A 54780-nucleotide genomic window follows, 5' to 3' on the forward strand; every position below is an offset into this window, starting at 1 on the left:
TTTTCGCCAGTGCAAGGCCATGCGCGAGAACGAGGAGCTGCGCGACTACAAGGACAATCACTGGGATGACCGTGAGCGCGCCTGGCAACAGGAGAAGGACCGAGATGCCGCGCGGGCCTATCGCTCGCAATAGGTCGCTTTCAGACATCCATCGAAACTAAAGCGCGGCGAACATGGCCCAAGCTCCATAGAGGGAGAACGTCATGAGCCGAGCTTTTGTAAATGAGGACAACGCCGCCGCCCAGGCCGATCAGCCGGTGGAGCGTCAGGTCAGTGAGCAGCCCAATCGCCTGACCGCGCAGGGGTTGGCGCAATTGCAGGCCAAGGTTGCGCAACTGCAGGCCGAGCACAGCGCCGAATCCGCCAAGGGCGAACAAGCCGATAAACAGCGCCAGGCCGACCTTGAGCGGGATTTGCGCTACTTCAACCAGCGCGTGCAGAGCGCCCAGGTGGTGGCGCCCGCTACGTCCACCGACAAGGTGCAGATCGGCAGTTGGGTGACCTTCGTCAATGAGCATGACGAGCAGCAGCGCATTCAATTGGTCGGGGAAGACCAGGCCGACGCCAGCGCCGGTTTGATCAACTGGGGCTCGCCCCTGGGTCGCGCGTTGCTGGGCGCCCAGGTGGGTGACGAGGTGCTGTGGAAGCGCCCCGTCGGCGATCAGTTGATCGAGGTGCTGGGCATCGAAGCCGAGGCTTAGACGATGCCTTGGGCCAGCATCGCGTCGGCCACCTTGACGAAGCCAGCAATGTTCGCGCCCTTCACGTAGTTGATCCGACCGTTCTCTTCGCCGTAGTGCACGCAGGCATGGTGGATCGACTGCATGATGTTGTGCAGCTTGCTGTCCACTTCACCGGCAGTCCACAACAGGCGCATGGCGTTCTGCGACATCTCCAGGCCGCTCACGGCGACGCCGCCGGCATTCGAGGCCTTGCCCGGCGCGAACAGAATGCCCGCCTCGATAAACATATCCACAGCCTCAAGCGTCGTCGGCATGTTGGCGCCTTCGGCCACACAGATGCAGCCATTGCGCAGCAGCGTGCGGGCCGCTTCGGCGTCGAGTTCGTTCTGGGTCGCGCATGGCAGGGCAATGTCGCAGGCCAGTTCCCAAGGGGTTTTACCGGCGCGGAACTCCAGGCCGTAACGGCCGGCCAGTTCGCTGATGCGCCCACGCTGCACGTTTTTCAGCTCCAGCAGCGCCGACCATTGTTCCTCGGTCAAGCCGCTTTCGGCGTACAGCGTGCCTTCGGAGTCAGACAGGGAAATCACCTTGCCGCCCAGGTCCATGACCTTGCGCGCCGCGTATTGGGCGACGTTGCCGGAGCCGGAGACCGCCACGCGCTTGCCCTCTACCCGTTGACCGTCGCGCTTGAGCATTTCTTCGGCGAAGTACACACAACCGAATCCGGTGGCTTCCGGGCGAATCAGGCTGCCGCCGTAGGTCATGCCCTTGCCGGTCAGCACGGAGGTGAATTGGTTGCTCAGGCGCTTGTACTGGCCGAACAGGAAGCCGATCTCACGAGCGCCCACGCCGATGTCGCCGGCCGGTACGTCCACGTCTGCGCCGATATGGCGGTACAACTCGCTCATGAACGCCTGGCAGAAGCGCATGACTTCGGCGTCACTCTTACCTTTTGGATCAAAGTCCGAGCCGCCTTTACCGCCGCCCATCGGCAGCGAGGTCAGGGAATTCTTGAAGGTCTGCTCGAAGGCGAGGAATTTCAGCACACCCAGGTTTACCGACGGGTGGAAACGCAGGCCGCCCTTGTAGGGGCCGATGGCGCTGTTCATCTGGATACGGAATCCGCGGTTGACCTGGACCTTGCCGTGATCATCCACCCACGACACCCGAAAGGTAATCGCGCGTTCCGGCTCGCAGATGCGCTCCAGGATGCCCGAGGTCAGGTAGTGCGGATTGGCTTCAAGAAACGGCCACAGGCTGCGTAGGACTTCTTCTACCGCCTGGTGGAATTCCGGCTGGTCGGGGTCGCGTTTTTTCAGGCGGGCGAGGAAGGATTCGACGGATTCGATCATGAAAAGTCTCGGCAAATTGATTGTTTTTAAATGAGATTGCGCCGGACTTTATCAATTCATTCCGCACCGCGACAGGGCAAAATGTCGCTTTTGTGAATTTAAATGGTGCATTTGATATAAATAAACCCAGGAAACTGGGATTTATCGCACTTAAAAGGGGATTGCCAAGGCAGGCTATGCACCAGCAAGGAAATAGCTATCGGGGGTCAAGCCCCCCTCCCACATTTTGAATGTGTGCACAAATCAAATGTGGGAGGGAGTTTGCTCCCGATAGGGCCGTCAAAAACACTGCAAAACCCCAGCGTAAAAAAAAGCGGAGCCCGAGGGCTCCGCTTTTTCAAACCAGCCGGATCAGGCCAGTTTTTTGTGGCGTACACGGTGCGGCTGGGCAGCAGCTTCGCCCAAGCGCTTTTTACGGTCCGCTTCGTACTCGGTGTAGTTGCCTTCGAAAAAGACTGCTTGCGAGTCATCTTCGTACGCCAGGATGTGGGTCGCGACGCGGTCAAGGAACCACCGATCGTGAGAGATCACAATGGCGGCGCCCGGGAAGTCCAGCAGGGCTTCTTCCAGGGAACGCAGGGTTTCAACGTCGAGGTCGTTGGACGGTTCGTCGAGCAGCAGGACGTTGCCGCCCTCTTTCAGGGTCAGGGCCAGGTGCAAGCGACCGCGCTCACCACCGGACAGGTCCTTGACGAACTTCTGCTGGTCGCCGCCCTTGAAGTTGAAACGACCGACGTAGGTGCGCGACGGGATTTCATAGTTGCCGATGCGGATCTGGTCGGAACCGTCGGAGATTTGCTGGAATACCGTCTTGCTGCCATCCAGGTCTTCGCGGCTCTGGTCCACACAGGCCAGTTGCACGGTTTCGCCGACTTCGATGGTGCCCGAATCCGGGGTTTCCTTGCCCATCAGCATGCGGAACAAGGTGGATTTACCCGCACCGTTACCGCCGATAACGCCGACGATCGCGCCTTTTGGCATGGAGAACGACAGGTTGTCGATCAGCACGCGGTCGCCATAGCCTTTGGAAACGTTCTTGAACTCGATGACCTTGTCACCCAGGCGCGGACCGGCCGGGATGTAGATCTCGTTGGTTTCGCTGCGCTTCTGGAATTCCTGCGACTGCATTTCTTCGAAGCGTTGCAGACGTGCCTTGGATTTGGACTGGCGGGCCTTGGCGCCTTTGCGCACCCACTCCAGTTCTTCCTTCATGGCTTTTTCATGGGCCGATTGCTGCTTGGATTCGGCGGCCAGACGGTCGGACTTGGCTTCCAGCCAACCGGAGTAGTTACCCTCGTAAGGGATACCGGCGCCACGGTCGAGCTCGAGGATCCAGCCGGCAACGTTGTCCAGGAAGTACCGGTCGTGCGTGATCGCAACCACGGTGCCCGGGAAATCGTGCAGGAAGTGCTCCAGCCAGGCGACGGAGTCGGCGTCCAAGTGGTTGGTCGGTTCGTCGAGCAGCAGCATGTCGGGAGCCGACAGCAGCAGGCGGCACAGGGCCACGCGACGTTTTTCACCACCGGACAGGAACTCGACCTTGGCGTCCCATGCCGGCAGGCGCAGCGCATCGGCGGCGACTTCCAGCTGGCGCTCCAGGTTGTGACCGTCGCCGGCCTGCAGGATCGCTTCGAGCTTGGCTTGTTCAGCGGCCAGCTTGTCGAAGTCGGCGTCCGGTTCGGCGTAGGCGGCGTAGACCTCGTCCAGGCGGGCCTGGGCGTCCTTGATCACGCTGACGGCCTCTTCGACCACTTCGCGCACGGTCTTGGTCGGGTCCAGGATCGGCTCCTGCGGCAGGTAACCGATGTTCAGTTCCGGCATCGGGCGGGCTTCGCCCTCGAACTCGGTGTCGACGCCGGCCATGATTTTCAGCAGCGTGGACTTACCTGAACCGTTGAGGCCGAGCACGCCGATCTTGGCGCCAGGGAAGAAGGACAGCGAAATGTTTTTCAGGATTTCCCGCTTCGGAGGGACAACTTTTCCCAGCCGATGCATGGTGAAGACGTATTGAGCCATGGTGAACCTAGCGTCAGTGACTGATGAATTAAGCGGGCGAAGCCCGTGCCAGGCCATGCGCCGCGCGGGCCGTTGACTATCATCAATGCCAGCGAGCGGAAAAAGCCCGAATATCTGGGGCTGGAACGCCCCCGCGTAACCGGCAAAGCTACCTCAATGCGCTTGGTCAGTCCAGCCAAGCAGGGCTGGCACTTTGCCACAAGTCAAGGCATGCTAGCCGCCCTTCGGGCGTCCGGCTTATAGTGCACGTCGCGCGCCAGTCCAGCCAAACCGCAGGATCACAGCTTGTCCAAAGTCACGCCGCCAACTCCCTTGCGCGCCGCTCATGTAGCGCCGGGAACGCCCCTGCACGGCACCCTCAAAGGCGCATTGGCGACGCTTGTCCTCATGCTGCTCGCATTATTGTTCTGGCAACTGCTGGACCAGCTGCAGCAAAACCAGAAAAACCAACAGCAATACACCATCGACTACAGCGCCGACCTGGCTGAACAGATCAGCCTGAACATGGCCCTGAGCGCAAAAATTGCCCTGAACCTGCTACCGATGGTCGAGCCGCCGCGCGACATCGAACAGCAACAAGCCTTGACGCGCACGCTACAGCGTTCCCTGCCGGAACTGCGCAGCATCGCCCTGCTCGCGCCGAGCGGCGCGATGATCAGCGACAGCGCCAATGACAGCCAGGACAGCGCCTTTCTGGAAGAGTTGGTGCAGCGCAGCCACGGCCAATCCTACTACTTGAGCAATAACAACGACGGCACCCTCATCTATCTGCTGCTGCACCAGCCCAGCGGCGGCTCAAGGATGTACTGGGCGCTGCGCCTGGCACCCGCCTACCTGGTCAACCTGACGCGCCAGGACAGCCAGGGCCAGCGCCCCATGTGGGCCATCGAGAACCGCGTGAACCACCGTGTGGTCAGCCGTGACGGCGGCATGCCGGCGCAATGGACCGGTGCCCTGACCCCGGATGACCTGAATAAAAGCGTGCTGGTCACGCCCCTGAGCAAAAGCGACTGGCAGTTGCGCGGGATGTTCGACCGCGCAGCCGTGCTGGAACAACTGCTGCCGGCATTTATCGGTAAATGCCTGCTGGGCCTGGCCTTCTCGTTGATCCCCGTGATCGTGCTGCTGAATATGCGTCGCCGCCAGCGCCAGGTACATGAAGGCCGGCGGCGGTATCAGGATATTTTCGAAGGCACCGGCGTCGCCCTGTGCGTACTTGACCTGTCGGGCCTGAATGCATTCTTTGGCAAGGCGCACTTGCAGACCCGCGAGCAACTGCACGCCTGGCTGCAAAACACCCCCGAAGAGTGCCGACAGCTGCTCACCGAACTGCGCATCACCGAGATCAACCAGGTGGCGGTGCGCCTGCTGAGAGTGGGTTCGTGCGAGGAGGCTTGGGAACGACTGATCGATGATTGCCCGCGCAACACCACGTCCATCGGTCATCAGATACTCGAAGCGGTGCTGACCGAACAAAATCAGCTTGAGTTGGAAATCCAGCTCAAGGATGCAGCCGGCAACGAGCAATACCTGTGGCTGGTGATGCGCCTGCCGGAGCAGCAGGACGACTTCAAGGCGGTGATCCTCAGCATCAGCGACATCACCAGCCGCAAGCTGATCGAACTGTCACTGGTGGAGCGTGAAAGCTTCTGGTCGGACGTGGTCCGTACCGTACCCGACCACCTGTATGTGCAGGACGTGATCAGCCAGCGCATGATCTTCAGCAACCACCATCTGGGCCACACCCTCGGCTATACCAAGGCCGAACTGCAGCAAATGGGCGAGTATTTCTGGGAAATCCTGCTGCACCCCGAAGACGCCGAGCATTACCACGACTTGCGCCAACAGCAACGCCAGGTCGGCTACACGACGCAGCTGCACTGCCAGTTGCGCTTTCGCCATCGCAATAACCAATGGCGGCGCTTTGATATTCGCGAGCAGGCCCTGGCGCGGGACAAGACGGCGCAAGTCACGCGCATCATCGGTGTGGCCAAGGACATCACCGACCAGATCGAAGCCAGCGAGTCCCTGCGCGACAGCGAACAGCGCTACCGCATGCTGGCCGAAAGCATCAGCGACGTGATCTGCTCCACCGACAGCCAACTGGCCCTGAACTACGTCAGCCCGTCGGTCAACGCCGTGCTGGGTTACGACGTGGACTGGGTGTTCAAGAATGGCTGGCAGTCGATCATCGCCAACCCGCAGCAACTGACCGGCATCTATAGCCTGGTGGAACAGGTCAGCCGCGCACTGGGCGATCCCGAGGCGCTGAATAAACTGCGCGATCAAGTGCAGACCCAATTGTTCCTGTTCGACTGCCTGCGCGCCGATGGCCGCAAGGTGCCGATCGAGCTGCGCCTGGTGCTGGTGTGGGATGAGCACGGCGCCTTCGAGGGCATCCTCGGCGTGGGCCGCGACATCAGCCAGCAACGCCGTGCCGAAAAAGACCTGCGCATGGCCGCCACCGTATTCGAGCACTCCACGTCGGCGATCCTGATCACCGACCCGGCCGGTTATATCGTGCAGGCCAACGAGGCGTTCAGCCGGGTCAGCGGTTATGCGGTGAGCGATGTACTCGACCAGTTGCCGAACATGCTCACCGTCGACGAACAGCAGGAAGCCCACCTGCGCTACGTGCTCAAGCAACTGCACCAGCACAGCACCTGGGAAGGCGAAGTGTGGCTCAAGCGCCGTAATGGCGAGCATTACCCGGCCTGGGTCGGCATTACGGCGGTGTTCGACGATGAAGGCGACCTGGCCAGTTATGTGTGCTTCTTCAGCGATATCAGCGAACGCAAGGCCAGCGAACAGCGCATCCACCGCCTGGCCTATTACGACGCCCTGACCCACCTGCCCAACCGCACCTTGTTCCAGGACCGCCTGCACACCGCGTTGCAGTCGGCCGAGCGGCAGAAGTCGTGGGTGGTGCTGATGTTCCTCGACCTCGACCGCTTCAAGCCGATCAACGACTCCCTGGGCCACGCCGCCGGCGACCGCATGCTCAAGGAAATGGCCACCCGCCTGCTGGGCTGCGTGGCCGAAGACGACACCGTGGCGCGCATGGGCGGCGACGAGTTCACCTTGCTGCTGCAACCGCGGGTCAGCCGCGAAATGGCGCTGAACCGTGCGATCCACGTGGCCGAGCAGATTTTGGCCAGCCTGGTGAAACCGTTTGTGCTGGAGGGTCGCGAGTTCTTTGTGACCGCCAGTATCGGCATTGCCCTCAGCCCGCAGGACGGCAACGAGCTGAGCCAGCTGATGAAGAACGCCGACACCGCGATGTATCACGCCAAGGAACGTGGCAAGAACAACTTCCAGTTCTACCAGGCCGACATGAACGCCAGCGCCCTGGAACGCCTGGAACTGGAAAGCGACCTGCGCCATGCGCTGGACCAGGACGAATTCGTGCTCTATTACCAGCCGCAATTCAGCGGCGACGGCAAACGCCTGACCGGCGCCGAAGCGCTGCTGCGCTGGCGCCATCCACGCCGTGGGCTGGTGCCGCCGGGAGACTTCATTCCGGTGCTCGAAGAGTTGGGCCTGGTAGTGGACGTGGGTGACTGGGTGATCAGCGAAGCCTGTCGCCAGCTCAAGACCTGGCACCAGAACAAGGTGCGGGTGCCGAAAGTCTCGGTGAACATCTCCGCGCGGCAGTTCTCCGACGGCCAACTGGGCACGCGCATCGCCACCATCCTCAAGGACACCGGCCTGCCACCGGCGTGCCTGGAGCTGGAGCTGACCGAAAGTATCCTGATGCGCGAAGTCAACGAAGCCATGCACATCCTCGACAGCCTGAAAAACCTGGGCCTGAGCATCGCGGTGGACGACTTTGGTACCGGCTATTCGTCACTCAACTACCTCAAGCAATTCCCCATCGACGTGCTGAAAATCGACCGCACCTTCGTCGATGGCTTGCCATCCGGCGAACAGGATGCGCAAATCGCCCGCGCCATTATCGCCATGGCCCACAGCCTGAACCTGGCGGTGATCGCCGAAGGCGTGGAAACCCATGAGCAACTGGACTTCCTGCGCGAACACGGTTGCGACGAGGTGCAGGGTTATCTGTTCGGGCGGCCGATGCCGGCACATCGGTTCGAGGCGCAGTTCAGCAATGATGCGCTGTTCATGTTCGATTGAAATGTTGTGGTGGGGCTTATGGCCTCATCGGGGGCAAGCCCCCTCCCACATTTGAATGTATTCACAAGTCAAAAGGTGGGAGGGGGCTTGCCCCCGATGAGGCCGGCACAGTCACCACCCATCCCGAGATGAGCCCCACTTGTCCGCGACATGATGTCCTTTCATATGCCATCTAAAACCCATTGGGTTAGAATGCCCTCCTTTTCTGCCCCCGATCCTTGAGGACCGCCATGTTCAGCCGTGATTTGACTATTGCCAAGTACGACGCCGATCTCTTCGCCGCCATGGAGCAAGAAGCCGTGCGCCAGGAAGAGCACATTGAGCTGATCGCTTCGGAAAACTACACCAGCCCTGCGGTGATGGAGGCTCAAGGTTCGGTTCTGACCAACAAGTACGCCGAAGGCTACCCAGGCAAGCGCTACTACGGTGGCTGCGAATACGTCGACGTGGTTGAGCAACTGGCCATCGACCGTGCAAAAGAACTGTTCGGCGCCGATTACGCCAACGTCCAGCCCCACGCCGGCTCCCAAGCCAACAGCGCCGTCTACCTGGCCCTGCTGCAAGGCGGCGACACCATCCTGGGCATGAGCCTGGCCCACGGCGGTCACCTGACCCACGGCGCCAGCGTTTCCTCCTCCGGCAAGCTGTACAACGCCGTTCAATACGGCATCGATGCCAACGGCCTGATCGACTACGACGAAGTCGAGCGCCTGGCGGTCGAGCACAAGCCAAAAATGATCGTGGCCGGTTTCTCTGCCTACTCGCAGATCCTGGACTTCCCGCGCTTCCGTGCGATCGCCGACAAGGTTGGCGCCTACCTGTTCGTCGACATGGCTCACGTGGCTGGTCTGGTCGCCGCTGGCGTCTACCCGAACCCGGTGCCGTTCGCTGACGTGGTCACCACCACCACCCACAAGACCCTGCGCGGTCCACGTGGCGGCCTGATCCTGGCTCGCGCCAACGCCGAGATCGAGAAGAAGCTGAACTCCGCCGTATTCCCAGGCGCCCAGGGTGGCCCACTGGAACACGTGATCGCCGCCAAGGCGATCTGCTTCAAGGAAGCACTGCAGCCTGAGTTCAAGACCTACCAGCAACAAGTGGTGAAAAACGCCCAGACCATGGCCAGCGTGTTCATCGAACGCGGTTTTGACGTGGTGTCCGGCGGTACTGAAAACCACCTGTTCCTGCTGTCGCTGATCAAGCAGGACATTTCCGGTAAAGATGCTGACGCTGCCCTGGGCAAAGCCTTCATCACCGTGAACAAAAACTCCGTGCCGAACGACCCACGTTCGCCGTTCGTCACCTCCGGCCTGCGCTTCGGCACCCCGGCTGTGACCACTCGTGGCTTTAAAGAAGCAGAGTGCAAGGAGCTGGCTGGCTGGATCTGCGACATCCTGGCCGACCTGAACAACGAAGCCGTGATCGACGCGGTACGTGAGAAGGTCAAGGCCATCTGCAAAAAACTGCCGGTATACGGCGCTTGATTGCAGTTGCTTGACTAAGAAGCCCGGCCCTTGAGCCGGGCTTTTTTATGCCTGTTGTTGGTAAACCTTGGCAAAGCCTTCGCGGATTTTGTCTTCCGGCAACTCATCGGCAATAAACACGATCACACTTTCCCGCACCTCACCCTCGGCCCACTCGGTATCCCAGTCGAAACCATAGAGTTTGAGCACGCCCTGGAACACCATGCGGCGGTCTTCGCCGGCGATGTTGAGCACGCCCTTGTAGCGCAGCAGCTGCTTGCCATGGTCTTCCAGCAGTTCGTTCATGAACTCACTGAGACGGTCGATATCCAGCGGCTGGTCGGTGCGCAGCACCAGGCTGGATATACGGTCGATGGACGGCGCCTTGCTCACCGGGCGCAGGCTCATGCCGGCGTTGAGGTTGAAACCACGCACATCGAGCAGTTCGGCCAAGTCAATCTTGCCGTGCTCGACCACGCGAATCGGCGCGCGGCGGTTGATGCGTGTGAGGCGTTCACTGAGCGCCTCGAAGGTGGCGTCGTCCACCAGGTCACGCTTGCTCACCAGCAGCCGGTCGGCGAAACCGATCTGCGCCTGGGCGATGGTTTGGGTCAGGTGGTGCTCGGCGTGGGCCGCATCCACCAGGGTGATGATGCCGTCGAGGATGTAGCGCTCGCGCAGTTCCTCATCGATGAAAAAGGTTTGGGCCACCGGCGCCGGGTCGGCCAGGCCGGTGCACTCGATCACCAGGCGGTCGAAGGCGATCTCGCCGCTGTCCAGGCGTTCGAGCAGCAGATAGAGGGCCTTGGTCAGGTCGGTGTGAATGGTGCAGCACACGCAACCGTTGGACAGGGTCATGACTTGCACTGGCTCGGTGCCCAACAACTGGGTGTCGATACCGGCATCGCTGAATTCGTTTTCGATCACGGCGATTTTCAAGCCGTGTTCGGCCTTGAGCAGATGGCGCAACAAGGTGGTCTTGCCGGCGCCGAGAAAGCCGCTGAGGACGGTGACGGGAATGGGAGAGGACAAAAACAGTTCTCCTTATTAACTGAAGGAACACAAAACAAATGTGGGAGGGGGCTTGCCCCCGATAGCAGTGTGTCAGGCACTTATGTGTCACTGAGACACCGCTATCGGGGGCAAGCCCCCTCCCACAGTAGATCACCGCCAGCCCGAACTACCGGGTCAACAGCACTTGGGCCCACCCTTGCCGCCGTAACGGGCCTCCTGGCGTTCACGGAAGAACGCCTTGTAGTCCATCATCGGCTTGTCCGGGTGCTTGGTTTGCATATGCTCGACGTACGTGTCGTAGTCGGGCATGCCGACCATCAGGCGTGCGGCCTGACCGAGGTATTTACCGAGGCGACTGATGTCATTGAACATGTTTGCAATCCTCGGTTATGCGTCCGGTACGGCCTGGAACGGGGCTTCTTTATCCGTACGCTCTTTGTTGCCCCAGGCGGCGACACCGACCTTGAGCGCATAGAACAGGATGCTGAACACCACGAACAGGAACAGCGCCGTCAGCGTTGCGTTGGTGTAGGCGTTCCAGATCACGTGCTGCATCTGGTCGATGCTCTTGGCCGGGGCCAGAATCTGGCCGTTAGCCAGGGCATCGCTGTATTTCTTCGCCAGCGACAGGAAGCCGATCGCCGGGTTGGCGTCGAACAGCTTGATGAAGCCTGCGGTGGTGGTGCAGATCAGCAGCCATACCGCCGGCACCATGGTCACCCAGATGTAGCGTTGGCGTTTCATTTTGATCAGCACAACGGTGGCGAGCATCAGCGCGATACCGGCCAGCATCTGGTTGGAGATACCGAACAGCGGCCACAAGGTGTTGATGCCGCCCAGCGGGTCGATCACGCCCTGGTACAGCAGGTAACCCCACATGGCCACGCAACCGGCGGTCGCGATCAGGTTGGCGGTCCAGGATTCGGTGCGCTTGAGCGCCGGTACGAAGGAACCCAACAAGTCCTGCAGCATGAAGCGACCGGCACGGGTACCGGCGTCAACCGCCGTCAGGATGAACAGCGCCTCGAACAGGATCGCAAAGTGATACCAGAACGCCATGGTGTTTTCACCCGGCAACACACTGTGCAGGATCTGCGCGATACCCACCGCCAACGTCGGCGCACCACCGGCACGCGCCAGGATGGTGGTTTCACCGATGTCATGGGCCACGGCCGACAACGCCTCAGGGGTAATTGCAAACCCCCAGCTGCTGACGGTTTGCGCCACGGTGACCACGTCGGCGCCGACAATCGCCGCCGGGCTGTTCATGGCGAAGTACACGCCTGGCTCGATCACCGAAGCGGCAACCATCGCCATGATCGCCACGAATGACTCCATCAGCATGCCGCCGTAACCGATGTAACGGGCGTGGCCTTCACTGGCCAGCAGCTTGGGCGTGGTGCCCGAGGAAATCAGCGCGTGGAAGCCCGAGACCGCGCCACAGGCAATGGTGATGAACAGGAACGGGAACAGACCGCCCTTCCATACCGGGCCGGTACCATCGATGAACTGGGTCAGCGCCGGCATTTTCAGGTCGGGCATGGTGACCAGGATGCCAATCGCCAGGGCGATGATGGTGCCGATTTTCAAGAAGGTAGAGAGGTAGTCACGTGGCGCGAGGATCAGCCACACCGGCAGTACCGCTGCCACGAAGCCGTAGCCGATCAGCATCCAGGTGATCTGGATCCCGGTGAACGTGAAGGCCTTGGCCCAGACCGGATCAGCGGCAATCTGCCCGCCCAGCCAGATCGAACCGAGCAGCAACAGCACGCCGATGATCGAGATTTCACCAATGCGGCCCGGGCGGATGTAGCGCATGTAAATGCCCATGAACATCGCGATCGGGATGGTCGCCATCACCGTGAAGATGCCCCATGGGCTCTCGGCCAAGGCCTTGACCACGATCAGCGCCAGCACCGCGAGGATGATGATCATGATCAGGAAGCAGCCGAACAGCGCGATGGTCCCCGGGATACGGCCCATCTCTTCGCGGACCATGTCCCCCAGGGAACGGCCGTTGCGACGAGTAGACAGGAACAGGACCATGAAGTCCTGCACCGCACCAGCCAGCACCACGCCGGCAATCAGCCAGAGCGTGCCGGGCAGGTAGCCCATTTGCGCCGCCAGTACCGGGCCGACCAAGGGGCCTGCACCGGCAATCGCCGCAAAGTGGTGACCGAAAAGGATGTGTTTGTTGGTCGGCACATAGTCCAGACCGTCATTGTTGACCACTGCGGGGGTGGCCCGCCGTGGATCGAGTTGCATCACGTTGTTAGCGATGAACAGGCTGTAGTAGCGATAAGCAACCAGATAAATGGCCACGGCAGCGACCACGATCCACAAGGCGTTGATCGCCTCGCCTCGGCGCAAGGCCACTACGCCCAGGGCGCACGCTCCTACGATTGCCAGCACCAGCCAGGGTAAGTGGCGTAGCAGGCTATTATTATTTTTCATTTTTATATTCCAGCCAGGGTGGACAGAAAGGACAGCCATCCGGAGTTTAGCGCTACTGGCCTTAAAGGCCACCCCCCTACGTTGGTCTAGAGCCTTGCAACGGCAAAAAAAGCAGAAAAAACCGCCCAATGATGGCGCACGGCTACAATCCTTTTATCCACAGAGGGTTTCACCATGACCGAGCAAGCGTCTGATCGCCGCCGTTTTCGTCGAATTGCCTTTGATGCCAAGACCGAACTTCGGCAAGGCGATAAGGAATGGCCGGTGCAATTGGTGGATTTGTCGCTCAAGGGCCTGTTGGCGCAACGGCCTGAAGATTGGAAGGGGAATAAAGCGCTGCCGTTCGCCGTCGACATACGCCTGGATCCCAAGGCTCATATAAAGATGCAAGTTCGGCTGACCCACGAAGCCGATGGCCAACTGGGGTTTGTGTGCACAGACATCGACCTGGACTCGATCAGCCACTTAAAGCGGCTTATCGAGCTGAACCTTGGAGATGAAGAAGAACTGCACCGGGAGTTGTCGGCGCTGCTGGAGATCTAACAACCCACATTGGTTTTGCGGCGTTGGTGATTACTCGAACAAGGCATCCAACGCCTGTTCCAGGCGGGTGACCCCAATCACCTGCAATCCTGGCGGCATTTCCTTCGGCGCATTGCCCTTGGGCACGATCGCGCGCTTGAAGCCGTGCTTGGCCGCCTCCTTCAAGCGTTCCTGACCGCTGGGCACCGGGCGCACTTCGCCGGACAGGCCCACCTCACCGAACACCAGCAGGTCGTGGGGCAATGGCCGGTTACGCAGGCTGGACATCACCGCCGCCATCAACGCCAGGTCGGACGCGGTTTCCAGCACCTTGACCCCACCTACCACGTTGAGGAACACGTCCTGGTCATGGGTCGGGATCCCCCCATGGCGGTGCAACACCGCCAACAGCATCGCCAGGCGGTTTTGATCCAGGCCCAGAGTGACGCGACGAGGGTTGGCCAAATGGCTGTCATCCACCAGCGCCTGGACTTCCACCAGCATCGGCCGGGTACCTTCCCACGTCGCCATGACCACGCTGCCTGGTACTTCTTCCTGGGCACGGGTGAGGAAAATAGCCGAGGGGTTGGAAACTTCTTTCAGCCCCCGGTCAGTCATGGCGAACACGCCCAGTTCGTTCACCGCGCCGAAACGGTTCTTCACCGCCCGCAGCAAACGCAAACGACCATCGGACTCGCCTTCGAAATACAGCACGGTGTCGACCATATGCTCCAACACCCGTGGCCCGGCCAGCGCGCCTTCCTTGGTGACGTGGCCGACCAGGAAGATCGCCGTGCCGCTCTGCTTGGCGTAGCGCACCAGCAACGCCGCACTCTCGCGCACCTGGGAAACACCACCGGGCGCCGATTGCAGTTGCTCGGTGAAAATCGTCTGGATCGAGTCGATCACCATGACCTTGGGTTTTTCGATCCGGGCCGTGGCGATGATGCTTTCGATGCAGGTTTCGGTCATCACCCGCAACTGGTCCTGGGGCAAACCGAGGCGGCGGGCGCGCATAGCCACCTGTTGCTGGGATTCTTCGCCGGTGACATACAGCGCCGGCATACGGCTGGCGATGCTGCACAGGGTTTGCAGCAGAATCGTCGATTTGCCGATGCCGGGGTCGCCGCCAATCAGCACCACCGAGCCGTCCACCAGGCCGCCACCCAGGACCCGATCCAGCTCACCGGAAGCCGTCGAGAAACGCGGGATCTCTTCGACGCTGACCTCAGCCAGGGTCTTGATCTGCGCCTGTTGCCCGGTCCAGCCGGCGCGGCCGGTGGGGGCCGAGGCACCGCCACTTTCAATCATGGTTTCAGTCAGGGTATTCCACGCACCACACTCGGTGCATTGGCCGGCCCACTTGGGAAAGGTCGCGCCGCACTCCGTGCAGCCGTACATGCGCTTGGCCTTTGCCATTTGAGAACCTCCAACCGAAAAACCGCGATGATAGCTCAGCGCGACGCCGGGGTCCGGATTTCACCGCTGGCCAACCGTGAAGCACTGTTGCCGACCGGGTCTTCGGCGTTGAGATCGGCGCCCTTGGCCTTGAGTTCGTCGAGCAACTCAATGCGCTTGAACAGGCCGGCGTACATGGCCGCCGTCTGACCGGCGCCGTTACGTTGGTCGGGGTTGCAGTCGGTGGACAGCAGGCGCTGGGCAATTTTCAGTTCACCCTTAAAGATCGCGCCCATCAACGCGGTGTTGCCGCGGTTGTCCTGCACGCAAGCATCGGCCCCGGCAGCGAGCAATCGCTCCACGTAGGCGCTTTCGCCATGGTAGGCGGCGAGGATGAGCGCGGTGTAGCCCTTGTCGTCCTGGGTATTGAGGGGGAATCCGGAGTCGATAAAGGTGTTGAGCATGTCGACGTCGCCACGGCGGGCGGCATCGAAGTAATAATCCTGGAGCTGCGCCTTGAGCGCGACCGGGTCGGGCGACTCGGCATGCGCGACAAAGGCCAGCATGGCCATCAGTAGGCCGATAGAAATACGCATGGGTGCTCTCCTGCCAGAGGTCGACGCCCGCGTCGGGCGTCGACCGAAACCAACGTCAGTCAGTGAGTTTTTCAGCCAGCGCCTTCACGCGCGCCAGGTCACCCTTGGCGACCTTGGCCACGCCGGTGCCGTATTCCGGATCAGCCTTGTAGAGGAACGACAGGATGATGTGCTTGCTCTCGTCATCGGTAGTGGCCAGGGAGCCGCCGAAGTTGTCGATCAAGTCCTGACGCTCTTTCTTGCTGTAGGAGCGATACAGATCACCGGCCTGCTTGAAGTTCTGCTCACGCTGGATCTTCGCCTGCTGGGTGCTGCCCGACAGTGCCGCCTGGCTGTAGCGCGCGGTTTGCGGCTCTTCACGGTTTTCCAGGCGGCTTGGCTGGTAGTTCACGCCGCTGGTGGTCTTGCCGAAGTTCAGCGCGCCGTCCTGGTTACCGTTGTTGACGGTGACCCGTGGGGCGTTGATCGGCAATTGCAGGGCATTGGCGCCCAGGCGATACATCTGCGTGTCGGCATACGAGAACACCCGGCCTTGCAGCAGGCGGTCTTCCGACGGTTCGATACCCGGTACCAGGTTGGCGGGGGCCATGGCCACTTGCTCGGTTTCCTGGAAGACATTCGCCGGGTTGCGGTTCAGCACCATCTGCCCGACTTTGCGCTCGGGTACATTCGGCCAGATCTTGGTGGCATCCAGCGGGTCGAAATCAAACTTGGCCAAGTCTTCCGGTTTGAGTACCTGCACATACAGGTCCCACTTGGGGAAGTCGCCCTTGTTGATATGGGTGACCAGGTCGTTGGTCATATGGCTGTAGTCACGCCCCTGCACTTCGGTAACTTGCTTGGGGTCGAGGTTCTTGATGCCTTGCAGGCTCTTCCAGTGGAACTTGACGTAGTGCACCTCGCCCTTGGCGTTGATCAACTTGTAGGCATGTACGCCATTGCCATCCATTTCCCGATAGCTGGCGGGGGTACCGGAGTCGGAATACAACTCGGTGAGTGTGCGAGTGGCCTCGGGAACATGGGAAAAGAAGTCAAAGCGACGGGAGTCATCGTCCAGGTTGGTGCGCGGGTCCGGCTTGAAGGCGTGGACCATGTCGGGGAACTTGATGGCATCGCGGATAAAGAACGTCGGGAAGTTATTGCCCACCAAGTCCCAATTGCCGTCAGCGGTGTAGAACTTGGTGGCGAAACCGCGCGGGTCACGCAAGGTTTCCGGGGAGTGGTTGCCGTGCACCACGGCGGAGAAACGCACGAACACCGGGGTGGCTTCGCCTGCCGCAAAGACCTTGGCCTTGGTCAGGTCGCTGAGGTTGTCGGTGACGGTAAACGTGCCGTGGGCGCCGGTGCCACGGGCATGCACCACGCGCTCAGGGATGCGTTCGCGGTCGAAACGCTGCAGCTTCTGGATCAGTTGCACGTCTTGCAGCAGTACCGGGCCATTGGCACCCGCGGTTTGTGAGTTCTGGTTGTCGCCAACGGCTGCGCCGTTATCGCGGGTCAGGTTGGCGGCTTGCACAGAGAGGGAAAGCAGGCTGGCGGTCGCCAGTACCAGCACATGACGCGCCAATACCGGGCCGCGATTGGTTGGAGTCTTCATCAAGGTTTCCTCTGGTTTTTTTAGTGCACATTCAGTTGTGCTTGCCAGAGGCTAGTGACCCGCGAGTCAGAAGATAAATAGAAAAACCCCACCAGGGCGATTAAGAAATTAATGTGGCAAGCCACTGAAATGGCGAGTATTTCGCGCGCGATTGGTGGCACTTTGCAAACTATTTGCGTTTTAATGTGTCGATTAAAACTAACAGTGTTAAGAGTTGTGTCGGGCAAGCCCGCTACGACTGACTTACACTGAGCGGCACCCTTCTCATGTGTAACAAGGAATAACCTATGGGCGTGATCAGTGAGTTCAAGGCCTTCGCGGTCAAAGGTAATGTGGTCGACATGGCCGTCGGTATCATCATCGGCGCAGCCTTCGGCAAAATTGTTTCCTCGTTTGTAGGCGACGTGGTGATGCCGCCCATTGGTCTGTTGATCGGTGGCGTGGACTTTGGTGACCTGGCGATAACGCTCAAGGCGGCACAAGGCGATGTACCCGCCGTCGTCCTGGCGTACGGCAAGTTCATCCAGAGCGTGATCGACTTTGTGATCGTCGCATTTGCGATCTTCATGGGCGTCAAGGCCATCAACCGCCTCAAGCGCGAGGAAGCCGTGGCACCGAGCCTGCCACCGACGCCAAGCAAGGAAGAAGTGCTGCTGGGTGAGATTCGCGACCTGCTCAAGGCACAGAACGACAAGCCGCTTTAACCCCTACCGGCTTGGAAAAAAGGCGCCTGCTTGAGGCGCCTTTTTTATTACCAGTAGTTTTCCACCGCCACCTGCCCCGGCCGGCGGCTCAGGCTCAATTGCATATCGCGCTGCTTGAGCAACTGGCGAGTGTCATCCACCATCTGCGGGTTGCCGCAAATCAGCACGCGCGAATGTTCCGGGGTCAACTCGACGCCGGCAGCACGCTCCAATTCACCGTTTTCGATCAACGTGGTAATGCGCCCATTCAATGCACCCGGATGTTGCTCGCGGGTGACGGTAGGAATGTAAGTGAGCTTGTGCGCGTACTCAGCCAGGTACTCCCGCTCACCCAGCTCCTTGATCAGCGACTGATAGGCCAACTCTTTGCCTTCGCGCGCGCTGTACACCAGGATGATGCGCTCGAATTTCTCCCAGACTTCGAAGTCCTGCAGCATCGACAGAAATGGCGCTACCCCGGTGCCGGTGCCCAGCATCCACAAATCGCGGCCATCGACGAAACGGTTCAGGGTCAGGAACCCCGTGGCCTGGCGTTCCACCATCAAGGTATCACCTACCCGCAGGCGACTCAGTTCACTGGTGAATTCCCCGCCAGGGACGACAATCGAGAAGAAATCCAAGTGCTCATCAAACGGTGAGGACACCACTGAGTAGGCACGCCACACCGTGCTGCCATCCGCCTTGGTCACCCCCAGACGCACGAACTGACCGGCGGTAAAACGGAACCCCGGGTCACGGGTGGTTCGCAGCGTAAACAGGCTGGGGGTCAGCGATTGCACATCGAGCAGGGTCTGGCGGGTAAATTTCTCAGCACTGGCCGTCATGGGGGACTCCGTTCTACAGGTGCCCTAGTGTCCCTCAAAGTCGCGCCCGGAAACACCGCTGGTTTGTAGTGGTTTCGTAGGCAGCGAATAATAGCAATTTAATACCATTTCTAACTAATTCGCTATTAGCCACTTTACCAATGGTTACTCACACACTCTAAGTTGACCCGTCCTCAGTGCTTTAACCCACTAATAAATCCCAGAAAAACCAACTAACCCTTTGCGCGCTCAACTCGCAGCGGTGTAAAGAATCTATAAAATATCGTCGGCAAATAGCGAAAATCTCAGCTCTCCATGTAGCTCGTGTCCTACACTGATTTCCGTGCAGTGGGAGTTCAGGACGTATCCCATATCAAGCGGAAACCCATGGAGAGTTACCGATGGTTAACTGGCGCAACACAAGACTTCCCAAGCTGGAAGGCGAGAGCGAGGCCTCTAGTCTTTTCGACATGGCCGTCAACCACACCTATGCACTCGGCTTCCAATACTGTTCCTTTACGATGAGCTCCCAACTCCCCAACAATCAAACGAAACCAATCCGCATCAATAACTATCCAGACGAATGGAACACCTTGTATAACCAGGCGCACTTCTTTGAAGTTGATCCCGTGGTCAAACATTGCAAGCGTTGTGTATTGCCACTTGTCTGGGAAGAAAAAACCTTTAAAGACGCACCAAACTTATGGTCTTTAGCCCAGTCATTTGGCGTGCATTTAGGCTGGACCCAAGCAGTGCATGATTTCCAGGGTGTGTTCAGCATGCTGACCCTGGGTCGTAGCAAGGGCCAAGTCAGCCCGCAGGAGCTGTACGAAAAGGCCGGCCAGGTACTGTGGTTATGCCATGCGTTACATGCAGCCGTGGCGCAGACGTATGCCGATAAGACTGGCGCCAGCCCCGCCAGCAAATTGAGCCCGCGGGAAACCGAAATCCTCAAGTGGTCTGCCATGGGCAAGACTGCGGCGGACATCGCCGCGATCCTGTGCTTGTCTGAACGTACGGTGGGCTTTCATATCTGTAGTTGCTTCAAAAAGCTGGGGGTCAACAACAAGATCGCCGCCGTGCTCTGCGCTTCGAAAGCGGGATTGTTTTAGCCACCGTTGAAACACCGCATGTAATCCCTCTGGAAAAAAAGTAACATTTACGGCCAATTCTGAGTGTTGAGCAGCCCCCAAGGGGTGCCGCACGCTGTTCACTCAGACGGTTCCGCAGCCGACTGCCGAACACCCATCGATGACCCAGAGCCTCCCCCGCCATGCCCCTGCTCGACAGCCCCTTCGCCCAGCTCGATCTGATCCGCCAGCCAGAGCAACATAACGATCCACTGCAAGCCTTCGACGCCGCCGACGAGTACCTGCTCAGCTATCTGGCCGAACAACAACCGACCGCTGCGACGCGCGTGCTGGTGCTCAATGACAGCTTCGGCGCCCTGGCTGCCAGCCTGGAAGGCCGGGTGCAGGTAACCTCCAGCGGTGACTCGTTCCTGGCCGCCATGGGCCTGGATAAAAACCTGGTGCGCAATGGCAAAGCCTTTGATGCCGTGCCGTTCATCCCCGCCAGCGAAGTGCCCAGCGGGCCGTTCGACCGGGTGCTGATCCGCGTGCCCAAGACCCTCGCATTGCTGGAAGAACAACTGATCCGCCTGCACGGCCAACTGGCGCCGGGCGCCGAGGTGATCGCCGGGGCGATGATCAAGCACCTGCCCCGGGCGGCCGGTGAGTTGCTGGAGCGCTATATCGGGCCGATGCACGCCTCCCTGGCGGTCAAGAAGGCCCGGTTGCTGATCGCCACGCTGGCCGACCGACCCGTCGCCGTGTCGCCCTACCCAACGCGCTACGCCCTGGACGCGCCGGCGATTGAACTGCTGAACCATGCCAACGTGTTCTGCCGTGAAGGCCTGGACATTGGCACCCGCGCCTTCCTGCCGCACCTGCCGAAAAACCTCGGCAGTGCCCGTGTGGCGGACCTGGGGTGCGGCAATGGTGTACTGGCGATTGCCAGCGCCCTGCAAAACCCTGAGGCGCACTACACCCTGGTGGACGAGTCCTACATGGCTGTGCAATCGGCGCTGGAGAACTGGCAAGCCGCCCTCGGCGATAGGGATGTGACAGTACGCGCCGGCGACGGCCTCGCAGGCCAGGAGCCGGATTCCCTCGACGTGGTGCTGTGCAACCCGCCGTTCCACCAGCAGCAGGTGGTCGGCGACTTCCTTGCCTGGCGCATGTTCCAGCAGGCCCGGGAAGCACTGGTGGTCGGCGGCGCCCTGTATATCGTCGGCAACCGTCACCTGGGTTATCACAGCAAGTTGGCGCGTTTGTTCCGGGGCGTCGAGCAGGTGGCCGCCACACCGAAGTTTGTGATTCTCAAAGCGCGCAAATAAAAAAAGCCCTGCCCTTCCAAAAGAAGCACAGGGCTTGCCCTCAAGTTAACAGGCAGCGGGCCGCGAAGCCCGGATCGGGATGTCAGTGGGTGGTCAGGCCGGCCGCATTCATGAACATGCGCATCAGGCTGGCCACGACGAACAGGGCCAGCACACTGCCGGTCCAGATCATCGCCAGCCACCCCAGGCGCCGCCACAACGGCTGTTTCTCGGCCTGTTCGATCTCGTGCAACGTAGGTTTGCCGGACATGCAACGACCCTCCTAGTGATAACCGTCTTCGTGGGTGACCTTGCCGCGGAACACGTAATAGCTCCAGAAGGTGTAGCCCAGGATGAACGGGATGATGAACAAGGTGCCCACCAGCATGAAGCCTTGGCTCTGCGGCGGCGCAGCGGCATCCCAGATCGACACCGATGGCGGGATGATGTTCGGCCACAGGCTGATCCCCAGGCCGCTGTAGCCGAGGAAGATCAACACCAGCGTCAGCAGGAACGGCGTGTAGTGGGCGTTACGCGCCACGGCGCGGATCAACCCGTACATGGTCACCAGCACCAGGATCGGTACCGGCAGAAACCAGAACAGGTTCGGCAGGGTGAACCAGCGCGAGGCGATTTCCGGGTGCGACAGCGGGGTCCAGACACTCACGATACCAATCACCGCCAGCACCACGAAGGCCAACGGCCGCGCCAGGTTGTGCATCTTCTCTTGCAACGGGCCTTCGGTTTTCATGATCAGCCAGGTGCAGCCGAGCAACGCATAGGCCACGATCAGCGCCACACCGCAGAACATCGTGAACGGTGTGAGCCAGTCCAGCGAGCCGCCGGCAAACTGGCGATTGACCACCGGGATCCCGTCGATAAACGCGCCCAGCGCTACACCCTGGAAGAACGTGGCCGCCAGCGAGCCGCCGATAAACGCCTTGTCCCACAGGTGACGCTTGTGGTCCTTGGCCTTGAAGCGGAACTCGAAGGCCACGCCACGAAAGATCAGCCCGATCAGCATCAGGATCAGCGGCAGGTACAGCGCCGACAACACCACCGAATAGGCCAGCGGGAACGCGCCGAACAACGCCGCGCCGCCGAGTACCAGCCAGGTTTCGTTACCGTCCCAGACCGGGGCCACGGTGTTCATCATCACGTCACGGTCGGTCTTGCCCGGAATAAACGGGAAGAGGATGCCGATGCCCAGGTCGAAGCCGTCCATGACCACGTACATCATGATGCCGAAGATGATGATCACGGCCCAGATCAGCGGAAGATCAATACCCATCTCAATGCCCCTTGTGCTGGAGGTGGTCGTCATCGCTGCCATCGTCGGCAGCCGACAACGGACGCGCCGGTGTGCGTTTCTGGCCAGGGCCACCGTGGGTCGGCTCGGTGCCTTCGTGGGTCACGGGGCCTTTGCGCACCAGGCGCATCATGTAGCCCAGGCCTGCGCCAAACAGCGCGAAGTACACCACCACGAACAACACCAGGGTGATCGTCATCTGCGCCAGGCTATGCCCGGAAGAAGCATCCGCCGTGCGCATCAACCCGTAGACCACCCACGGCTGGCGGCCGATTTCGGTGGTGAACCAACCGGCGAGAATCGCGATCAGGCCAGACGGGCCCATCCACAGCGCCAGGTACAGGAACGGTTTGGACGTGTACATCTTGTCGCCCCGGCGCAGCCAGAGGCTGAACAGGCCGGTGAAGATCATCAGGAAGCCCAGGCCGACCATGACCCGGAACGACCAGAACACGATGGTCGAATTCGGCCGGTCTTGCGGCGGGAATTCCTTGAGCGCCGGCACCTGTTTGTCCAGGGAGTGGGTCAGGATCAGGCTGCCAAGGTACGGAATTTCCACCGCGTACTTGGTTTTTTCGGCCTTCATGTCCGGCCAGCCAAACAGGATCAGCGGCGTTGGCTCATTGCCTTTGTTTTCCCAGTGGCCTTCGATGGCGGCGATTTTTGCCGGCTGGTGCTCGAGGGTGTTGAGGCCATGGAAGTCACCGATCACCGCCTGGATAGGCGCCACGATCAGAGCCATCCACATCGCCATCGACAACATTTTGCGGATCGCCGGGTTGTCCTTGCCGCGCAGCAAGTGCCAGGCCGCCGAGGAGCCGACGAAGAACGCGGTGGCCACAAAGGCCGCCGTAGCCATATGCGCCAGCCGGTAGGGGAACGAGGGGTTGAAGATCACCGCCAGCCAGTCAGTAGGAATCACGCGGCCATCGATGATTTCAAAGCCTTGCGGCGTTTGCATCCAGCTGTTGGACGCCAGGATCCAAAAGGTCGAGATCAACGTACCGACGGCCACCATCACCGTGGAGAAGAAGTGCAGCTTGCGCCCCACCTTGTTCCAGCCGAACAGCATCACGCCGAGGAAACCGGCTTCGAGGAAGAAGGCCGTAAGCACTTCGTACGTCAGAAGCGGCCCGGTGACGGCGCCGGCGAAGTCCGAGAAGCGGCTCCAGTTGGTACCGAACTGGTAGGCCATGACCAAACCGGAGACCACGCCCATGCCGAAGTTGACGGCAAAGATCTTCGACCAGAAATGGTAGAGGTCACGGTAGGTGTCGTTGTGGGTCTTGAGCCACAAGCCTTCCAGCACCGCGAGGTAACTGGCCAGGCCGATGGTGATCGCCGGGAACAGGATGTGGAACGAGATGGTGAACGCGAACTGAATTCGGGCGAGATCTAGCGCCTCCAAACCGAACATAAGTCTTCCTCTGTCAGGTAATACCGGCTGCTGGCGGGAGCCTGCACCCACTGCCCCCACGGATATGGAGTCTGGCGAATTTCAATTCGTTTCTTTTTTTAACCAACCACGTAGGGAATCGGGCCTTGCGGCCACCAGAACAAATTCTGAAATGACTTTGATCTGGATCAATCACAGTCAAAAGAGTAGTCCCATTTTCGCGGTTGGCCTGTGTGGTCTTTTGCCGCGTGACAGCTTGCCTCAGCCTTCTTCTGGCAACTAATTGTTACAGCTTGATGCTAATCTGGCCCTTCCCTCCGGCCTTGACCTGAATTTCCGATGCCTAGTGAACCCGCGTTGCTGTTACGTCACCACCGCCCTTTCATCGCGTTCTGGCTGGCACGGATCTTCACCGCCAGCGGCTTCCAGATGCTTACCGTGGCCATTGGCTGGAACCTCTACCAACTCACCGGCAACGTGCTGGACCTGGGGCTGGTCGGCTTGGTGGAGTTCGTGCCGCGCGTGCTGTTCATGCTGCACACCGGGCATGTGGCCGACCGCTATGAGCGACGCAAAGTCGCGGCCATCTGCCAGACCGTGCAGGCGCTGATTGCCCTCTCCCTGGCCATCGGCGGCCTGACCGGCAACGTGACCCGCGAGATGATCTTTATCCTGGCCTTCCTGCTCGGCGCCGCGCGCTCGTTTGAAATGCCCACCACCCAGGCGCTGTTGCCGAGCATTGTGCCCAGCGCACTGTTCCCGCGCGCCGTGGCCTCGTCGCAGTCGGCCCAGCAACTGGCAACCATCGTCGCCCCGGCGCTCGGTGGTTTGCTTTACGCCTTCGGCAGCGTCTGGGTGTATGGGCCCACGGTGGTGCTGTACATCATTGCCTGCGTGCTGACCCTCAACCTGCCCGCCCGCCAGACCCCGCTCAATAAAGGCAAGGCCACCCTCGATTCGCTGCTGGCCGGCATCCGCTTTATTCGCAGCCGCCCAGACATTCTCGGGGCGATTTCCCTCGACCTGTTCGCCGTGCTGCTGGGCGGCGCCACCGCGTTGCTGCCAGTGTTCGCCAAGGACATCCTGCTGACCGGCGCCTGGGGCCTGGGCCTGTTACGTTCGGCGCCGGCGGTGGGCGCCTTGTTGATGTCACTGTGGCTGGCACGCTTTTCGGTAGATCGAAAGGTCGGCCGGGTGATGTTCACCGCTGTCGGCGTATTCGGCGTGGCGACCATCGCCTTCGGCCTGTCCACCTCGTTCTGGTTTTCCCTGGCGGTGCTGGTGGTGCTGGGCGCGGCCGACATGATCAGCATGGTGATCCGCGCCTCCTTTGTGCAACTGGAAACCCCGGATGAAATGCGTGGGCGGGTGAGCGCGGTCAACGGCCTGTTTATCGGTGCATCCAACCAACTGGGCGAGTTCGAGTCCGGCCTCACCGCCCATTGGTTCGGCACCGTACCGGCCGTGGTGATGGGCGGGATCGGTACGCTGGTAGTGACCGGGGTGTGGATCAAACTGTTCCCGACCCTGGCCAACCGGGATCGTATGCATGTGCCGGTGGAAGAGCCCGCTCAAAAAGCTACCGCATAACCCATGTGGGAGGGGGCTTGCTCCCGATAGCGGTGGATCAGCCAACTTATGCTTGGACTGAAACTCCGCCATCGGGAGCAAGTCGAATCGTCGCACCGCCCCTCCCACATTTGGATCTTCACTGTTTGCTGGACCGCGTCAGAGCACCTTGTCCAGGGTGATCGGAAACTCCCGCACTCGCTTGCCGGTGGCATGGTAAATCGCATTCGCCACCGCCGCCGCCACGCCGACAATGCCGATCTCGCCCACGCCTTTGGACCCAAGGGCGTTGACGACTTCGTCGTGTTCTTCAACAAACACCACGTCTATGTCGCCGATATCGGCATTTACCGGGATGTGATACTCGGCCAGGCTGTGGTTCATGTAGCGTCCCAACTGATGGTCGACCTGGGTCTCTTCGTGAAGGGCCATGCCGATGCCCCACACCACCCCGCCGAGGATCTGGCTACGCGCCATCTTCGGGTTGACCACCCGCCCGGCCGCAATGGCGCTGACCACGCGGCTGACCTTGATCGTGCCCAAGTCCTCATCCACCCGTACCTCGACGAACACCGCCGAATGGGTGGCGGTGGCGTAACCTTCGCGTTTCTTGTCCGGTTCGCTGTCGACCTGGACCTCCAAGGCCTCTTCGCCACTGTCCTTGACCAGTTGCGCCAACGACACACTCACGTCGCCGGTGTGCAGTTGGCCGTTTTCAAAACGCACGGACTCGGCATCCTTGAACACCGGGTAAGTCTGCCGGGCGATGGTCAGCAGTTTGGCGGTCAACGCTTGGCAGGCTTGCTGCACGGCGGTGCCGACGGACGACACGGTGAACGAGCCGCCTTGCAGCGGTGCCGTGGGCAATGACGAGTCGCCGAGCAGAAACACCACGTCCTCCACCGCCACACCACTGGCCTGCGCCGCGATCTGGGTCATCACCGTGTAGGTGCCGGTGCCAATGTCCGTGGTGGCGCTGCTGACCGTCAGTTTGCCCTCGGCGTCGATGCGCGCCTTGGCGCTGGCCTTCATCTGCATGGCCTCCCACACGCCACCGGCCATGCCCCAGCCGATCAACTGGGAGCCGTCGCGCATGCTGCGCGGTTCCGGATTGCGCTGGCGCCAGCCGAAGCGCTCGGCACCTTCGCTGTAACATTCGCGCAGCGCCTTGCTGGACCAGGGTTTATCTTCGTTCTGGTTGCGCTCGGCGTAGTTGACCAGCCGCAGTTGCACCGGGTCCATGCCCAAGGCGCACGCCAACTCGTCCATGGCGCACTCCAGGCCAATCACGCCCAACGCGGCGCCGGGCGCGCGCATGTCCAGTGGCGTGAACACATCCAGCGGCACCAGCTTGTAGGTCAGTTGCACGTTATCGCAGTGGTAAAGCATGCCGCTCCACTCCACCACGTGCTCGCTGAAATCTTCGAAGCGCGAGGTCTGGCCAATCGCCGTATGCCCCAAGGCCAGCAGGCGACCATTGGCGGCGGCGCCCATCTGCAAACGCTGCAACGTGCGCGGGCGGTAGCCGAAGGTGAACATCTGCTGGCGGGTCAGGGTGACGCGCACCGAGCGCTTGAGCGCCAGGGATGCCATCACCGCCAAGGGCAATTGATACTGCGGACGCAAGCCCGAGCCGAAGGCACCGCCGACGAATGCAGCAAAGATGCGCACCTGGCTGTTATCCAGGCCGAACACCTTTTGCACATAGGCCTGGCAGTTCTGCGGGCCCTGGGTCTTGTCGTGGATATGCAAGGTGCCATCCGGCTGATACAGCACGGTACTGGCGTGGGGTTCCATGGGGTTGTGGTGTTCGATGGGCGTGCTGTAGTGCAGGTCGAGACTGACGGCGGCAGCGGCCCACTCGGCCTGGAAGTTGCCGCGTGGCTTGGGCGGCGTTTGCGGTGAAGCATGGGCCTGTTCCTGTTCGGCGAGCAGGTCGGTCTCGAAGTCTTCGCACGCGTATTCGATCTCTACCAGCGAGCCGGCATGCCGCGCCAGTTCGAGGTTGTCGGCAAGCACCAGGGCCAGGGGCTGGCCGCTGTACAGCACACGGTCGTTATACAGCGGGCGAAACGGTGAGCCGTCCGCCGCGTCATCATCCTGGAAGGCATCGTCGTAACTGGCGATTTTCGGCCGGTTGAGGTGATGGATAACCGCCACCACGCCCGGCAGGGCCAGTGCCCTGGCCGCGTCGATAGCCAGCACACGGCCCTTGGCGATAGTGCTGGACACCACACTGCCGTGGAGCAGGCCGTCTTCGGGGAACTCGCCGGCATAACGCGCCTGGCCGGTGACCTTGAGCAGACCGTCGACACGGTCCAGGGGTTTGCCAAGGGCAGTCATGGGCGTTCTCCTGCGACGGCAGCGTCGCTCAGGGCGCGGATCATTGCGCGGCGCGCCAGCTTGATCTTGAAGCCGTTGTGTTCCAGCGGCTCTGCGTCTTGCAGCACCGCGTCGGCGGCGTTGCTGAAGGTCTCGCGGCTGACCACCTGGCCGATCAGCGAGGCTTCCACCGCGCGGTCACGCCAGGGTTTATGGGCCACGCCGCCAAGGGCCAGGCGCGCGTCGACGATTCGCTCGCCCTCCAATTCAAGCGCGGCGGCGACAGACACCAACGCAAACGCGTAAGACGCGCGGTCGCGGACTTTCAAATAATGGCTATGACGAGCCAGGTGGTCGGCGGGCAATTCGATAGCGGTGATCAGCTCATCGTCGGCCAGCTGGTTGTCGCGTTGCGGCGCATCACCGGGCAAGCGGTGGAAGTCGGCAAACTCGATAACCCGCGCACCGCCACGCCCCTCCACATGCACCCGCGCCTCCAGCGCCGCCAGGGCCACGCACATGTCCGAGGGATGAGTGGCCACGCATTGGTCGCTGGCGCCGAGGATCGCATGGATACGGTTCAACCCAGTGCGCGCCGGGCAACCGCTGCCGGGCTCACGCTTATTGCACGGCACCGTGGCGTCATAGAAGTAGTAGCAACGGGTGCGCTGCAACAGGTTGCCACCGGTACTCGCCATATTGCGCAGTTGCGGCGAAGCACCGGCGAGGATCGCCTGGGACAGCAACGGGTAGCGCTGTTCGATCAGCGGATGCCAGGCCAGGTCGGCATTGCTCACCAGCGCGCCGATCCGCAGGCCGCCCTCGGCGGTTTGTTCAATCTCATTGAGCGGCAGGCCGGTGATGTCGATCAGATGCTCGGGGCGGCTGATGTTTTCTTTCATCAAATCCAGCAGGTTGGTGCCGCCGGCAATAAAGCGCGATGCGGCGCTGCTCAGGTGCACGGCTTCGTGGACATCCGCCGGTTTGCTGTACTGGAAGGGATTCATTGCGCGCCTCCCTGGGTGCGGCAGGCCGGCAAGGCCTCTTCGATGGCATCGCGGATGTTGCTGTAGGCGCCGCAGCGGCACAGGTTGCCGCTCATCAGCTCCTGGATCTGCGCGCTGTCGTGGGCACGGCCTTCATTGGCCAGGCCGACGGCGGAGCAAATCTGACCAGGCGTGCAGTAGCCGCACTGGAAGGCATCGTGCTTGATGAAGGCTTGCTGCATCGGGTGCAGTTGATCGCTGTCGGCGAGGCCTTCGATGGTGCTCAGTTCGGCGCCGTCGCACATCACCGCCAGGGTCAGGCAGGCGTTTATGCGTTTGCCGTCGCGCAATACCGTACAGGCGCCGCATTGGCCGTGGTCACAGCCTTTTTTGCTGCCAACCAGGTCCAGTTGCTCGCGCAGCAGGTCCAGCAACGTGGTCCAGGGCAATACCTCGAGTTGGCGGTCCTGACCATTGAGGGTCAAGCGTATGGAGTGGGCGACGAACGGTTGGACCGCCGCGCCATTAGGGGTCGCGCTCATAAACACCTCACGGGTTGGTGTACATCCGCGGCGTTCAGGAAAGTCGCCGTCTCAGGGGTACGACTTCCCAGGGTATTGAGCGTTCAAGGTGATTGATCAGCGGATATTGAGCAGTGTCTTCAAGGTATTGCGCGGGCCGTTGATCGACGTGTTGCTGTATTCGAACCAGCCTTGGGCTTGGACATTCAGGTCAAATACATAGATGTAGCCCATCAGCGTACCCGCACCGCTGCAAGCCTCGCTGATGCTACCGACCTGGCACACGGGCGTACGTTGCCCGTTCAGTTCGGCACCGTTGAAACGGCCCATCGGGTTGTTGCCCAGGCCGACTTCCATCACCGACACTTGGGTGGGCCCACGGTGCGTGCACATCTGGGTGCTTTGCGCGCGTTCCGGGATGGTTTCCGTGCAGCGCGCCGATTCGACCTTGAACACGCGCACCTCGCTCAAGGGCGGTGCAGTCGCGCCCCACACCGGTGCCGCGCCCAACCACAGGCCGAGACAAGGGATCAGGGCTAGACTCCACGCGTTGGCTTTTTTCATGCTGTCGATGACCCGCTGTTGAACGTCGCCGCAGTATGCCTCAAGGCCATGCGCCACACAGCCTCGGCTGCTGGTATGATGCGCCGCTTTTTCCGATCCTCTCTGGAACCACAGCCGCTTGGCGCAGTTTGTGCTTTGACTTAGAGGTCAACAAATAACGACGCAACATAGCGTCACAGGGAGCAGGCATGCTGGAAAAGCTGTTTCAACTCAAGGCACACAACACCAACGTGCGCACCGAGATCCTCGCGGGCATCACGACATTCCTGGCCATGGCCTACATCCTGTTCGTCAACCCGAGCATCCTCGGCGAGACCGGCATGGACAAAGGCGCGGTGTTTGTCGCGACCTGCCTGGCGGCGGCCATCGGTTCGACCGTGATGGGCCTGATCGCCAACTACCCGATCGCGCTGGCGCCGGGCATGGGCCTCAATGCCTTCTTTACCTACACCGTAGTGCTGCACATGGGCCACACCTGGCAGGTTGCGCTGGGGGCGGTGTTCATTTCGGCGGTGCTGTTCTTCCTGCTGTCGATCTTCCGTATCCGTGAGTGGATCATCAACAGCATCCCCCTGCCCCTGCGCTCGGCGATTGCCGCCGGTATCGGCCTGTTCCTGGCCTTGATCGCCCTGCACAACGCCGGGATCGTGGTGGGCAACCCGAACACCCTGGTGGGCATGGGCGACCTGACCAAACCGGCGCCTATCCTGGCCATCCTCGGCTTCATGCTGATCGTTGCACTGGAAGCCCTGGCCGTGCGCGGTGCAGTGCTGATCGGCATCCTGGCGGTGACCATCGTCTCCATCCTGCTGGGTGTGACCGCGTTTGGCGGCGTGATGTCGATGCCGCCGTCCCTGGCCCCGACCTTCCTGCAACTGGACATCAAGGGCGCGCTGGACATCGGCCTGGTCAGCGTGATCTTCGCCTTCCTGTTCGTTGACCTGTTCGACAACTCCGGCACCCTGATCGGCGTGGCCAAGCGCGCCGGGCTGATGGGCAAGGACGGCCACATGCCGAAAATGGGCCGTGCGCTGATCGCCGACAGCACCGCCGCCATGGCCGGTTCGCTGCTGGGCACCTCGACTACCACCAGTTACATCGAGTCCGCCGCGGGCGTGAGCGCCGGTGGCCGTACCGGCTTGACCGCCATCGTGGTCGCGATCCTGTTCCTGCTGGCGCTGTTCTTCTCGCCGCTGGCCGCCAGCGTACCGGCCTTTGCTACCGCGCCGGCGCTGCTGTTCGTCGCCGTATTGATGACCTCAGGCCTGGCCGAAATCGACTGGGATGACATTACCGTTGCAGCGCCGGTGGTGATCACCGCCCTGGCGATGCCCTTCACATACTCCATCGCCAACGGCATTGCCTTCGGTTTCATCGCCTGGACCGCCATCAAGCTGCTTTCGGGCCGCTACCGTGAGCTCAACCCGGCGCTGGTGATTCTGTCGATTCTGTTCGTGATCAAGCTGGGCTGGTTCAACGCATGACTTTTGACGCCGCACGCTACACCGCTCAACTGCAAGACAAGGTCACGCGCTTGCGTGACCTGCTGGCACCGTTCGACGCACCCGAGCCGCAGGTCTTCGAGTCGCCGTTGCAGAACTTCCGCCTGCGGGCGGAGTTCCGCTTGTGGCGCGAAGGCGGCGAACGCCACTACGCGATGTTCTCCCAGGACGACAAGCGCACGCCGATCCTGATCGAAGCATTCCCCATCGCCAGCCAGCGCATCAACCAGTTGATGCCGCAGCTCAAGGCCGCCTGGCAAGCCAGCGCCGCCCTAAGCCACAAGTTGTTCCAGGTGGAGTTCCTCACCACCCTGGCCGGCGACGCGATGATCACCCTGTGTTATCACCGCCCGCTGGACGAGCACTGGCACACCGCGGCGAATAAGCTGGCGGCTGATTTGAATGTCAGCATCATCGGCCGCTCCAAGGGCAAGCGCGATGTGATCGGCCACGACTACGTGGTGGAAAAACTCGACGTGGGCGGCCGCACCTTCAGCTACCGCCAGCCCGAAGGCGCCTTCACCCAGCCCAACGGCACGGTGAACCAGAAGATGCTCAACTGGGCATACGACGCCTTGGGCGATCGCCCGGATGACCTGCTGGAGCTGTATTGCGGCAACGGCAACTTCACCCTGCCCCTGGCCACCCGTGTGCGTAAAGTGCTGGCCACCGAGATCAGCAAGACCTCGGTGAATGCGGCCCTGAGCAACCTCGATGAAAACGCGGTGGGTAACGTCACCCTGGTGCGCCTCTCCGCCGAAGAACTCACCGAAGCGCTCAATGAAGTGCGACCGTTCCGCCGCCTGCACGGCATCGATCTCAAGAGCTACGAATTCGGTAGCGTGTTCGTCGACCCGCCCCGCGCCGGCATGGACCCGGACACCTGCGAACTGACCCGGCGCTTCGACAACATCCTCTACATCTCCTGCAACCCGGAGACGCTGGCGGCGAACATTGCGCAACTGCATGACACCCACCGCATTACCCAGTGTGCGATGTTTGACCAGTTCCCGTGGACGCACCATATGGAATCCGGGGTGTTATTGACCCGGCGGTAATGCCAAGGCTCATCGCAGCTCTAAATGTGGGAGGGGCGGTGCGACGATTCGACTTGCCCCCGATGGCGGTGCATCAGCTAAAAGTGTGCTGATTGCCCCCCTGCTATCGGGGGCAAGCCCCCTCCCACATTGGATCGGTGTGTTGGCAAATATCTTTGTCAGGCCGACGGCTGGAAATACCCCGCCAACGCCCGCAAGTCCTGCTCACTCAGCAACCCCGCGTAATATTTCAACTGAATCCGCGCCAGCAAATACGCGTGCCGAGCATTCGCCAGGTCGCGGCGGGCGGTGAACAGTTGTTGTTCGGCGTCGAGTACGTCGAGGTTGACCCGCTCACCGCCGCTGACGCTTTTCTTCGTCGCGGTGACCAGTGCCGTGGCGGAGCTGACGGCCATTTCATAAGCCCGCACTTTCGCCGCGCCGCTGGTGTTGAGGTTGAATTGCTTGCGCAGCGCCACCAGCGTGGCCGAGGTTTGGGCGTCCAGTTCGTACTGGGCCTGGCTCAACTGATTGCCTGCCTGACGGGTAGAAGCCGATACCGAGCCACCGGCAAACAACGGCAGGCTGAGCTGGATGCCGACGCTGTTGGTGTCGTACTTCTGGTTGTAGCTGCTTTCGGAATCGGAGCTGGTCTGGCGGCTGCTGGCGTACAGGCTGACCTTGGGCAAGTGCCCGGCGCGTTTACGCTCCACTTCGTAAGCGGCGACGTCCAGCGCGTGGTGTTGGGACTTGAGTTCGGGGTTATTGGCCATGGCCATTTCACGCCACGTCTCGAAGCGGTTGGGCTCCAAGGGCGGGATGTCGAATTGGCGGACCAGGGGGGCCAGCTCTTCGATCTGCAACGGTTGGCCGACAATCGCTTCCAGCTCGCGCAAGGCGCCATCCTGGGCGTCCTGCGACTCGAGCTCCTCTGCCTGGGCCAGGCTCAAGCGCGCCTGGGTTTCCAGTACATCGGTGCGCGTACCTTCGCCGCCTTTGAGCAAGCGATCATTGAGTTGCAGGCGTTCGGCAAACGCACGCTTCTGCGCACGGCTCAACTCGATACGCTCCTGGGCCAGCAGCGCCTGGCTGTAGGCGCTGAGCACGCGCACCGCCAATTCCTGGCTTTTGCCGCGAAAACGCTCATCGGCCATCAGTGCCTGGGCGGTGCCCTGGCGAAAGCGCGCGTAGGCTTCGTAATCCAGCAACGGCTGCTGCAAGGTCAGGGTCGAGGCATAGCTGCGGTAATCACGGTCGCTGGTGACATCGCCCGCCGTCACTTGCGACTCGTTGCGCGAATTGTTGTAGCTCCACGACAGATTCGGCAGCAATGCAGCCCGGCCAATCACGCGATGCTCTTCACCGGCTTCACGTTCCTGGATGGCGGCCTGAAAGGTCGGGTCATTGCGTAGGGCAAGGTCGTAGGCGTCGAGCAAACCCAAGGCATGCGCCGCTGGGGTAACGCTCAGGCACAAGGTAAAAAACAGCGCCTTCATTCTTCCACCAGGGCCATGTGAGTGCGATCCAGCAAGGGTTTGAACAGGTAGTTGAGCAGCGAACGTTCACCGGTCTTGACGAAGGTTTCCACCGGCATGCCCGGACGGATCTGCACGCCGTCCAGTTGTTGCATGCCCGCCGCACTGACCTGGGCGCGCACGGTGTAATAAGGCTCGTCGGTGCGCTCATCGACCTGGCGGTCGGCGGAGACCAGCGTCACCTCACCGGCTACCCGTGGGGTGGTGGCCTGGTTGAAGGCCGAGAACAGCAGTTCCACCGGCAGGCCCGGGTGCACTTTGTCGATCATTTGCACCGGCACCCGTGCTTCCACCCACAGCGGTTCGCCCTGGGGCACGATGTCCATCAGCGCCTGGCCGGGCTTGATCACCCCGCCTTCGGTGTACACGTCCAACCCCACCACCACCCCCGAAGCCGGCGCTCGTACCAGGCTGTTGGCCAGTTCAAACTCGGCCGAGGCCAGGCGGTTGCGCAGGTCGTCACTGCGGGTGCGGGTCTCGGCCAACTGGCCGCGCAGGTCTTTCTGGAAGTCTTCGCCGAGCTGGCGGATGCGCAGGCGCAGTTCCAAAACCTGACGCTGCAACTGGCCGATGCGCCCGTAGTCTTCGGCAATCGCGCCGTCGACCTGGGCATACAGGCGCTCGCTGTCGAGCAGGCGATTGCGCGGGATATAGCCGTCGCGCGCCAACTCGCGCAGCCCTTGCAACTGCTCACTCAACGCCGCGCGCTGCTGCTCCTTGCTCGCTTGGGAATCCCGCGTGCCACGCAACTGCGCCTCGGTGCCGGCGATGGTTTCACGCAGGCCTTGTTGCTCGGTGGCCAGCGCCTGGGCACGGCTGGTGAACAGTTGCCGTTGCAGATTCAGGGTGTTGGCCGCCTCCGGCTCATTCAGCAATTCAGGACCGAATGTGATGGCGGACAGACCTTCGCTTTCCGCACTCAAGCGCGCCTCACTGGCCAAGGACGCCAGGTACTGACTGCGCAGCGACTGCATCTGCCCGCGCAAGGGCGTTTCCTTCAAGCGCAGCAGCACCTGGCCGGCGTTGACCACGTCACCGTCACGCACGTCGATACGTTCGACGATGCCACCGGCGGGATGCTGCACGGTCTTGCGATGGCCAGAGACCATGACCTTGCCCGACACCGCCACGCCCTTGTCCAGTGGCGCCAACGCCGCCCAACCGATAAATCCGGTAAAGCCACCGAGCACCAGCCACCAACCCAGGCGCGAATATTTTTTATCATCCAGCGCCAACACCGTGTGAGCGCGGTCACTGACCAGCACCGGTTTACTCACGCTCATGCCTGTTTTCCTTCACCAAGGCGGTAGCTCATGCTCATGGTCGACACCGGCTTGGAGGCCGCCGGTTTCTGTCGTGCTTCCAACACTCGCGCCGTAGGACCAAAGGCCTGCAACTGGCCGTCCTTGAGGATCAGCAACTGGTCGGTCAGGCTCAGCACATTGGCTTTGTGGGTAATCAGGATCACCGTGCGGCGCTGCTGCTTAAGCTGGGTGATGGCCTGGAGCAGAGCCTGCTCGCCCACTTCGTCGAGGTTGGCATTGGGCTCATCCAGCACGATCAACGCCGGCAGGCCGTACAGCGCACGGGCCAGGGCCACGCGTTGTTTCTGGCCGCCGGACAACCCCGCACCGCCCTCCCCCAACGGCGTGTCGTAGCCTTGGGGCAGTTGCAGGATCAATTCATGCACACCCGCCATTTGCGCGGCGGCGAGGACTTTTTCGGCTTCCAGCTCGGCAAACCGCGCGATGTTGTCGGCGATGCTGCCGGCGAACAGTTGAATGTCCTGGGGCAGGTAGCCGATGTGCGGGCCGAGTTGTTGTTTGTCCCACTGGGCCAGGTCGGCGCCGTCGAGCCGCACCTTGCCGGCCAGCGGTGCCCAGGCGCCCACCAGCACCCGCGCCAGGGTGGATTTGCCGCAACCCGACGGGCCGATCACGCCGAGCACTTCACCCGCTGGCAGGTTGAACCCCAGGTTCACCAGCGCCGGTCGACGGCTGCCGGGGGCGCAGGCGCTGATTTGCTCGACGCTCAACTGGCCCTTGGGCACCGGCAGGCTCATCCGCGGCGGTCGCGCCGGGTTGGCCGCCAGCAGCTGCGACAGCCGCTCATAAGCCAGGCGCGCCGAGCCCCATTGCTTCCAGACGCCGATCAATTGGTCGATGGGGGTCAACACCCGCCCCATCAGGATCGAGCCGGCAATCATCATCCCCGGCGTGATATCGCCCTGCACCGCCAGCAACGCACCCAGGCCGAGTACCAGCGATTGCAATGCCAGGCGCACGCCCTTGGACCAGGCGGTGACGGCAGCGGTCTTTTCACTGGCCAGGTTTTGCTCGGCGAGGAACGCCTGGTGCTGGTTGAACCAACGCCCGCGCAAGGTGGCGAGCATGCCCATGGCTTCGATGGTGTCGGCATTGCGCAGGTTGGCCGTGGCCTGCTGGCTGGCGTGGATGGACAGTTGGCTGGCCTGGGCCATCGGCGCCTGGCTGACGTGGTGGTTGATCCACGCCAACGCGATCAATACCACTGCGCCGCCCAATGCCAGCAGGCCAAGCCAGGGGTGGAACAGGAAGATTACCAGCAGGTACACCGGAAACCACGGCGCATCGAAAAACGCGAACAGCGCCTGGCCGGTGGCGAACTGGCGCAAGGTGGTCAGGTCATGCAACGCCTGGCCCGCCGCCTGGGTGCCGCCCTTGAGTTGCGCTTCGAACGCGGCGTCGTAGACCCGCTGGTTCAGGCGCATGTCCATCTGCGTGCCGAGGCGGATCACCACCTGGCTGCGCACCCACTCCAACGCGCCCATCAGGCCGAACAGGCCGAGGATCATCAACGTCAGCATGAGCAGGGTCATCTGATTGCCCGAGGCCAGCACCCGGTCGTACACCTGCAGCATGTACAACGCCGGGGCCAGCATCAGCAGGTTGATCACCGCCGAGAACAGGCCGATGTTGAAGAAGCCACCTTTATAGGCCGTGAGGGCGGCCAGGGTTTCATTGCCGGCGTGGCGCATCTGGGGATTCTCGTGGGGTTGAGCGTGCAGCGTCGCCGCGTTGACAGGCAATACGACGCTGCGCAGAATTCGGCACCGCCGTCGCCGGAAGAGTTAGAAGGCTTGGGCGACGGCGGTGTAATGCAGCGAATGGGAGAGCGATCTTCCATTCGCTTTTTTCATGCAGCAGCAGCAGGTTCAGGCGGCGAGTGCCCAGTCCTGTGCCACGTCCTGCACGCCCACCAGGGCAACGTCGGTGGACACTGCGCTGGCGTGTGCCGCCAGGCCCGCCGACACTTCGTCGAACGTGCTGGCAGTGGACAGGCCAAAGTCGTCGAGCAGGTTGTTGAGCACGGTTTCCAGCGCGGCGGTGTCGCCCTGCATCAAACCGTAGATCACGCTTTGTACTTCGTTGCCAGCCCGGCCGGCGCCCTCGGCGGCGCTCAGGTCGAGGCCGTTGAACGCGACTTTGAAGTCGCTCAGGCTGAAGTCGCTGCCATTGCCGCCGCCCAGGCCAGTGCCCAGTTGCACATTATCCAGGTCGCCCCACAGGTAGTGGTTCAGGTTGCTGCTGGCAGGCAACGACGGGTTGAACACATAGTGCAGGCCATTGCTGGTGTCGCTGTCGGCGATGAACGCGTACTCGGAGTTGTTGGCGCCGTGGGTCGAATACTGGTCGCCGCTGAGGGTGCCGTTGCTGAAGCCACCCGTGTTACTGGTGCCGTGACCTGCCGTGTTGAACCCCACTGCCCAGGAGCTCAGGTAGTCCGATACCGACAGAGAACCCAGGCCCGAATCGTAGCTAACAGAAATAGTCATCACTAAACCTCGTTAAACAACGTTTTTGATGAACACGCCGGTGCGGCGCGCCTTTTTGCCCACCCATGGGCAAAACCGTTAATCAGCTGCCTGCGCACACTGATCAGAATTTGTATTCCAGCATTCCGCTCAGGGTTCGCCCGCGCGCCAGGCTGAGGTTGTTGGCGTCGCCCATGGCGACGAAATAGGCTTCATCGGTGGCGTTTTCCAGCGCCAGTGCAATGTTCAATTGATCGGTCATCCAGTAACTGGCGTACAGGTCATAGAGCGTGTACTTGGGCCACATCGCCTGATCCATCAGTTCGTAGCCCTGCTGATTGAGGTTTTCGCCGTTGCCCGAGCTGTAGCGCACACGCACACCGGTATCCAGGCGTTTTTCCAGCAAGCGCGTACCCAGCGTCAGCGAGCCGCGATCGGCAGGCATGTACGTGGCGTTCCCCATGATTCGCCCGCAGCTTTCCTTGTTGTTGGCGACGTCGTCATCCAACACTTCATAGGTGGTGACCGGCCGTATGCTGATGCGCCCATCCGGCAGTGTGAAGCGCTCCAGGCGCGTGGTCCTTGGCCCGGTGGTCTTGGCGCCGCCCATGTAATAGTTCTTCGAGCAGAACTCATTGCTGCCGATCATGTGGGTGTAGCTGAGGTTGGCGTACGCGCGCCCCATGTCGTAATTGAGCTGGTATTCGACCCCGCGAAACCGCGTCGGGTTGGTGTTATTGACGTAAGCCATGGTGCCGAGAAATCCACCCACCTGGGTTTCCGGCAAGCTGACGCTGGTGTTGAGGAAAGAGAAGTTTTCAATCCGGGTATCGAAATAAGCCACCTTCATGCCGAGGCGGTCATCACTGAAGAACAAGCCCTCCTTGAAGACATTCATGCCCACTTCCCAATCCCGTGACTCTTCAGGCTTGAGGTACGGGTTGGGAAACACGCGCTCTCCCGAACCACCACCGTGGGGTCGGCCGGTCATGAAGGTTTCGGTCACCGCCGGTGGCCGCCAGCCCTTGCCCCAACGGGTATAGAGTTGCAGCCAGTCCACGCCCGGCTTCACCGCAAGACCGAAGGTGGGGGAAAACTGGCCTTCTTCACGGTCAACCTCGATCACTTCCGAGACACGCCTGGCGCCGACGAGGCTGTTGTAGAAACGATCACGCCGGTACAGGGTCATGCCGGTTTCGCCTTCGAGCCGATAGCGGTCATAACGCAAGCCCGCATCCAGGGTCAGCCAGCCGCCATAGTCGTACTGCGCGTTGTTGAACAGGCTGGCGATGGTACGTTTGCCCCCCGGCGTACTGCCCTCTGAGTAAGGCAACAAGCCCAGGTTGTTGGTGGCTTCCACTTTGTTGGTGCGTGGCTTGAACTCGTCCTGATACAGCTCCACACCGTAGTTCCAGGTGACATGCCCCCGCTCGCCAAAATCAAACCGTGAGGTGTTGTCACCCTGCAGGCCCCAGGTGTCGGTCTGGAAGTGATCGGTGTAGGCACCGACGTAGTTACCGGTACCCGGCGACGCCTGGTTGGGGCTGTTGCCGCGATCCATCTGGGTGGTGACGTAATAGAGCTTGGCCTTGAGATCGATCAGCGGGTTGTCCGGGCTGTAGCTGTAGTCCAGCGCGACGTTTTTCGCGTTGAGATTGTTTTTGCTGGTGCGCACGTAGTAGGTGCTCTGAAGGTCGTCGGCGATATAGCCCCAGGCATCGTTACTGTCGGTGTCGGTTTCCAGGTAGCTCAACTGCAGGCGTTGGTCGTTGGGCAGGTTCAGGCCAAACTTGACGATCTGTGAGCGGGTCACGCTGCCGGTGTCGCCGACTTCGCTGTTCAACCAGTCGTCGAAGGCAGCCGGCGCATACTTCCTGGCCCGCAGGTTGGTGCCCAGGTTGTCGTCGTTGTGCCTGCCGGCGCGGTAGTTACCGAAATGCCGCTCGCTGTAGCCCAGCAATACATCGCCGCGCTCATCACCAAAGGCAAACACGCCGCTGCCGTTGAAGTCGGTGCCGTTACCCAGCGCTCCGATGCCGCTGCCGGCGCGAAGGCGGCCGCCGTAGTCCTTGCCGTCTTTGAGAAACTCACTGGCATCCAGGGTCTTGAACGACGCAATGCCGCCCAACACCGCAGCGCCGCCCTGCCCCGACTGGCTGCCTTTGTCGATCTCGATGCTGGAGATGAACTCCGGGTCGATCAGCATGGTGCCGTTACGCTGCTGGTGGCCGTTGACGTTGAAGTTCTGGCGCATGCCGTCGATGTTCATGTTCACGCGGCCATAGTCCTGCACGCCGCGAATATTCACCGACAGGCCGGGGTCGCGCTGGTCGACGGCAGTGTAGACGCCGGCGGTTTCTTCAAGCATGTCGGCGGCATGGCGGGGCGGACGTTTATCGATCATGTCCCGGCTGATCACCGCCACGGACTTTGGGGTCTGGTACACCCAGTCGCTGGCCTGGCCATTGGTGTTGCCGGTGATGGTGGTGGTACCCACGGTGATGGCTCCAACGTGGTCGTCGCTGACACGGTTGAGGGTGACCTGCCGCTCGCCGGTAAAGCGATATTCCACCGGTGTGGCACCGAGCAATCGGCCAAGCCCTTCCTGCACGCTGAAGCTGCCTTTGAGCGCGGTGCTGCTCAAGCCTTGCAGGCGCGGGCTGTCGAACAACACCTGCAAACCGGCTTGGTCGGCAAAGGCCAATATGGCACTGCCCAAGGATTGCGCCGGCACATCGAACGCCAGCACCGCCGGCTGGGCAGCGCCCACCTGAGGCTGCGCCGCATACACGGGAGCGATTGCGGCGAATAAGCCCAAGTGGATGGCCAGGGCTAACCGGCTACCGGTGATACGCCCCTTGGTGAGTGCTGACATTTCTGGTTTCCCTGCGCTGATCGTATTTTTGTTTATGCGAATGCTTCTCACCTAGCAAGACGTACGAGGCGCAGGAAGTCAGTAAGACTTTTTCAAAAGTTTTTGAGCCGGGGGTTTTAAGCGAGTGGGAGCGGGCCTCCCACCGGGTCATCAATAGATCAGGCTGAGGCCTGCCAGGTCCAAGCGTTGCACTTGAAGTTCCTGGGTGAGGGTGCCGAGGGCGCTGTCGAGCATGTCGAGACGGAAGACGCCGCTGACTTCGCGCTCGCCCAGGTCGGCATGGGTCAACACCACCCGCCCTGGGCGGTAGCGATTGAGCTGCTCAATAACCTTGGCCAGGGGCTGGCGATCAAAGATCAGCACACCCCGTCGCCAACTGGTGGCACGGTCTACATCGAACTGATCCAGGGGCACGACACCCTCCTGGGCGTTGTAGCGCACCGCCTGGCCCTCCTGGAGCACCCGGTCGCTCGGGCCTTTTTTCGGCGAGGCATGCAAAGAGACTTCGACGCTGTGCCGCAACACGCCCACCCATGCCTGGGGTTCGGCCTCGCGCGCCACCACAAACCGCGTGCCCAGCGCCCGCGTCTGCCCGCCGGCGCTCTGCACCACGAACGGGCGGGTCTCCTGACCCACCATCGGCGCCACATCAAAAATCGCCGAACCCTGGATCAGGCTGATGCGCCGTTGCACGCCGTCGTAATCCAGGCGGATAGCACTCGCGGAATCCAGCTCCACCGTGCTGCCATCGGCCAAGTGCACGGTGCGCACCTCGCCCTTTTGGGTGACATAGTCAGCCTGCATGCGCAACCAGGCATCCGGCCCGCGCACCCAGCCAACGCTCGCCGCCACCACGACCAGCGCCACCGCCGCCGCACGCTGCCACGGCCTTCGTCGCGAGGTTCGGCGCAGCGGCAGCGCCGCCGCAGACGGACGCTGGCGATACACCGGCTCGTCCTTATGCACCTCGCCCAACGCCGCCCAGGTCTGTTCGGCAAAGCGCAGCGCCGCTTCATGGCGGCTGTCGCAGGCGATCCACTGGCGCAGCTCGGCCTGCTCCTGGTCGGTCAGGGCACCGGCGTGCAGGCGCACCGCCCACTCGGCGGCCTCCTCGGTAATGCTGTGCTGTTGCTGACCCTGGCTATTCACGTGTGAATCTCGAATTTTTCGTTATATGACGCTGTGACGTCTGAGCTGAGGTTTTTCCGTAATTCATTCGTCGGATGGCCCCACCTCACCGTCCTGCAAGCGCTGCATCACATACGCCAACGCCTTGGCCAAGTGCTTTTGCACGGAACTGTCGGAGATATCCAAATGCCGGGCAACCTGGGCGTGGGTCATGCCCTCTATACGGTTCAGACGGAAGATCTGCTGGGTTCGTTCCGGCAGCTCCGCCAACGCCTGCTTCAATGCCTGTCGCTGTTGCTGCGCCATTGCCTGAGCCTCCAACCCGGCCACGTCATCTTCAATCTCGGCCAGCGCCTCATGGGGCACGGAATCTGTCTTGCGCCGCGCTTCCTGGCGAATATGGTCGATCAGCAGATTGCTCGCCGTTCGATAGAGATAGCCCTGGGAGTTGTCGATACGCTCGCCGACCGGTTTTTCCGCCAGGCGCAGGAAGCTCTCCTGTACCAGGTCGGCAGCCAACTGCGGGTCCCGTACCTTGCGCGCCAGATACCCGCGCAGGGTATCGGCATGCTTGAGAAACAGGCCTTTGAGATCCACGTCCGACAAACCGACTCCCTGGAATGTAAAGGAAACAGGCGGGCATCTTAAGCGTTATCGAGAATGATTTTCAATTGATATGTAGTCTGATTCGAACCTGCACACTGCGCGATTAAGAGTTCGATAATCGAACATATCCGCTGCCATCAATTGACCAAATTAACTAACCAGTACATTTTATCCCCACAACGAACAAGAACTGTGGAGATACCCTTTATGCCGCCCATCGTGCTGGTGCTCAACGGCCCCAACCTCAACCTGCTCGGCACCCGCGAACCCGCGACCTACGGCCATGAAACCCTGGCCGACGTCGCTGCCCTGTGCGGCCGCAGCGCCGAACAGCTGGGACTGAAAATCGAATTTCGGCAGACCAATCACGAGGGCGAACTGCTGGACTGGATCCACGGCGCCCGCGCCCGCTGCGCCGGTATCGTGATCAATCCGGCCGCCTGGACGCACACTTCGGTGGCGATTCGCGATGCCCTGGTAGCCAGTGAAGTGCCAGTGATCGAGGTGCACTTATCCAATGTGCATGCGCGCGAGGCGTTCCGGCATCACTCATTCGTGTCGCCCATCGCCAAGGCGGTGCTCGCGGGCTTTGGCAGCCATGGCTACCACTTGGCCCTGGAACATTTCAGCCAGTTGCTGAAGGGGTCGGCCCGATGAAACCGCGCATCCTCGCCGGCCTGATCGGCGCCGGCATCCAGGCCTCCCGCACCCCCGCCCTGCATGAGCAGGAAGGCGACGCCCAAGGCTTGCGTTACCTGTATCGCCTGATTGACCTTGAGCCCCTGCACCTGGACATCAACGCCCTGCCCGACCTGCTGGACGCTGCCGAGTTGATGCACTTCACCGGATTGAACATTACCTACCCGTGCAAGCAGGCGATCCTACCGCTACTCGATGATTTGTCCGACGAGGCCCGAGGCATCGGCGCGGTCAACACCGTGGTCTTCAAGGACGGCAAGCGTATCGGCCATAACACCGACTGCCTGGGATTTGCCGAGGGCTTTCGCCGCAACCTGAACGATGTTCCGCGCCAACGCGTGGTGCAGATGGGCGCGGGTGGCGCAGGCGCCGCAGTGGCGCATGCGTTATTGGCGGAGGGTGTCGAACATTTGAGTATTTTCGACGTGGACGCCAGCCGCGCCCGCGACCTTGTGGATAACCTCGCCCAGCGTTTCGGCACCGGCCGCGCCCAGGTCGGCACCGACCTTGCAAACGCCATGGCCGAGGCGGACGGCCTGGTCAACACCACGCCGATGGGCATGACCAAACTGCCCGGTACCCCGGTGCCAGCGACACTGCTGAGAGCCGAACTGTGGGTAGCTGAAATTGTGTATTTCCCGCTGGAGACCGAACTGCTGCGCGACGCCCGCGCCTTGGGCTGCCGCACCCTGGATGGCGGCAACATGGCGGTGTTCCAGGCGGTGAAGGCATTTGAACTGTTCAGCGGTGAGGTGCCGGACGCGCAGCGAATGCTCGCGCACTTCAAAAGCATGAATACCTGACCGACGAAACCGGATCAAAAAATGTGGGAGGGGGCTTGCCCCCGATTGCGGTGGGTCAGCTACACATAAGCTGACTGATCCACTGCTATCGGGAGCAAGCCCCCTCCCACATTGGGTTAGGCGGTGTACTCAGGCCTGCAGGTAGCGCAACACCGACTCGCAAATCATCTCGCGATGCCGCTGTTTAACCACCTCATCCGACAGGTCGATCTGAAAGAGCTACCGCATGCTCGCGCACCTCAAAAGCATGAATACCTGACCGACGAAACCGGATCAAAAAATGTGGGAGGGGGCTTGCCCCCGATTGCGGTGGGTCAGCTACACATAAGCTGACTGATCTACTGCTATCGGGGGCAAGCCCCAATGCCAGTCAGTTAAGGAGGAACACTGTAACTGTGGCGAGCGGGCTTGCCCCGCGTTGGGCTGCGAAGCAGCCCCAAAACACAGCGCCGAAGCTGCCTGGCGCACTGCAGCGCTCTTATTGGGGCTGCTGCGCAGCCCAACGCGGGCGGTGCGACGATTCGGCAAGCCCGCTCGCCACAGGTAACTTGTCTGTTCTATCTCTTAACTGACTGGCATTGGGGCTTGCCCCCTCCCACATTGGGTTAGGGGTGTATTCAGGCCTGCAGGTAGCGCAACACCGACTCGCAAATCATCTCGCGATGCCGTTGTTTAACCGCCTCATCCGACAGGTCGATCTGAAAGATCTCACTGAACGTATGGCGGTTGGACACCCGGTAAAAGCTGAATGAGTTGATCAGCAGGTGCACGTCCAACGGTTCCAGCCCTTCGCGGAACAGGCCCATCTCGGCGCCTCGGCGCAACGTCACCCCTAGCCCCTCGAGGATTTTGCTGTTCATCGCCTTGATCGTTTCGGTGCGTTTCACGTACTCGGCATTGTGGATATTTTCGATGCTGACGATACGCACGAAATCGACGTTCTGATCGTGGTGATCAAAGGTGAACTCCACCAGCCGCCGAATCGCCTCTCGCGGTTCCAGCGCGGTGAGATTCATCCGCGTTTCGGTGTTGCGAATATCGCCGTAGAGCTTCTCCAGCACCTCGACGTACAACTGCTCCTTGCTGCCGAAGTAGTAATAGATCATGCGCTTGGAGGTATGGATGCGCTCGGCGATGGCATCCACGCGAGCGCCGGACAGGCCCTGCTGAACAAACTCGACGATGGCTTCCTGGAGAATATTCTCGCGGGTCTTTTCCGGATTGTTCTTACGACTCTTGCGCGGTGCGTCTAACACCGCGGGGAGTTCGGGACTTGAGGTCATGGTGCGCTCACGGCCATTTTTATTGTGCAGGCCGCGATTATGGGCCGAGGCGTCTTGCGAAGGAAGCACCTCGCCTACCGTTATAAACGCGCCTGGCGCACCGCGCCGCTGCGGGATTTGGCCATCGCCGCCAGGCGCACCGCCACGTTGGCCGCGCCGTAGCCGGCATAACCGTTCTTGCGCTGGATGATCTCGAAGAAAAACCGTCCCTCGAAAGGTTCGGTGTACACATGAAACAACTCACCGCCCTGGGCGTCACGGTCGTACAACACGTTGTAGTACGCCAGTTCGCTGAGGAACTCGTCATCGAAATCAAAGCGCGCCGCGAGGTCGTCGTAGTAGTTGAGGGGAATATCCAGCAGCGGTACCCCAGCCTCCTTCGCGCGGCGCACTTCGGCGAAAATATCCGCGCAGTCGAAGGCAATGTGATGCACACCCGAGCCGCGATAACTCGACAGCGCGTGGGAAATCGCAGTGTTGCGGTTCTCGGAAATATTCAGCGGCAGGCGAATCGAGCTGCAACGGCTGCGCAGTGCACGGCTTTTCACCAGGCCGTAGGGGTCGGGCAGCACCACTTCGTCATCCGCTTCGAAATCCAGCAGGCTCTTGTAGAACAGCACCCAACTGTCGAGGCTGTCGGCCGGCAAGGCCATGGCCATATGGTCGATGCGCAGCAACCCCCCGCCCGCAGCGCTGGACGCTTGCAGATTGAAGTCGGTGTCGTAGATCCCCCCCTCACCCTGATCCACCAGGTAAATCAGGCTGCCGTCCGGCGCGCGTACTGCCGCCAGCTCCAGCTCGTTGGGCCCGACCAGGCCGCGATAGGGCTGGCCCTTGTAGGCCACCGCTCGTTCCAGGGCCTTGGCGCTGTCCTTGACCCGAATCGCCGTGGCGCACAACGACGGCCCATGGGCCTCGAAAAAGTTATGCGCGAAGGAATAGGGTTCGCAGTTGAGGATCAGGTTGATGTCACCCTGGCGCAGCAGGCTCACGCTCTTGGAGCGGTGCTGGCCGGCCTTGACGAAACCCAGGCGCTCCAGCCAATGGGTGAGCTTGGCGCCGAGGTTTTCATCCACGGCGAATTCGAGGAACTCGATACCGTCGTACTCGCTGGCCGCAGGGGTATCAAACAGAATCTCGACAGGTTGCGCGGGCGCCTCCTGTTGCAAACGCTCGCGGGTTTTTTCTTCCAGGTACAGCAAGGAACGCAGGCCATCCGCCGCATTCGCGCGGGTCGGCGCGGCGCGGAAGCCATCGTTGAAGATTTCCAGGGACAAAGGCCCGGTGTAGCCGCTCTTGATGATCGGCGCGAGGAACCCCGCCAAGTCGAATTCGCCCTGGCCGGGGAAGCAGCGAAAATGCCGGCTCCACTCCAGGACATCCATGGCCAGGATCGGCGCGTCGGCCATTTGCACGAAGAAGATCTTGTCGCCGGGGATCTGCGCGATGGCACTCGGGTCGCCCTTGAGCGACAGCGTATGGAAACTGTCGAGCAACACCCCAAGGCTCGGGTGATCGACCTGGCGCACCAGGTTCCACACCTGCTGCCAGGTGTTCACATGCTTGCCCCAGGCCAACGCTTCATAACCAATGCGCAGGCCGCGACGGCCAGCGTGTTCGGCCAACAGGCTGAGGTCGTCCAGCAGGATGCGTTCATCCCCGACGCAATCGGCTGAGGCATTGCTGCACACCAGCACCAGGTCGGTGCCCAGTTCCTGCATCAGGTCGAACTTGCGCTCGGCGCGCTCCAGGTTGCGCGCCAGGCGATCGCGGCGGCAGCCTTCAAAGTCGCGAAACGGCTGGAACAAGGTGATGGCGATGCCGAGGTCGGCGCACATCTGCCTGACTTCACGGGGGCTGCCGTCGTAATACAACAAGTCGTTTTCGAAGATCTCCACCCCATCGAACCCGGCGGCGGCAATGGCTTCGAGCTTTTCCGGCAGGGTACCGCTCAAGGACACGGTGGCGATGGAACGTTGCATGGACGACTCCCGGCAATTGTTGTTTGTGGCAAATTATTCGCCCCCAGACTACCCGCAGCAATTAAAATGTACGAACCGGTTAGTTTTTGGTGCGATTATCGAACACTAAGCCTCTTTGGCGAATTGACGATTTTTTAGCCACTGCGCACCATCAATCACGCAGCGACACCCAAAAGAAGACCCACAACACCTCATAAAAATTTCAAAAAACGGGTACAACCACATGCCTTCGCAAAACTCCGCCCTGGCCGCGCGCCCGGGCACCCCGCACGCCGGCATCGGCGACAAGATCCGCGGCGCCCTTGCCGTGGGTAAAACCCGCTGGGGCATGCTGGCCCTGGTGTTCTTTGCCACCACCCTCAACTACATCGACCGTGCCGCCCTGGGCGTGATGCAACCGATCCTGGCCAAGGAAATGAGCTGGACGGCGATGGACTACGCCAACATCAACTTCTGGTTCCAGGTCGGCTACGCCATCGGTTTTGTGCTGCAAGGCCGACTGATCGACCGCGTGGGCGTCAAACGCGTGTTCTTCTGCGCGGTTCTGCTGTGGAGCCTGGCCACCGGTGCCCATGGCCTGGCCACTTCGGCCGTCGGTTTTATGGTCTGCCGCTTTATCCTCGGGCTGACCGAAGCCGCCAACTACCCCGCCTGCGTCAAGACCACCCGCCTGTGGTTCCCCGCCGGTGAGCGTGCGGTGGCCACCGGTATCTTCAACGCCGGCACCAACGTCGGCGCAATGATGACGCCGATGCTGCTGCCGCTGATTCTGCATGCGTGGGGCTGGCAGGCTGCGTTCCTGTGCATGGCGTCGCTGGGCGCGATCTGGCTGGTGTTCTGGGGTTTGAAGTACTACAACCCGGAAAACCACCCGACCGTTAAACAATCCGAACTGGACTACGTGCAACGGGAAGTCGAACCGGAACAACCTGGCGTACCGTTCAGCCGCATCCTGCGCATGCGCGGCACCTGGGCCTTTGCCATCGCCTATGCACTCACCGCACCGGTGTTCTGGTTCTACCTGTATTGGCTGCCGCCGTTCCTGAACCAGCAGTACAACCTGGGGATCAACGTGACGCAGATGGGTATCCCGCTGATCATCATCTATCTGACAGCCGACTTCGGCAGTGTGGGTGGGGGGATTCTGTCGTCCTTCCTGATCGGCCGTGGGATGAACTCGATCAAGGCGCGGTTGCTGTCGATGCTGCTGTTTGCCTGCTGCATCATCGGCGTGATCATGGCGGCCGGCTCAAGCCAACTGTGGGTCGCGGTGTTTGCCATCTCCCTGGCCATCGGTGCGCACCAGGCCTGGACCGCCAACATCTGGAGCCTGGTGATGGACTACACACCCAAGCACATGATGAGCACGGTGTTCGGGTTCGGCGGCATGTGTGCAGCCATCGGCGGCATGTTCATGACCCAGATCGTCGGCCACATCCTCACCGTGACCAACAACAATTACACCGTGTTGTTCACCCTGATCCCGGCGATGTACTTCATTGCGCTGACCTGGATGTACTTCATGGCACCGCGCAAGATTCCTACCGTAGACGTCTGATCACCTGCGCCGCTGCTGCCAGGCAGCGGCCAACCCGCTCATGCAGATCACCCCGATACCGACCACCGTGGTCATATCGGGGGTATGGTTGAACACCAGCCAACCCAACAACCCCGCGAATACGATCTGGCAATAGCCGAACGGCGCCAGCAAGGCCGGCGCCGCAAAGCGGAACGCCTGGGTCAGCATCAAGTGCGCGGTCATCCCGCAGGTGCCCAGCGCCAACATCATCACGCCGTGCCACAGCGTCGGGATCTGCCAGAAGAACGGCACCATCGCGCTCATCACCAAGGTATTGCACAGGCCGGCGAAGAAGTTGCTGGTGGTCGGGGTGTCGTATTGGCTGAGGATGCGCGTAAGCAGTTGGTAGAAGCAGAAGAACAGCGCCGAGCACAGCGGCAGCAGCACCGCAGGCGTAAACAACTCACCGCCTGGGTGAATGATCACCAGCACGCCGATAAAGCCGCAGATCACCGCCAGCCATTGGCCGCGTGTCACATGCTCGCCGAGCAGCGGCACCGACAGGGCCGTCACCAGGATCGGCGCGAGGAAGTTCACCGCCGTGGCTTCCGCCAACGGGATGTAATGCAATGCCGTCGTGAAAAACAGGCTGGTGCCCAACAAGCACAAGGCCCTGACTACCTGCATCCCCGGGCGTTTACTGCGCAGCACGCGTAGCCCCGATTGCGGCAGGAAAATCCCGGCCATCAGCAAGGTATGCACCAGGTAGCGCGCCCACACCACCATCACGATCGGGTAGAACCCGGCCAGGTATTTGGACAAGGCGTCGTGGCTGGAGAACAGAAACGTCGCCGCCACAATCAGCACAATGCCTTTGAAGGGATGGTTGACGCCGGAAAGGGGGGTGCTGACAGTCATGGAATTCTCTTGCGTGGCGGGCGGAACGCTGAGCACTGAACGAAGTAGCGCTCAACCCGGTAATCTAGCAGCCGGGCCGGAGTCTGCCCCAAGAGCATAACCAAACACCGGGCGAACAGCGCACTAAATCACGGGATTCGAGTCCAACGCAGCATCTTAGCCCCGCGCTGCATACTTTTTAACCAAGGCCTTGCCGCTATGAAAAAAACCCTCTTTGTTCTTTCTGCCCTTACCCTGCTGACCGCCTGCAACCAGGAGTCCAAGCCAGCGCCCAAACCCGCGCCGCCTTCCGTGCAAGCTACCCTGGTCCCCGAAACCCCGCCCACCGATAAATGGGTCGGCAAATGGATCGGTGTCGAAGGCCTGAACCTGACCATCGCCAAGGACGACAGCATCGGCCGTGGCCATTACCTCCTGACCATGCAATACGGCCTCGACGCCGACGACTCGGGCACCTTCAAGGGTGAAGCGGCCGAAGACGGCATCGCCTTTACCCGCCCGGACGGCCCGCAGTTGCTGCGCGCCGGCGATGGCGAAGCGACCGGGCTGAAATGGCTGGCGGATAAAAAAGACTGCCTGATCGTCGCCACCGGCGAAGGCTATTGCCGTTAATACCGACCATACTCAATCACGGTCAGCACACAGAGGATTGCCCCATGCTATGGAAAAAAGGCCGACGCAGCGACAACGTGGTGGATGCCCGCGATGACAGTGGCGGCGGCGGTGGAGGGATGCGCTTTGGTGGCGGCAAGGGCCTGAGCCTGACCGCGATTGTGCTGATCGTCGGTATCGGCTGGCTGACCGGCCAGGACCCGCTGCAGATCCTCGGCCAGTTGATCGGCCAGATGGAGCAGGCGCCCTCGGTCAGCACGCAATCGCGCCAGGCACCGCCGGCCAACGATGAGCAAGCCGACTTCGTACGGGCAGTGCTGGGCGATACCGAAGACACCTGGGGCCAGGTGTTCCAGGAAAACGGCCTGGTCTACAAAAACCCGAAACTGATTCTGTTCCGTGGCCGGGTCAATTCCGCCTGCGGTGGCGCCACCTCGGCCAGCGGCCCGTTCTATTGCCCGGCGGATCAGCAGGTGTACCTGGACCTGGATTTCTTCCGGGAAATGTCCCAACGCTTCCAGGCTGCCGGCGATTTCGCCCAGGCCTATGTGATCGCCCACGAAGTCGGGCACCACGTACAAACATTGCTGGGCATTTCGTCGAAGATCCAGGCCGCACGCCAGCAAGGCCGGCAGATGCAAGGCGACGGCGGCCTGCTGGTACGCCAGGAGCTGCAAGCCGACTGCTTCGCCGGCGTATGGGCCAACCGTGCGCAAAAACGCCTGAACTGGCTGGAGCCCGGCGATATCGAAGAAGCCCTGAATGCCGCCAACGCCATCGGCGATGACCGTTTGCAGCAACAGGGTCAGGGGCGCGTGGTGCCGGACTCGTTTACCCACGGCACCTCGGCGCAGCGGGTTCGCTGGTTCAAGACCGGCTTCGCCCAGGGTCAGATCACTCAATGCGACACGTTCACTGCCAAGAGCCTATAGATGACTATACGATCGGGACTCCTGCTGGGATTGCTGTTGACCTGCACCGCCAGTTGGGCCGCCGAGCATGGCGTCAAGGTGGTCAGCCCCGGTCGTTTTCACCTCGAAGCCGGCGACCTCAGCCTCGGCTTGAGCCAGGACTGGCGCCAGCCACTGCCTGACGTCACCCGCGCCGTGATCATCGTGCATGGGCGCCTGCGCAATGCGCAGACCTACCTGCAAAGCGGGATCGATGCCGCCGAACACGCCGGGGTTGCCGCCAACACCCTGGTGATCGCGCCGCAGTTTCTCAACGGCTCTGACGTGAAGCGCAACCACCTGGACACCCAGCTGCTGCGCTGGAACGGCAATGACTGGATGGCCGGCGACGCCTCGACCAGCCCAGGCCAGATCAGCTCTTTCGGCGCCCTCGACCAGATCATCAAGCACCTGGGCAACCGCACGCTGTTCCCGGCGCTGAAGGAAATCGTGGTCGCCGGTCACTCCGGCGGTGGCCAGGTGGTGCAGCGCTTCGCCCTCACCGGCCACGCCCACCCTATCCTGCAAACCAAGGGCATCCGCCTGCGTTATGTGGTGGCCAACCCATCGTCCTATGCCTACTTCAGCCCACAGCGACCGGTGAAGTTTGACGCAGCCAGTTGCCCAGGCTTCAACGACTGGAAGTACGGCATGCAGCACCTGCCGGCCTACGCCCAGGGCCAAAGCGCCGAGCAGCTTGAGCAGACCTACGTGTCACGCAACATCACTTACCTGCTGGGCCAGCAGGACACCGACCCGAACCACCCGGCGCTGGATAAAAGCTGCGAAGCCGAGACCCAGGGCGCGTATCGGCTGATTCGCGGGCACAACTACTTTGACTACCTCAAGCAGCGCCATCCGCAATTGAGCCAGACGCTGGTGGAAGTGCCGGGGGTGGGGCATGACGGGGATGGGATGTTTACGTCGCCCGAAGGGCAGAAGGTACTGTTCACTCAGTAATACCGGAAGAAACAGTCTCAAAATGTGGGAGGGGGCTTGCCCCCGATAGCAGTGTGTCAGTCAGCTCATCTATAACTGACCCACCGTCATCGGGGGCAAGCCCCCTCCCACATTTGATTTCTATTGCCTGGGCTAGATCATCCGGCGCAGTACCGCGCAATCTGCAGCATGCCAATCCGCCAGCTCCGGCCACGGGTTCTCCGGCAGGTTGACCAACACCGTTCGGGTCCCCGCCGCCCGACCGCAGTCCAGGTCAAAGCGGTAATCCCCAACCATCACCATCTCGCTCGTCGATACATCCCACGCCGCCGCCAACTTCAACAACCCACCCGGATCGGGCTTGGGCGGCGCATCGTCGCGACCCAGCACATCGTCCACGGCAAAGCAGTCCGCCAGGCCAATCGCCTCCAGGGTGATATGCGCCAACTCCCGCGCGTTGCGGGTCAGGATACCCAGGCGATAACCCCGCCCGGCCAGCTCGCGCACCAGCTCAACCGCACCGTCCGCCGCGACGGAGCCCAGCGCCAGCTCGCGCTCATGCTCCAGCAACCAGGCATGCTTGGCCGCTGCGATGTCCGCCGGCAAGGCCGCGAGGTGGGTGAGGATGTCGTCCTCGGGGGGAATGTCCAGGGCCACGCGAATCGCCGCAAAGTCATGCACCGCGACCGTCAGGGTGCCGTCCATGTCGAACACCCAGTGCTTAACGTCCGTCAGGCTCATGCCCAATCCTTGCGATGGCGAATCAAGCCTTCCTGGGTCACCGACGCCACCAGTTGCCCGGCGCGGTTGTACACGCTCCCGCGGGAGAACCCACGGGAATTGCCGGCCCATGGGCTGTCCATGGCGTACAGCAACCAGTCATCGGCACGCAGGTCGGCGTGGAACCACAGCGCGTGGTCGAGGCTGGCGACCTGCATGTCTTTCTGCCACACGGTCTTGCCGTGGGGCAGCAACGAGGTGGTCAGCAGGCCGAAGTCGGACGCGTAGGCCAGCAGGTATTTGTGCAGCGCCGGCGTATCCGCCAAGGCGCCATCGGCCCGAAACCACACGTATTTGACCGGGTCGGACGGCTGCGGGTTGAACGGGTCTTTTTCGGTGACCGGGCGCACTTCGATCGGCTTGGGGCACAGCAGCTTGTCGCGCATATGCTCGGGGATCAGGTGCGCGCGCTGCTGGGTCAGCTCCAGCTCCGACGGCAGGTTTTCCGGGCCGACCACCACAGGCATGGTGGTCTGGTGCTCGAAGCCGGCCTCGTCATACTGAAACGAAGCGCTGCAGGTGAAGATCGGGTGGCCCTTCTGGATCGCCGTCACACGGCGCGTACTGAAACTGCCGCCATCGCGGACGCGGTCCACCGAATACACCACCGGCAACTTCGCATCGCCAGGGCGCAGGAAATAACCATGCAGGGAATGCACGTGCCGCGCTTCTTCGACGGTCTGGCTGGCGGCCGACAACGACTGGCCGAGCACCTGGCCACCGAACAGTTGGCGAAAACCCAGGTCCTGGCTGCGGCCGCGAAAGAGGTTTTCCTCGATCGGCTCCAGGGTCAGCAAGTCCACCAGATCTTCCAATACTTGGCTCATAGAGCAACTCCTACAACAATCGATAGGGCATTCCGGGCTGCTTATCCGTGCAGCGTGTCCAACCATTGGGCGCGGGTGATGCGGTATAAAACGTGGGGGCACAGCGGGTCATCGGCTGCGACCTTGGGGTGTGCAAAATCTGCCTGGGGATCGTAATGCATACCGATGGCCTGCATGACTTTTTGTGATGGCAGATTGGCTTGAGTGGTGAAAGCGACGATTTCGTCCAACTGCAAACGGTCGAAACCACAGCGCAGCGCGGTCCAGGCCGCCTCGCTGGCATAACCCAGGCCCCAATGCTCACGGGCCAGGCGCCAGCAGATTTCCACCGCCGGGGTAAAGCCCGCTTCGAAGCTGACGTTCTGCAACCCGGTCAGGCCGATGAACTCACCGGTGTCCTTGCGTTGCAGGGCCCACTGGCCAAAACCGTATTCGGCGAAGTGGCCGCGAATCCGGCCGATCAGGGCGGCACTTTCCAGGTGACTCAATCTGGCCGGGAAATAGCGCATCACCTGCGGGTCGGCGCACATGCGCGCAAATTCCGTCAGGTCGGCATCGCGCCATTGGCGCATGACCAGGCGCGCGCTTTCCAATTGCAATATCTCCTCCATGGGTCCCCTCCCCTTGCCATGTGCGTGAGTGTACAGCGCTGTTAAGATCCTTCGCAGATCCCCGTCAGAAAATCCCATGCCTTTGCCATTGATCTACCACGATGACTACAGCCCTGAGTTCCCGGCAGACCACCGGTTCCCCATGGGCAAGTTCCGCCTGCTGCGTGACCACCTGGTGGCCAGCGGCCTGACCGAAGACAGCCAATTGCTGCGCCCGTCGTTATGCCCACCGGAGATTCTGGCCCTCGCCCATGAACCTGGGTATATCGAACGCTACATGAGCGGCGAGTTGTCCCGCGAAGACCAACGGCGCCTTGGCCTGCCCTGGAGCGACGCCCTGGCCCGGCGCACCGTGCGCGCGGTCGGCGGCTCGATCCTGGCGGCGGAGCAAGCGCTGGAACACGGCCTGGCCTGCCACCTCGCGGGCGGCACCCACCACGCCCACTACGACTACCCGGCGGGCTTCTGCCGTTATGCCGACCAAATTATGTAAACAAATCTTGTTAGACCGCGAAAATAAGGCCCTTGGAGAGTCAAGGTTTCTAAAAAGTGGAAATTAATACCCGAGATTCGACGAGGTGTTTACAAAACTCAGAAA

Annotated in this window: 46 protein-coding genes and 2 pseudogenes (1 of these 48 running past the window's edge); 18 read left to right on the forward strand and 30 right to left on the reverse strand. The window is 61.4% G+C overall.

The window, feature by feature from the left end:
- Positions 1-133, forward strand: the end of a protein-coding gene (locus FIV39_RS24250) for a hypothetical protein (RefSeq protein ID WP_090399656.1). It extends 224 nt beyond the left edge of the window; only the last 133 of its 357 coding nucleotides appear in the window; its start codon lies off the left edge, out of view; its stop codon occupies positions 131-133.
- Between the two features lie 70 nt (positions 134-203).
- Complete coding sequence (locus tag FIV39_RS24255) at positions 204-701, forward strand: GreA/GreB family elongation factor (RefSeq protein ID WP_090399654.1); 498 nt, start codon at positions 204-206, stop codon at positions 699-701.
- Here FIV39_RS24255 and gdhA read toward each other — a convergent pair.
- Both gdhA and ettA read right to left on the reverse strand, forming a co-directional pair.
- Positions 698-2035: an NADP-specific glutamate dehydrogenase gene (gene gdhA / locus FIV39_RS24260; protein ID WP_090399651.1), complete on the reverse strand. Its 1338-nt coding sequence runs from the start codon at positions 2033-2035 to the stop codon at positions 698-700. The two genes, FIV39_RS24255 and gdhA, sit on opposite strands and share 4 nt — an antisense overlap.
- 351 nt (positions 2036-2386) lie before the next feature.
- The gene (ettA, locus tag FIV39_RS24265; RefSeq protein ID WP_090399649.1) at positions 2387-4051 is read right to left on the reverse strand and encodes an energy-dependent translational throttle protein EttA; all 1665 of its coding nucleotides are present in this window, start codon (positions 4049-4051) and stop codon (positions 2387-2389) included.
- Positions 4052-4336: 285 nt separating this feature from the next.
- On the opposite strand from ettA, the gene FIV39_RS24270 reads away from it, so the two are divergent.
- Together FIV39_RS24270 and glyA are read left to right on the forward strand one after the other, a co-directional pair.
- Entirely contained in the window at positions 4337-8188 is a 3852-nt protein-coding gene (locus tag FIV39_RS24270; protein ID WP_090399646.1) for a bifunctional diguanylate cyclase/phosphodiesterase, read from the forward strand.
- 230 nt (positions 8189-8418) lie between these two features.
- Positions 8419-9672, forward strand: coding sequence for a serine hydroxymethyltransferase (gene glyA / locus FIV39_RS24275; protein ID WP_053137906.1), 1254 nt, complete (start codon positions 8419-8421; stop codon positions 9670-9672).
- A gap of 45 nt (positions 9673-9717) precedes the next feature.
- Here the strand turns inward: glyA and yjiA are convergent, their stop codons facing one another.
- The 3 genes from yjiA to FIV39_RS24290 form a co-directional block, all read right to left on the reverse strand.
- Positions 9718-10683 carry a GTPase gene (gene yjiA, locus FIV39_RS24280; RefSeq protein ID WP_090399644.1) on the reverse strand — a complete coding sequence of 322 codons (966 nt, stop codon included), beginning with the start codon at positions 10681-10683 and terminating at the stop codon, positions 9718-9720.
- A 156-nt stretch (positions 10684-10839) separates the two neighbouring features.
- Complete coding sequence (locus FIV39_RS24285; protein ID WP_003176208.1) at positions 10840-11037, reverse strand: YbdD/YjiX family protein; 198 nt, start codon at positions 11035-11037, stop codon at positions 10840-10842.
- A 15-nt stretch (positions 11038-11052) separates the two neighbouring features.
- A complete protein-coding gene (locus FIV39_RS24290; RefSeq protein WP_090399642.1) occupies positions 11053-13119 on the reverse strand; it encodes a carbon starvation CstA family protein in 2067 nt (688 codons plus the stop codon).
- A gap of 174 nt (positions 13120-13293) precedes the next feature.
- On the opposite strand from FIV39_RS24290, the gene FIV39_RS24295 reads away from it, so the two are divergent.
- On the forward strand, positions 13294-13662 hold the full coding sequence (locus FIV39_RS24295; protein ID WP_090399640.1) for a PilZ domain-containing protein: 369 nt from the start codon (positions 13294-13296) through the stop codon (positions 13660-13662).
- A 30-nt stretch (positions 13663-13692) separates the two neighbouring features.
- Here FIV39_RS24295 and radA read toward each other — a convergent pair whose 3' ends face one another.
- The 3 genes from radA to katB are packed head-to-tail and all read right to left on the reverse strand — an operon-like array spanning position 13693 to position 17232.
- Positions 13693-15060 (reverse strand): DNA repair protein RadA, encoded by a 1368-nt coding sequence (gene radA / locus FIV39_RS24300; RefSeq protein WP_024077502.1) that lies wholly within the window; start codon positions 15058-15060, stop codon positions 13693-13695.
- Positions 15061-15095: 35 nt separating this feature from the next.
- A complete protein-coding gene (locus FIV39_RS24305) occupies positions 15096-15635 on the reverse strand; it encodes an ankyrin repeat domain-containing protein (protein ID WP_090399638.1) in 540 nt (179 codons plus the stop codon).
- Between the two features lie 55 nt (positions 15636-15690).
- Positions 15691-17232, reverse strand: coding sequence for a catalase KatB (katB, locus tag FIV39_RS24310; RefSeq protein WP_090399636.1), 1542 nt, complete (start codon positions 17230-17232; stop codon positions 15691-15693).
- Between the two features lie 287 nt (positions 17233-17519).
- On the opposite strand from katB, the gene mscL reads away from it, so the two are divergent.
- Positions 17520-17936: a large-conductance mechanosensitive channel protein MscL gene (mscL, locus tag FIV39_RS24315; RefSeq protein ID WP_053137928.1), complete on the forward strand. Its 417-nt coding sequence runs from the start codon at positions 17520-17522 to the stop codon at positions 17934-17936.
- Between the two features lie 47 nt (positions 17937-17983).
- On the opposite strand, the gene FIV39_RS24320 is transcribed toward mscL, so the two are convergent.
- Positions 17984-18760 (reverse strand): ferredoxin--NADP reductase, encoded by a 777-nt coding sequence (locus tag FIV39_RS24320; RefSeq protein ID WP_090399634.1) that lies wholly within the window; start codon positions 18758-18760, stop codon positions 17984-17986.
- A gap of 380 nt (positions 18761-19140) precedes the next feature.
- Here FIV39_RS24320 and FIV39_RS24325 point away from each other — a divergent pair, with 380 nt between their 5' ends.
- Entirely contained in the window at positions 19141-19851 is a 711-nt protein-coding gene (locus tag FIV39_RS24325) for a helix-turn-helix transcriptional regulator (protein WP_090399632.1), read from the forward strand.
- 161 nt (positions 19852-20012) lie between these two features.
- Positions 20013-21137, forward strand: coding sequence for a methyltransferase (locus FIV39_RS24330; protein WP_090399629.1), 1125 nt, complete (start codon positions 20013-20015; stop codon positions 21135-21137).
- An 82-nt stretch (positions 21138-21219) separates the two neighbouring features.
- Here FIV39_RS24330 and FIV39_RS24335 read toward each other — a convergent pair whose 3' ends face one another.
- From FIV39_RS24335 to FIV39_RS24345, 3 genes are read right to left on the reverse strand one after another with little or no spacing between them, the layout of a single operon-like run.
- Entirely contained in the window at positions 21220-21387 is a 168-nt protein-coding gene (locus FIV39_RS24335; RefSeq protein ID WP_010562540.1) for a DUF2474 domain-containing protein, read from the reverse strand.
- Positions 21388-21399: 12 nt separating this feature from the next.
- Positions 21400-22407 (reverse strand): cytochrome d ubiquinol oxidase subunit II, encoded by a 1008-nt coding sequence (gene cydB, locus FIV39_RS24340; RefSeq protein WP_090399627.1) that lies wholly within the window; start codon positions 22405-22407, stop codon positions 21400-21402.
- 1 nt (position 22408) lies between these two features.
- A complete protein-coding gene (locus FIV39_RS24345) occupies positions 22409-23842 on the reverse strand; it encodes a cytochrome ubiquinol oxidase subunit I (protein ID WP_090399625.1) in 1434 nt (477 codons plus the stop codon).
- A gap of 318 nt (positions 23843-24160) precedes the next feature.
- On the opposite strand from FIV39_RS24345, the gene FIV39_RS24350 reads away from it, so the two are divergent.
- Positions 24161-25411, forward strand: a complete 1251-nt coding sequence (locus tag FIV39_RS24350; protein ID WP_090399622.1) for an MFS transporter — start codon at positions 24161-24163, stop codon at positions 25409-25411.
- Between the two features lie 138 nt (positions 25412-25549).
- Here FIV39_RS24350 and FIV39_RS24355 read toward each other — a convergent pair whose 3' ends face one another.
- From FIV39_RS24355 to FIV39_RS24370, 4 genes are all read right to left on the reverse strand, one after another.
- Positions 25550-27733: a xanthine dehydrogenase family protein molybdopterin-binding subunit gene (locus tag FIV39_RS24355; protein ID WP_146371622.1), complete on the reverse strand. Its 2184-nt coding sequence runs from the start codon at positions 27731-27733 to the stop codon at positions 25550-25552.
- Positions 27730-28719 carry an FAD binding domain-containing protein gene (locus FIV39_RS24360; protein ID WP_090399617.1) on the reverse strand — a complete coding sequence of 330 codons (990 nt, stop codon included), beginning with the start codon at positions 28717-28719 and terminating at the stop codon, positions 27730-27732. Before FIV39_RS24360 ends, FIV39_RS24355 begins: the two co-directional genes overlap by 4 nt.
- Positions 28716-29240, reverse strand: a complete 525-nt coding sequence (locus FIV39_RS24365; RefSeq protein WP_090399615.1) for a (2Fe-2S)-binding protein — start codon at positions 29238-29240, stop codon at positions 28716-28718. Before FIV39_RS24365 ends, FIV39_RS24360 begins: the two co-directional genes overlap by 4 nt.
- Before the next feature lie 96 nt (positions 29241-29336).
- Complete coding sequence (locus tag FIV39_RS24370; RefSeq protein WP_090399817.1) at positions 29337-29783, reverse strand: DUF4879 domain-containing protein; 447 nt, start codon at positions 29781-29783, stop codon at positions 29337-29339.
- 188 nt (positions 29784-29971) lie between these two features.
- Here FIV39_RS24370 and FIV39_RS24375 point away from each other — a divergent pair, with 188 nt between their 5' ends.
- Positions 29972-31267: an NCS2 family permease gene (locus tag FIV39_RS24375; RefSeq protein ID WP_053137959.1), complete on the forward strand. Its 1296-nt coding sequence runs from the start codon at positions 29972-29974 to the stop codon at positions 31265-31267.
- Positions 31264-32343, forward strand: a complete 1080-nt coding sequence (gene trmA, locus FIV39_RS24380; RefSeq protein ID WP_090399613.1) for a tRNA (uridine(54)-C5)-methyltransferase TrmA — start codon at positions 31264-31266, stop codon at positions 32341-32343. Before FIV39_RS24375 ends, trmA begins: the two co-directional genes overlap by 4 nt.
- Before the next feature lie 158 nt (positions 32344-32501).
- Here trmA and FIV39_RS24385 read toward each other — a convergent pair whose 3' ends face one another.
- The 7 genes from FIV39_RS24385 to FIV39_RS24415 all read right to left on the reverse strand — a co-directional run bounded on the left by FIV39_RS24385 (position 32502) and on the right by FIV39_RS24415 (position 42259).
- Positions 32502-33818 (reverse strand): TolC family outer membrane protein, encoded by a 1317-nt coding sequence (locus tag FIV39_RS24385; protein ID WP_090399610.1) that lies wholly within the window; start codon positions 33816-33818, stop codon positions 32502-32504.
- Positions 33815-35140, reverse strand: a complete 1326-nt coding sequence (locus FIV39_RS24390; RefSeq protein WP_090399607.1) for an HlyD family type I secretion periplasmic adaptor subunit — start codon at positions 35138-35140, stop codon at positions 33815-33817. The genes FIV39_RS24385 and FIV39_RS24390 overlap by 4 nt, the downstream gene beginning before the upstream one ends.
- Complete coding sequence (locus tag FIV39_RS24395; RefSeq protein ID WP_090399605.1) at positions 35137-36873, reverse strand: type I secretion system permease/ATPase; 1737 nt, start codon at positions 36871-36873, stop codon at positions 35137-35139. Before FIV39_RS24395 ends, FIV39_RS24390 begins: the two co-directional genes overlap by 4 nt.
- A gap of 177 nt (positions 36874-37050) precedes the next feature.
- Positions 37051-37671 (reverse strand): heme acquisition protein HasA, encoded by a 621-nt coding sequence (locus tag FIV39_RS24400; RefSeq protein ID WP_090399603.1) that lies wholly within the window; start codon positions 37669-37671, stop codon positions 37051-37053.
- A 103-nt stretch (positions 37672-37774) separates the two neighbouring features.
- On the reverse strand, positions 37775-40525 hold the full coding sequence (locus tag FIV39_RS24405; protein ID WP_090399601.1) for a TonB-dependent receptor: 2751 nt from the start codon (positions 40523-40525) through the stop codon (positions 37775-37777).
- Positions 40526-40675: 150 nt separating this feature from the next.
- Positions 40676-41674, reverse strand: coding sequence for a FecR family protein (locus FIV39_RS24410; protein WP_146371624.1), 999 nt, complete (start codon positions 41672-41674; stop codon positions 40676-40678).
- 63 nt (positions 41675-41737) lie between these two features.
- Positions 41738-42259 carry an RNA polymerase sigma factor gene (locus FIV39_RS24415; RefSeq protein ID WP_090399596.1) on the reverse strand — a complete coding sequence of 174 codons (522 nt, stop codon included), beginning with the start codon at positions 42257-42259 and terminating at the stop codon, positions 41738-41740.
- A 207-nt stretch (positions 42260-42466) separates the two neighbouring features.
- Between FIV39_RS24415 and aroQ the strand changes: the two genes are divergently transcribed.
- Together aroQ and FIV39_RS24425 are read left to right on the forward strand one after the other, a co-directional pair.
- A complete protein-coding gene (gene aroQ, locus FIV39_RS24420; protein WP_010206717.1) occupies positions 42467-42916 on the forward strand; it encodes a type II 3-dehydroquinate dehydratase in 450 nt (149 codons plus the stop codon).
- Positions 42913-43761: a shikimate dehydrogenase gene (locus tag FIV39_RS24425; protein ID WP_090399594.1), complete on the forward strand. Its 849-nt coding sequence runs from the start codon at positions 42913-42915 to the stop codon at positions 43759-43761. The genes aroQ and FIV39_RS24425 overlap by 4 nt, the downstream gene beginning before the upstream one ends.
- Positions 43762-43890: 129 nt before the next feature.
- Here FIV39_RS24425 and FIV39_RS24430 read toward each other — a convergent pair.
- The 3 genes and pseudogenes from FIV39_RS24430 to quiC all read right to left on the reverse strand — a co-directional run.
- Positions 43891-43980: pseudogene (locus FIV39_RS24430) on the reverse strand (TetR/AcrR family transcriptional regulator); the annotation flags it as partial.
- Positions 43981-44378: 398 nt separating this feature from the next.
- The gene (locus FIV39_RS24435; protein ID WP_090399815.1) at positions 44379-45044 is read right to left on the reverse strand and encodes a TetR/AcrR family transcriptional regulator; all 666 of its coding nucleotides are present in this window, start codon (positions 45042-45044) and stop codon (positions 44379-44381) included.
- Positions 45045-45124: 80 nt separating this feature from the next.
- A complete protein-coding gene (quiC, locus tag FIV39_RS24440) occupies positions 45125-47026 on the reverse strand; it encodes a 3-dehydroshikimate dehydratase QuiC (RefSeq protein ID WP_090399592.1) in 1902 nt (633 codons plus the stop codon).
- 223 nt (positions 47027-47249) lie between these two features.
- On the opposite strand from quiC, the gene FIV39_RS24445 reads away from it, so the two are divergent.
- On the forward strand, positions 47250-48584 hold the full coding sequence (locus FIV39_RS24445) for an MFS transporter (RefSeq protein ID WP_090399589.1): 1335 nt from the start codon (positions 47250-47252) through the stop codon (positions 48582-48584).
- Here FIV39_RS24445 and FIV39_RS24450 read toward each other — a convergent pair whose 3' ends face one another.
- Positions 48585-49463 carry a DMT family transporter gene (locus tag FIV39_RS24450; RefSeq protein ID WP_090399587.1) on the reverse strand — a complete coding sequence of 293 codons (879 nt, stop codon included), beginning with the start codon at positions 49461-49463 and terminating at the stop codon, positions 48585-48587. It lies immediately after the preceding gene.
- Positions 49464-49661: 198 nt separating this feature from the next.
- On the opposite strand from FIV39_RS24450, the gene FIV39_RS24455 reads away from it, so the two are divergent.
- Genes FIV39_RS24455 through FIV39_RS24465 form a run of 3 tightly spaced genes read left to right on the forward strand, consistent with a single transcriptional unit; the run spans position 49662 to position 51985 of the window.
- A complete protein-coding gene (locus FIV39_RS24455; protein ID WP_090399585.1) occupies positions 49662-50075 on the forward strand; it encodes a lipoprotein in 414 nt (137 codons plus the stop codon).
- 44 nt (positions 50076-50119) lie between these two features.
- Positions 50120-51007: a KPN_02809 family neutral zinc metallopeptidase gene (gene ypfJ, locus FIV39_RS24460; protein WP_090399583.1), complete on the forward strand. Its 888-nt coding sequence runs from the start codon at positions 50120-50122 to the stop codon at positions 51005-51007.
- On the forward strand, positions 51008-51985 hold the full coding sequence (locus FIV39_RS24465; protein WP_090399581.1) for a hypothetical protein: 978 nt from the start codon (positions 51008-51010) through the stop codon (positions 51983-51985).
- Positions 51986-52117: 132 nt separating this feature from the next.
- Here the strand turns inward: FIV39_RS24465 and FIV39_RS24470 are convergent, their stop codons facing one another.
- Genes FIV39_RS24470 through FIV39_RS24480 form a run of 3 tightly spaced genes read right to left on the reverse strand, consistent with a single transcriptional unit; the run spans position 52118 to position 54182 of the window.
- Entirely contained in the window at positions 52118-52705 is a 588-nt protein-coding gene (locus tag FIV39_RS24470; RefSeq protein WP_090399578.1) for an HAD family hydrolase, read from the reverse strand.
- Positions 52702-53571, reverse strand: a complete 870-nt coding sequence (gene tesB / locus FIV39_RS24475; RefSeq protein WP_027605282.1) for an acyl-CoA thioesterase II — start codon at positions 53569-53571, stop codon at positions 52702-52704. The genes FIV39_RS24470 and tesB overlap by 4 nt, the downstream gene beginning before the upstream one ends.
- A 41-nt stretch (positions 53572-53612) precedes the next feature.
- Positions 53613-54182, reverse strand: a complete 570-nt coding sequence (locus FIV39_RS24480) for a GNAT family N-acetyltransferase (protein ID WP_090399575.1) — start codon at positions 54180-54182, stop codon at positions 53613-53615.
- Positions 54183-54258: 76 nt separating this feature from the next.
- Here FIV39_RS24480 and FIV39_RS24485 point away from each other — a divergent pair.
- Positions 54259-54663 (forward strand): annotated as a pseudogene (locus tag FIV39_RS24485) (histone deacetylase); the annotation flags it as partial.
- Positions 54664-54780: the final 117 nt, after the last annotated feature.

The organism is Pseudomonas grimontii, from assembly GCF_007858185.1.
Taxonomy (GTDB): Bacteria; Pseudomonadota; Gammaproteobacteria; order Pseudomonadales; family Pseudomonadaceae; genus Aquipseudomonas; species Aquipseudomonas grimontii.

Coding starts and splice junctions, on each gene's coding strand:
- FIV39_RS24255 (WP_090399654.1), top strand. CDS start 204: ATGAGCCGAGCTTTTGTAAATGAGGACAACGCCGCCGCCCAGGCCGAT.
- gdhA (WP_090399651.1), bottom strand. CDS start 2,035: ATGATCGAATCCGTCGAATCCTTCCTCGCCCGCCTGAAAAAACGCGAC.
- ettA (WP_090399649.1), bottom strand. CDS start 4,051: ATGGCTCAATACGTCTTCACCATGCATCGGCTGGGAAAAGTTGTCCCT.
- glyA (WP_053137906.1), top strand. CDS start 8,419: ATGTTCAGCCGTGATTTGACTATTGCCAAGTACGACGCCGATCTCTTC.
- FIV39_RS24285 (WP_003176208.1), bottom strand. CDS start 11,037: ATGTTCAATGACATCAGTCGCCTCGGTAAATACCTCGGTCAGGCCGCA.
- FIV39_RS24290 (WP_090399642.1), bottom strand. CDS start 13,119: ATGAAAAATAATAATAGCCTGCTACGCCACTTACCCTGGCTGGTGCTG.
- FIV39_RS24295 (WP_090399640.1), top strand. CDS start 13,294: ATGACCGAGCAAGCGTCTGATCGCCGCCGTTTTCGTCGAATTGCCTTT.
- radA (WP_024077502.1), bottom strand. CDS start 15,060: ATGGCAAAGGCCAAGCGCATGTACGGCTGCACGGAGTGCGGCGCGACC.
- FIV39_RS24305 (WP_090399638.1), bottom strand. CDS start 15,635: ATGCGTATTTCTATCGGCCTACTGATGGCCATGCTGGCCTTTGTCGCG.
- katB (WP_090399636.1), bottom strand. CDS start 17,232: ATGAAGACTCCAACCAATCGCGGCCCGGTATTGGCGCGTCATGTGCTG.
- mscL (WP_053137928.1), top strand. CDS start 17,520: ATGGGCGTGATCAGTGAGTTCAAGGCCTTCGCGGTCAAAGGTAATGTG.
- FIV39_RS24320 (WP_090399634.1), bottom strand. CDS start 18,760: ATGACGGCCAGTGCTGAGAAATTTACCCGCCAGACCCTGCTCGATGTG.
- FIV39_RS24325 (WP_090399632.1), top strand. CDS start 19,141: ATGGTTAACTGGCGCAACACAAGACTTCCCAAGCTGGAAGGCGAGAGC.
- FIV39_RS24330 (WP_090399629.1), top strand. CDS start 20,013: ATGCCCCTGCTCGACAGCCCCTTCGCCCAGCTCGATCTGATCCGCCAG.
- FIV39_RS24335 (WP_010562540.1), bottom strand. CDS start 21,387: ATGTCCGGCAAACCTACGTTGCACGAGATCGAACAGGCCGAGAAACAG.
- cydB (WP_090399627.1), bottom strand. CDS start 22,407: ATGGGTATTGATCTTCCGCTGATCTGGGCCGTGATCATCATCTTCGGC.
- FIV39_RS24345 (WP_090399625.1), bottom strand. CDS start 23,842: ATGTTCGGTTTGGAGGCGCTAGATCTCGCCCGAATTCAGTTCGCGTTC.
- FIV39_RS24350 (WP_090399622.1), top strand. CDS start 24,161: ATGCCTAGTGAACCCGCGTTGCTGTTACGTCACCACCGCCCTTTCATC.
- FIV39_RS24355 (WP_146371622.1), bottom strand. CDS start 27,733: ATGACTGCCCTTGGCAAACCCCTGGACCGTGTCGACGGTCTGCTCAAG.
- FIV39_RS24360 (WP_090399617.1), bottom strand. CDS start 28,719: ATGAATCCCTTCCAGTACAGCAAACCGGCGGATGTCCACGAAGCCGTG.
- FIV39_RS24365 (WP_090399615.1), bottom strand. CDS start 29,240: ATGAGCGCGACCCCTAATGGCGCGGCGGTCCAACCGTTCGTCGCCCAC.
- FIV39_RS24370 (WP_090399817.1), bottom strand. CDS start 29,783: ATGAAAAAAGCCAACGCGTGGAGTCTAGCCCTGATCCCTTGTCTCGGC.
- FIV39_RS24375 (WP_053137959.1), top strand. CDS start 29,972: ATGCTGGAAAAGCTGTTTCAACTCAAGGCACACAACACCAACGTGCGC.
- trmA (WP_090399613.1), top strand. CDS start 31,264: ATGACTTTTGACGCCGCACGCTACACCGCTCAACTGCAAGACAAGGTC.
- FIV39_RS24385 (WP_090399610.1), bottom strand. CDS start 33,818: ATGAAGGCGCTGTTTTTTACCTTGTGCCTGAGCGTTACCCCAGCGGCG.
- FIV39_RS24390 (WP_090399607.1), bottom strand. CDS start 35,140: ATGAGCGTGAGTAAACCGGTGCTGGTCAGTGACCGCGCTCACACGGTG.
- FIV39_RS24395 (WP_090399605.1), bottom strand. CDS start 36,873: ATGCGCCACGCCGGCAATGAAACCCTGGCCGCCCTCACGGCCTATAAA.
- FIV39_RS24400 (WP_090399603.1), bottom strand. CDS start 37,671: ATGACTATTTCTGTTAGCTACGATTCGGGCCTGGGTTCTCTGTCGGTA.
- FIV39_RS24405 (WP_090399601.1), bottom strand. CDS start 40,525: ATGTCAGCACTCACCAAGGGGCGTATCACCGGTAGCCGGTTAGCCCTG.
- aroQ (WP_010206717.1), top strand. CDS start 42,467: ATGCCGCCCATCGTGCTGGTGCTCAACGGCCCCAACCTCAACCTGCTC.
- FIV39_RS24425 (WP_090399594.1), top strand. CDS start 42,913: ATGAAACCGCGCATCCTCGCCGGCCTGATCGGCGCCGGCATCCAGGCC.
- FIV39_RS24435 (WP_090399815.1), bottom strand. CDS start 45,044: ATGACCTCAAGTCCCGAACTCCCCGCGGTGTTAGACGCACCGCGCAAG.
- quiC (WP_090399592.1), bottom strand. CDS start 47,026: ATGCAACGTTCCATCGCCACCGTGTCCTTGAGCGGTACCCTGCCGGAA.
- FIV39_RS24445 (WP_090399589.1), top strand. CDS start 47,250: ATGCCTTCGCAAAACTCCGCCCTGGCCGCGCGCCCGGGCACCCCGCAC.
- FIV39_RS24450 (WP_090399587.1), bottom strand. CDS start 49,463: ATGACTGTCAGCACCCCCCTTTCCGGCGTCAACCATCCCTTCAAAGGC.
- FIV39_RS24455 (WP_090399585.1), top strand. CDS start 49,662: ATGAAAAAAACCCTCTTTGTTCTTTCTGCCCTTACCCTGCTGACCGCC.
- ypfJ (WP_090399583.1), top strand. CDS start 50,120: ATGCTATGGAAAAAAGGCCGACGCAGCGACAACGTGGTGGATGCCCGC.
- FIV39_RS24465 (WP_090399581.1), top strand. CDS start 51,008: ATGACTATACGATCGGGACTCCTGCTGGGATTGCTGTTGACCTGCACC.
- FIV39_RS24470 (WP_090399578.1), bottom strand. CDS start 52,705: ATGAGCCTGACGGACGTTAAGCACTGGGTGTTCGACATGGACGGCACC.
- tesB (WP_027605282.1), bottom strand. CDS start 53,571: ATGAGCCAAGTATTGGAAGATCTGGTGGACTTGCTGACCCTGGAGCCG.
- FIV39_RS24480 (WP_090399575.1), bottom strand. CDS start 54,182: ATGGAGGAGATATTGCAATTGGAAAGCGCGCGCCTGGTCATGCGCCAA.